We start from the raw sequence: 57,671 nt of genomic DNA, 5'->3' as shown, positions 1-57,671 counted from the left end.
ATTTATGCATTTTTTCCTGCTCTATTAAAGGTAAAGTATAAGGTGGACGAGGTTATTACCACAATAATGTTAAATACAGTGGCCACATTATTTACTGCATATTTGGTTAATTATCCATTTGCTGCATCCCAAGGTAAAATGGGAGGGACAGAAATCATAGCAGAGCAGTTTCAACTATCTCGATTAGTGAAGCTATCTAAATTAAATACTAGTATATTTTATATGGGTATCATCGCCATAGTTATCTATTATTTAATGGAGAAAACTTCCTTTGGATATGATTCCAAAATGGTTGGACAAAACAGCTTATTTGGAAGATATGGAGGAATAAAGGATAAGAAACAAATGGTAATAGCCATGGTAATATCAGGAGGGCTATGTGGTATTGCTGGAGTATTTGAGGTTGTTGGAGTTCACTATAGATTTTTACAGCATATATCTCCAGGATATGCATTTGATGGTATGTTAATAGCTCTAATAGTAAGAAACAATCCTATAGGAGTAATATTAATGTCCATATTCTTTGGCGGTTTAAAAACAGGTTCCATTTCTATGGAGAATGCTACAGGAATACCATCAGAATTAGTTCTAGTGATTCAATCTATAATAATTCTATTTATTGCTGGGGAATCAGGATTCAAAAATATCTATAAAAATTGGAGATTGAAGAAAGTTGCTCAAAGGAAGGTAGGTGAAGAAAATGTTTAAGGAACTTTTCAATCTAGCATTAGTGCAACATACCATAAGAACTGCTACACCACTTATTCTAGCTGCATTAGGAGGATTACTTACTCAACAAGCAGGAATACTTAATATAGGTATGGAGGGCATGATTCTCCTAGGAGCATTTTTTGGTGTAGTAGGAAGTTACTTCTTTGGTAGTGCCTTTGCTGGAGTAGCTTTAGCAGCCTTTATAGGTCTATTGATAGGATTGATATTTGCATTATTTGTTATAGATCTAAAATCAGATGAATTTGTAATAGGTATAGCTATCAATATTTTCGCAGGAGGACTAACAGTATTTTTATTAAGAAGCATATTTGGAGTTAAAGGAGCTTTTTCTTCACCAGATATAATACCTTTACCAAGATTGAGCTTTCCATTTATAGCAAATATTCCCTTATTAAATACTATATTTAACAATCATACTATATTTATTTATATTAGCTGGATTTTTGTAATACTGACTTATATATATCTATATAAGACTCCACAAGGTATCTGGTTACGTGCGTCTGGAGAATATCCAAAAGCACTGGAGACAGCTGGAATTAGTCCAAGAAAAATGAAATATATTAGCTCAATGGCTTGTGGAATATTATGTGGCTTAGCTGGTGCTCACCTTTCTTTAGGATATTTAACCCTATTTACAGAAAATATGAGTGCGAATAGAGGGTTTATCGCCTTAGCGGCAATAATATTTGGTAAGGCTAATCCAATAGGCACTTTTTTTGCAGCTTTATTATTTGGTTTTTTTGATGCTTTAGGTACTAGATTACAAGTAATAGGAATTCCTTCTCAATTTACTCAAATGATTCCTTATTTAGCAACTATATTTGCATTAGTTATTGTAACTAGGAGACAAGTAGCGAAAATGAAGAAAAATAGTGAAGGGGTAAAGAGCATTGAAAGTTAAAAGATATGATGTAGTCGTTATAGGTGGAGGAATAGGAGGATATTATAGTGCTAGAGCTTTAAAGAGAGAAGGAAAGGCTGTAGCTATAATAGAAAAAAATTCATTTGGAGGTACTGCTCTTAGATGGGGAGCATTACCTGTAAAAAAGGTATTGGATTCATTTAAAGGTATAAAAAAACATGATCATACTGAAATAAAGAAAACTAGGGAATATCTTATAAAAAAATGGGACGAAGATTTAAGGAGATTAGAGAGTAAAATAAAAGATAATCTATTGGAAGATAAGATCGACATATACTTTGGAGATGGTGAATTTCTAGACTCAGAAACCTTTAAATTGAGAGAGGATGTAATAGAGACTGAATATTTTATCATTGCTACAGGAAGTGAACCTGCTAGTATAAAAGATATTGTAATTGACGGGACAAATATAATAACTCACAGAGAGGCTATAGATTTAAAAAATATGCCTAAGAGTATAACTATTTTAGGTGGAAATGTGGAAGGCATAGAATTTGCAGCTTTATATGCTGAAATGGGAGTAGAGGTTACCATCATAGAAAAAGAAAACAATATTCTATTTGAGAACGATGTAGATTTGGTGTATCCCATAGAAGAACATCTTAAGTCAAGAGGTGTAAGGATACTAAAAGGGATAGGTGCTAAAAATGCAGAAGTAGGTCGGACAGGTGTAAAAGTATTACTTGATGATGGAAGAATGATTTCAAGTGAAAAGGCATTGGTCACATTTATGAGAAAACCAAATTTTCCGAGAGGGATTGAGAATACCAATATTAAGATCAGTGAAAATAAAATTATAGTGAATGAGAATTTATTAACTGATGAAAAAAATATTTTTGCTATAGGTGATATTAATGGGATTTTAGGAATGGCTCATGTGGCTGTTCAACAGGGTTTGAAAGTAGCAGATTATATTTTAAAAAACATCTCAGTAAATATATCATATGAAATTTTGCCTAGGGCAGTATTCACATTACCAGAAATGGCTGGAGTAGGCAGGCAGGAGTGGGAGTTAAAAAGAGATAATATTCCATATAAATTAGGAACTTACTCATTTAAAGATAGCTGGAGAGGTTGGGCAAGAAGCATAGAAGAAGGCTTTGTGAAAATCATACTAGATGAAAATAATAAAATTTTAGGCATATGGATGGTAGGCGAAAATGTATCTGAATACATTGGATTAATGGGATATTTGATAAAAGAAGAAAAAACAGCAGAGGAAATATTATCTAATTTAGTCATTCATCCTAGTTTGACAGAATCCATATTAGAAGCTTTGATCGAATCAAAAGATAAGAAGGTGATAAAATGAAGCAACCTCATATATTATGTGAAGATAAGGATATATCAGAATATGTAATACTGCCAGGAGATCCAGCGAGGGTGATGAAGGTTGGGGAATTTTTAGACTCATATGAGGAAATAGCCTATAATAGAGAATTTAGAACTATAAGGGGATATTATAAAGGTGTACCTATAACCGTTACTTCTACTGGAATAGGTGGGCCATCTGCTGCAATCGCTATAGAGGAGTTAATATCTTGCGGGGCAAAATATCTTATTAGAATTGGTTCAGCAGGAGCAGTTCAATCAAATATCAAACTAGGAGATTTGGTTATTTGCTCTGCGGCAGTAAGAGAAGATGGAACTACGAATATGTATATTTCACCAAACTATCCAGCAGTGTCAGATATTAAACTTACAAATTTAATTATAAATACATGTGAAGAATTAAAATATAATTATCATTATGGATTAGTTAGATCCCATGATTCCTTCTATATTGATGAAGAAGATGAAATAATGGAAAAGTGGAGTAGCAGAAATATATTGGCATCAGATATGGAAACAGCATCTTTATTTGTAGTAGGGCAACTTAGAGGTGTAAAAACTGCTAGTATATTAAATAATGTAGTGGAATATAAATCAGATATAAAAGAAGGCATTGTAGATTATGTTATGGAAGGTGTAGGACCAGTAGAAGGAGAAAAAAGAGAGATTATTTTAGCATTAGAATCCCTTGTAAAAATCCACAATCAAAAATAAGAATTATGAAAAATTGATATTAAAAAATCTTCTTATGAAACATAAGAAGATTTTTTAATTCATATATTTGAGAAATATAAATCTTACTAGTAGAGTAAAATGGGATTGTCAAAAAAGTAATTAGCTTATAATGCTAAAAACAGGGTATCACTATATTACTGTAATATATAAAAGGGGGACTTTGTATGAGTATTGGGAAGCTAATCAATGAATATGGAAAAGAATTTTCTCCATATATGAGAGGGTTGGTAAATCATTTACCTATGGCACAGCTAGCTCTATATCAAATGACTAAAGACTTTGAGAAGGTAAAATCCTATACTGAATCATATGTGAAAATAGTTAATATTGATCTAATCAAAAAAGAATATCCACAGTGTAATTCCTTTGAAGAATGTCTTGGGAAAAGAGAACTATATGAATCCTGCTTAGAACTTGTAAAGAAAGAAATACAGAAAAAGAACATAAATGAGGTTATAAGATATGTACTTAATACCTATTCTTTAGGTATGTCATCTGGCCTTTTTCACGCATTAATTAGAGTAGCTTATGCAGTAGAAGGGTTAAAGATTGAAGAAGATTTAGTTGATGAGGTTGCCAGATCTCTAGCTTATTATATTACTACTTATAGAGAGGCAGATTTATTTAAAAGGAAAATCAGTGGTTTAAAAATTATAGAAGAAATGGATGGCATAATGAATAATTCACATATAAGAGAGTTACTAGAATCTAAAAACACAATGGGGCGAAAGATAAGGGCACTCTACGATGATGAAGAGTATCTTAAATTAGGCTTCGTTATTGATGGGAAGGAAGAGGAAAAAGTAAAAGCTTTGCTTCATATACTATTACCATCCTTCATTAAATCTGGAAGCATAGTTATATTACATTGTATAACAGGTTTACATGCTCTAATAGTACTTAAAGAATACTATGATAATTTTGAGAATGTCTTAGATATTCTAACTACTTGTATCATTACTCATTTGCTAACACAAGACGATTTGTCGTTCATTAGCAAAAAAGATAGGATTATAGATTTTTCATGGAATAATATAATTAGTATGGGAAGAGAATCAACAGATGTTCATACTCTAAAACTAACCTATAGTTGTAGTCAGCTTTCTAAGCTATATGATATGATTGAATTGAAAAAAGCAGCGAAAAAAAGAATTCTAATGACTTAATAAATAAGTAACAAAAACGGTGCCAGGCACCGTTTTTGTTACTTATTCTTTATAAAATGTCGATATTTATATTCTTACTTGATGGTATACTTTCTTACCTTTTCTAATCATTATTTTTCCATCTTTGAAATCATCTAAGGTAACTTGCTTGTCTATGGAGTCTACTTTTACATCATCAATGGTGATACCACCTTGCTCTACAAGCCTTCTTCCTTCACCGTTAGATTTAGTAAGTTCTAGTTCCTTCAATAGGTCAAGTATTCCAATGCCTTTTTCAAATATAGCCTTATCCATTTCTGTAAATGGAATGGATCCTTCTTCCATTCCTCCTGCAAATAATGCTCGAGCTGCTTGTTGAGCTTTACTAGCTTCTTCTTCTCCATGAATCATTTTAGTTACTTCAAATGCCAATACTTCCTTAGCTTTATTGATCTCTGATCCTTCTAAAGCTCCCAGCCTTCTTACTTCATCCATTGGTAAGAAAGTAAGAAGTGCCAAGAATTTTTCCACATCTCTATCATCTACATTTCTCATGTATTGATATAACTCATATGGTGGTGTTTTCTCTGGATCAAGCCAGATAGTACCAGCCTCAGTTTTACCCATTTTTATTCCAGCTGCTGTAGTTAACAGCTTAAATGTCATGGAATATACTTTATCTTGCTCTAATTTCCTAACTAATTCATATCCTCCAAGCATATTAGACCATTGGTCACTTCCGCCTAATTGCAGCTTACATTTGTGGTTTCTGTATAGATGTAAAAAGTCATAGGATTGCATAAGCATATATCCAAATTCAAAGAAAGTTAGGCCCTGCTCCATTCTATTTTTATAACAATCAAATGTAAGCATTCTATTAACTGAGAAGTGAACACCTATTTCTCTCATAAAATTAACAAAGTTTAGATCTAATAACCAATCTGCATTGTTTACTATTATAGCCTTTCCTTCACTAAAATCAAGGAAATGACCTAATTGTTCTCTAAATCTGCTTGCGTTGTAGTCGATGATTTCCTTAGTCATTACCTTTCTCATATCAGCTTTACCTGAAGGATCACCTATCATCGTTGTTCCTCCACCAAGTAGGGCTATAGGTTTATGGCCATGTTTCTGCATATGCATCATAACCATGATTTGTAGGAAATGTCCTAAAGTTAAGCTATCGGCAGTAGCATCGAATCCAATATAGAATGGAACAGATTCTTTGCCTAGTAGTTCTCTTAAATCTTCTTCATAAGTAGCTTGATCTATATATCCTCTTTCTTTTAGGACATCAAATACATTTTGCATAAATATCCCTCCTAAATTAATAATTATCATTTCCCGCAGTTTCGCAACTCAAATCTATTTACTCGCTATCTCTATCTACCCCGTAGGGTATAATTCAGTAGTGTCCGATAGGACCTACGCTTGTATAGATTTGGTGCCCATTGCGTTTGACCTACTAAAGCTCACTATCGTTTGCTAAGTTAGGTCATCTTCCGCAGTCTCACTGCACAAATTCATTTGCTCATTATCATTCGCATGAATTTGGCGTTCGTTGCGTTTGACCTACATCAACTCACTATCGTTCGTTGTGTTAGGTCATAAAAAAAGGGCTTCATCTCATCTAAAGGACGAGAGGAAACCCGTGGTACCACCTTAATTCGCATAAAGCCTCAACCACGTAACGTGTGGGAAACGCAATAAAATATTGAAACTCCAGAACTGTAATTCACTAACTTAAGGATATAGACTTCTCACCAATAGTCTATTCTCTGTGGATTTACCTTTAATTAGCTACTAGAATCTTTCATAGTTTATTATATAATTTTACTATATATTAATATAATATAAGAATAATGTCAAGAGGTGAAAAGAGTCCAGAAAGATTCTGGACTTAAATGTTAGCTAATCATTTAGATGATTTTATTCTTCCACTTTAAGTTCTACGCTATTTTCCCATAATCCATGAATATTACAATAGGATGACGCATATAATGTACCTGATTTTTCAGCTTTAAATCTAAGGGACACATTTGGCTCAGTAAGTAATCCACTTTCTCCGTGAGAAGTAAAATTACAAGAACCAATTTCAATTGGGAATTTATGTCCTTCTGGTTGGAAATATACCTTTATCCAAGATATGTAATGCTCGAATGTATTTGGATGTGCTATTTCTTCTCCAACAAGAACTTTAACATCTACTAAGTCACCTTTTTTAACTGTTTCAGATACATGAATTACAGGTACGTGTTTTTCACCTTTCCAATCCCCACTTTGATATAAGCTACTTAAATTTTTCATATATAAATCCCTCCATATTAATTATTGTTTTACATTCAATAGTTGTTATACCCAAATATTGAAAAAAATAATCAATATTATTAACTAAATAATTGTGATATAGAGTATAATAGAGTTAGATATTCTTTAAGGAGAGATGATATGGGAAACATTGAATTGATAGCCACTGCAACTTTTGGTTTGGAGGCTGTAGTTAAGAGAGAACTAATGAACTTAGGATATAATGATTTAAAAGTGGAGAACGGTAAGGTCACATTTACAGGGACAGAAAAGGATATACCAAAGACTAATTTATGGCTTAGGACAGCAGATAGAGTTCTTTTAAAAATGGGTGAATTTAAAGCTCTAACTTTTGAAGAGCTATTCCAGCAAACAAAAAAACTTCCATGGGAAGAGTGGATAACAGAAGATGGAAATTTTGTTGTGGAAGGCAAAAGTATAGACTCGAAATTATTTAGTATATCTGATTGCCAGAGAATAGTGGAGAAAGCAGTAGTAGAAAAGCTCAAAACTAAATATAATGTAGAGTGGTTTGAGAAGACTGGACCAAAGTATACTATAGAGGTTTCTCTATTAAAAGATATAGCGACTTTGACGATAGATACTTCAGGAGAAGGACTTCATAAGAGAGGATATAGGGATAGACAAGGTGATGCACCTATAAAAGAAACTTTGGCTGCTGCTATGATATTGCTTAGCTATTGGAATAAAGATAGAGTATTATTTGACCCATTTTGTGGATCAGGTACTATTCCAATAGAAGCAGCTATGATAGGTAGAAATATGGCTCCTGGTCTTGATAGGAGTTTTGCAGCAGAAGAATGGCCTAGGGTTAATAGTGAATATTGGCGTGATGCCAAAAAAGAAGCTTTTCAAGCTATAGACAATAAAACTAAACTACACATATTAGGATGTGATATAGATAGGAAATCAATTCTTCGTGCAAGAGATAATGCTGCTAATTTTGGATTAGAAGATGACATTGCATTTTTCATAAAGGATTTCAGAGATGCAGAATTAAAAAATGAATATGGTGTGGTTATTACTAATCCACCTTATGGTGAACGTATAAGTGAAAAGAGAGAGGTTGAAAGACTTCATAAAGATTTGGGTATTAAATTTAAAGAACTAGATACTTGGTCAGTTTATGTAATTACATCTAACGAAAATTTTGAAAAAGACTATGGAAAAACAGCAGATAGAAAAAGAAAACTATATAATGGAAGGATTAAAGTGGATTATTATCAATATTTTGGACCAAAACCAGAGAAAAGCAGTGAATAGTAAAAAGTGAAAAGTGAAAAGTGAATAGTTTTAAGTAAGGCTTTTAGATCTTTTTAACTATTCACTATTAGTTATTCACTATTAATTACAGAAACGGGAGGGATAAAAATGACAATTTATACTAAAACAGGGGATAAGGGAACAACTAGTCTGTTTGATAACAAGAGAGTTTCAAAGGATGATATAAGAGTGGAGAGCTATGGAACAATTGATGAATTAGGATCATTTATGGGATTAGCCAAGAACTATGTTGATGATGAGGAAATGTATGAAAAAATTCAAAACATACAAAATAAATTATTTACAGTAGCTACAAATTTAGCTACAGAGGATAGCGCAAAGGTTAAATATCATATAGTAGAGAAAGATATAGATGATTTAGAGAAGATAATAGATCTTTATATGGGCAGACTCAATAATCCTACAGGATTTATCATACCAGGCTCTGGTAAGAAATCAGCACATCTTCATGTGGCTAGGACTATATGTAGAAGAGCAGAAAGAAGAATTATTACCTTATCGAAAATTGCAGAAATAGATCCACTAGTTATGAAATATGTAAATAGGCTGTCAGATGCGCTATATGCAATGGCAAGGTATTCTGAAGACAAAGAAGTAACTGTTAGGTACTAAAGTATTAAATTGCAAAAATATGTAGAATTAATTTATTAAATGGTATAAAATAAATACAAGAATTAGTTTACAAAATATTTAACATCATTAAATATTCTATATGGGTGATAAGCATGCTAAGAAAAGAAGATTTGAATTATGTAGAAAAGAAAATAGAAGAATACGGTATGCTAAACTACCACGTACTTGAGGGGATGGCAGATTGGGTTCGTGTTGTGGATAAAGAGGGGACTATTATATATGCAAATAAGACGATGAAAGAAGCTTTAGGACATAATATAGTAGGTATGAAATGCTATAAATCCCATGGTAAGGAAATGCCATGTAGCTTCTGTATTACAGATAGGAGTATAAATACTGGTGAAATTGTACAGAAAGAGGAGAAAATAAACGGAAGATATTTTTCTGTGAAATCTTCTCCTGTTACTAATTCAGATGGTAAAGTCTTTGCAGCTGTAGAAGTTTTTAGAGATGTAACGAGAGAAAGAAAATTGGAGTTAGAATTAATTGAAAAAAATAAGAAAATGAGTAAGGATCTTGGATTTGCTAAGAGGATTCAAGAGAGAATCCTACCTAATAAAGAAATATTAGGAAACATAAGTATCGATTATATTTATAGACCTTCTGAAATGTTAAGCGGCGATATGTTTGATGTTTTTTATATTGATGATGAAAATATAGGAATATATATATCAGATGTTTCAGGTCATGGTGTGGCAGCAGCTATGATGACTATGTTTATTAGGCAGACCATGAGATCTATAAAAGATGATATATCGGGGCCATCGGCTGCATTATCAGAATTATATCGAAGATTTAGCACATTAAATTTGGATGTAGATAAGTATTTTACAATATTTTATGGTGTTTTTAATAAATCAACTTATGAATTTAAATATTCTAATGCTGGACACAATGCAATACCTATTAAGTATAATAAAGATAATATGGAGATGCTAGAAATAAAGGGATATCCTATGACTTTGCTATTTGATGAAATATTCTATGAGGAAAAGGTTATTAAACTAAGTAAAGGTGATAAGATATTATTTTACACAGATGGAATTACAGAAGCCAAGGATAAATCAGGAGAAGAGTTTGGCATAGAAAGTGTAATGCAAATTATAAACAATCACGAAGAAAATATTTTAAACGAGATAAATAACAATATTGTAACCCATAGCTGGGGTGAGCAGCATGATGATTTCGCTTTAGTATTAATGGAAGTTATTAAATAAAATGGACTGAATTCTTCAGTCTATTTTTATGGTATAATATATCTGAAATAGGAATTGATTCCCAATAAAGAGTTTGATATAATATTAACAAAAGGGGGCTGATGTTTTGAGCTGGAGCAATTTGTTATTTAAGAAAGAGGGAAATATTGGAATTTTATCTATCAACAGACCAGATGCACTGAATGCGCTAAATTCAATAGTATTAGATGAATTAAATGAAGCTATAGATGTAATTAATAATGACGAAGATGTCCATGTAATTATATTAACTGGAGAAGGAAGAGCTTTTGTAGCTGGAGCAGATATAGGAGAAATGAAGAATATGAATCCTATAGAAGCTAGGGCTTTTGCTGAAAAGGGATTATCATTATTTAGAAAGATAGAGCTTTTAGAAAAGCCAGTTATAGCTGCTATAAATGGTTTTGCTTTAGGTGGTGGATGTGAACTTTCTATGAGTTGTGATATTAGGATAGCATCAGAAAAGGCTAAGTTTGGACAACCAGAAGTTGGTCTTGGTATAACTCCAGGATTTGCAGGTACTCAAAGGCTATCTAGGCTTGTGGGAATAGGTAGAGCAAAGGAACTTATTTTTACTTGTGATATAATTAGTGCGGAAGAAGCATATAGAATTGGTTTAGTTAATAAAGTTGTATCAGGCCAAGAACTAATGACTTCTGCTATTGAAATGGCAAATAAAATATTGTCAAAGAGCCAGCTAGCTATAAGATATGCGAATGCTGCTATAAATAGAGGTATAGAAACCGATTTAGATACTGGAATGGCTATTGAAAAAGATTTATTCGGTTTATGTTTTGCAACGGAAGATCAAAAAGAAGGGATGGGGGCGTTTTTAGAAAAACGTACACCTAACTATAAATTAAAATAATTTGGAGGTGCATCATGAAAAAAATAGGTATATTAGGTAGAGGAACTATGGCTTGTGGCATAGTACAGATTTTTGCACAGAAGGATTATGATGTAATTATGTGGGTTAGATCTATTGACGAGGCTAATCCGAGGGGAAGCATTAAATCTATAGAAAAAGGTTTAAGTAGACTTGTTGAGAAAGAAAAGATTACGAAAGAACTTATGGATAATACATTAAATAATATATCCATAACTACATCCTATGAAGATTTAAAGGACTGTGATTTAGTTATTGAAGCTATAGCCGAGGACATGGATTTAAAGAGAGAAATATTTGGTAAATTAGATAAATTATGCAAAGAAGATTCAATTCTTGCTACAAATACCTCTTCATTATCTATTACTGAAATTGCTAATTCAACTAATAGACCAGATAAGGTTATTGGAATGCACTTCTTTAATCCAGTACCAATGATGAAATTAGTAGAAGTTATAAAGGGGATTGCTACTTCAGAAGAAACTAAAAATACAATAGTAGAATTATCACAAGGGTTAGGAAAAACTCCAGTAGAAGTAGAAGAAGCTCCAGGATTTGTAGTAAATAGAATACTTATACCAATGATAAATGAAGCAGTGGGAATTCTTGCAGATGGAGTAGCTAGTGCATCAGATATAGATGAAGCTATGAAATTAGGTGCAAATCATCCAATGGGACCTTTAGCATTAGGAGATTTAGTAGGTCTTGATGTTTGCTTAGCTATTATGGATGTTTTATATGAAGAATTTGGTGATTCAAAATATAGAGCTCATCCTCTACTAAGAAAGATGGTTAGAGGTGGTCTATTAGGTAGAAAGACTAAAAAAGGATTCTTTGAATATTAAAATTAATTATAGTGAAGACCCTTCAATATTGCACAGAAGGGTCTTTTTATGACTCATAGGAAAGTTTAATTTCATCAGTAGGTAAAATTTCGCTTAGATGGGTTTCAAAAAAGGCTTCTCTAATTTATTTATGATTTGATAGAAGCCTTTTTTATATAAATTTGAAATTTAAAATTAACAATTTAAAATTATCTTTTTTGGTTACAATATATTAGAAAGATTTTACTCAAGAAGGGTGGTTTCCTATGAGAACTTTTTCTAAGGTTTTTATTGTATCGTTTGTTTGTTTTTTGATTGCAATATTTATTGGCTCTTATTCTTATGTAAAAGAAAAGGATATAAAGCTTGAAAGTGAGCAAAGTTATCCCATAGCAGAAAAAATGGATATAGGTAAGACAATTGCTAAAAAGCTGGAAATAGCACCAAAGGAACCAGAGGTATATTCTAACTTGAACGAAGCTATAGAAAAGAGTAATAGAGTGAATTTTATAGTATTAGGTATGGAGGATGTAAGGACGGATACAATTATATTTGCCTCCTTTTGCCCTGATACAAAAAAGGTTAGTTTAGTGAATGTACCAAGGGACACCTATATCCATAGAAAAGGATATAATACAGCAGAACAAAGAAAAATCAACAGTATATATGGAGACCATGGAGTAGAAGGAGTTAAAAAAACTATATCTCATATATTAGAGGATATACCAATTCATCATTATGTTATGCTAGACTATAAGGGTGTAGAAAAAATTGTAGATGGATTGGGAGGAATCGAAGTAGATGTACCATTTCCTATGAAATATAGGGATCCTACAGCCAAACCTCCATTGCATATAGATATTTCACCAGGGAAGCAGACATTAGATGGAAAAAAATCGATAGAATTTCTAAGGTATAGAAAAGGAAATAATAATAAGGGAGGATATATCGATGGTGATTTAGGTAGAATAAAGGCACAGCAAGGATTTATACAATCTTTTATAGGAAAAGCATCGGATAATATTTTAACAGTCCTTACAAAGGGATTTAGCCATGTTAAAACAGATCTTAACTTAATGGATACACTTTCTTATGGCAGGAAAACAATCGGAATGACCAATGAAGATTTTGAAACACTTACATTGCCAGGTAAAGCAGAATTTAGAAAAATACAGAAAAAAGTATTATCTTATTTTATTTATGATAAAAAGGAAACCACAAAATTACTTGAAAAAATATATAATGTAAAAAGCCCCAACCCTTAAATTTATAGGGAGGGGGCTTTTTATATATTTCATTAATATTTCAAATCTAAAAATCAACAATCACAATCCAAAATTTCTACTAGGCTATACTGCTGCTTTTTCTTTATCCTTATCTTGTGCTATTATTGAATCACCTATAAGATAAACATTTCCAGCTCCCATAGTGAGAATAATATCATTTTCCTTAACATGACTTAATAGATAAGCTTCTACTTCATCAAAAGTTCCTAGATAAACAGCATCTGAGCCTTTGTCAGATATGGCATTTGCTAAATCCCTTGAGTGGATTGATCCATCATCTTTCTCCCTTGCAGCATAAATATCTGTGATTATGACTTTATCAGCATCAATGAAGGCCTCCGCAAAGCTATTTAATAAAATTTTTGTTCTAGTATAGGTATGTGGTTGAAATACACAGTAAATATTACCAACAGCAGAGTTTTTCAATGCATTTAAAGTAACTCTAATCTCAGTAGGATGATGTGCATAATCATCAATAATTTTAATACCATTATAATATCCTTTTAATTCCTGTCTTCTATGAACTCCTGTATAGATGGAAATATTTTTCTGAATATCCTCCATTGGAATACCATAAATATGAGCAGCAGCAATGCTTGCTAAAGAGTTATATATATTATGTTTCCCAATGACACTTAACTTAATAGGATATAATCCTTCATCCTTAACTTTTAAGGTATAAGAAGGAAAACCTTCCTCAGAAAAACTAATATTCTCCGCAGTATAATCTGCATCTTTATCTATTCCAAAGGTAATTACTTTAGCCTTTGTATTATCCATTATTTTTTTGTAGCTTGCATCATCTATGTTAATTAATAAATAGCTATCTTCATTGAGATTCTTACCATATTCAACGAAGGTATTTAAAACATGATCCATATTTTTAAAGAAGTCTAAATGGTCAGCATCAACATTTAATATAATAGCCATTGTAGGAAAATACTTTAATATATTTCCTCTATATTCACAGGCTTCAGTAAGAATATATTCTTTAGATCCTAATTTTACATTGCCTCCTATTTCATCTAATTGTCCACCCAAAAGAATGGTAGGGTTTAGTGTGGAACGATTCAATATAGTAGATAACATACTAGTAGTAGTAGTTTTCCCATGAGTGCCAGATACTGCAATTGAGTTTTTATAGTTTTTCATTAAGGCACCTAAGAAGGTGGCCCTATCTATTACAGGTACTCCAAGAGAATGTGCTTTCACAAGTTCTTCATTATCTTTTGATATAGCATCTGTGTATATTATTAGATCGGCACCATTTACATTACTTTCCTTATGATTTATGTAAATATTGGCTCCTAAATTTTTTAATCTTTCAATTATTAAACTATCCTTTGCGTCAGAACCAGTCACAATATATCCTTCAGACAATAAAATTTCAGCTAAACCACTCATAGATATGCCGCCAATTCCAATAAAGTGAACCCTAGGATATTTATTATCAGTTATGCAAAATTCAAACATAAGCTTTCCTCCTAAATAAAAAAATTACTTTCTATATTTATTATTGCCATCTTATATATTAATATTATTTTATTCTAATAGTATTAAATTGTCACTGATAGATTATATCATAATAAAAAAAAAATTAAAGATAAATCTTGAGATTATGTAAAGTTTATAACATATTAGTATAAAAAAGTAAAAAAAGTTCCTATTTAAACATTATAGGTAGTTTTTTGGAATTAATTGACTCCAAGTTCTTTTGTAAAGTGAAAAATAAATTAGAATTTTCCCATAAATTATAAAAAAATAAAAAAAATTTTTAAAAAAGAAGGATTTTTAAAACTTTTATAGAATATAGAGAATATTCAATAGTTTTTGTGACTTAAATAAAGGGGGCTAAAACGTAATGAAGATTACAGATGTGAGATTAAGAAAAATATCAGAAGAGGGGAAAATGAAAGCAATAGTATCCGTTACTTTTGATGAGGAATTTGTAGTTCATGATATCAAAATAATCGAAGGTCAAAATGGATTATTTGTTGCTATGCCAAGTAGAAAAATGGCGGATGGTGAGTTCAGAGATATAGCTCACCCTATTAATGCTGAAACTAGGCAAAAAATTCAGGAAGCAATTTTTAGAGAATATGAAAAGAGTTTAGCTACAGAATAAAAAAGAGCCGCAGGGCTCTTTTTTATAACGAATAGGAAAGATTTACTTTTATTTTTAGTATTAAGAATTTTACTTAAATGATTTTTGAGCAGATTTCTAAAATCTTTGATTTCGTACAAGTTGTTTATGCAGTGACTCAAAAAGGCTTCCTTATAATATTTCGTATAGAAGCCTTTTTTATAACTATATGAAAGCTCTCTTTAATATTTGAAATAAATAGATTTTATAAAAACTTACTCGGCTTATTGATGGTTCAATTAGGAAACTTTTATATATATGTCAAGGAAATTATATAAATTTTATAGATTTTAGTGTAGACTTATATAAGAAATGGGTTAAAATATTACTTGATAGATAATTTAAATCGAGGTGTAAAAAATGAATATTTCTATTATATTAGCAGCGGGTGAAGGCACAAGAATGAAATCAAAGCTTTCTAAGGTATTACATAAGGTTTGTGGAAAACCTATATTAGAATATGTAATAAAGGCTAGTAGAGGTGCAGGTACAGAAAAAAATGTAGTTGTTGTAGGTCATGGCGGTGATATGGTTAAAGAATATTTTAAGGATGATCCTATAGTATTTAAGGACCAGCCTATTGGTGAAGATGTTCCTTATGGCACTGGTTTTGCTTTAATGCAAGCAGTAGATCATATAGAAGATAATAGTACTGTAATCATTCTTTATGGGGACACACCACTTATTACGGAGTTGACTATAAATAAGTTAATTAACTATCACAAAGAAAATGAGTTTCAGGCAACAGTACTTACTGCTATTTTAGATAATCCTACAGGATATGGTAGAATCATTAGGGAAGATACTGGAGATATACTTAAAATCGTAGAAGAAAAAGATGCCTTAGATGAAGAAAAGAAAGTAAAAGAAATCAACTCTGGTATATATTGCTTCAATGGTAAACTGTTAAAGGATGCTTTAAGTAAAATTGATAACAATAATGCTCAGAATGAATACTATGCCACAGATGTTATAGGTATATTAAAGAAAGAAGGATATAGAGTTGGAGCTTATGTTATTGAAGATTCCATTGAAATACATGGTGTCAATTCAAGAGTTCAATTGGCATTTACTGAAGAGGTAATGAGAAAAAGGATAAATGAATATCATATGGTAAATGGCGTCACTATAATAAATCCTGAGAACACATACATTGAAGATGGAGTTCAAATTGGAAGAGATACAGTTATTTATCCTGGAGTAAGTTTAGAAGGAAATACTGAAATAGGTGAAGATTGCATTATTAGGAACAATTCTAGGATTATAAATAGTATAATCCATAATGAAGTTAGTATTGAATCTTCAACTATAGAGGATAGTATTGTCGGAGAAAATACACATATAGGGCCTCATGCTCATCTTAGACCCAATAGCAATATTGGTAAGAATGTAAAAATTGGTAATTTCGTTGAAGTTAAAAATTCAACTCTCAAGGATAATACAAAAGCCAGTCATTTATCTTATATAGGAGATGCAGATGTTGGTTATAATGTAAATATCGGATGTGGTGTTGTATTTGTAAATTATAATGGCAGGGAAAAGTTTAGGACAACAGTAGGAGATAATGCTTTTATAGGCAGTAATGCTAATTTAGTTGCTCCAGTTAATGTAGAACCATGGGGATTTGTAGCAGCAGGCTCTACTATAACTAAAGAAGTGCCAGAAGGAGCTTTGTCTATTGCTAGAGCAGAGCAAAAAAATATAGATGGCTGGATAGAAAAAAAAGGATATAAAAATTAATAAATAAACTTAGGAGGAATATATAAAAATGAATTTATGTATGGGCGGAATGAAAGTTTTTTCAGGTAATGCAAACAGAGAGCTAGCAGAAAAAATCTGTAAAGAACTGGGCATACCACTTGGGACATGTGATGTTAGTCAATTTAGTGATGGAGAAATAAATGTAAACATCAGTGAGACTGTTAGAGGGATAGATGTTTTTATAGTACAGCCAACTTGTACTCCTGTGAATGATAACTTAATGGAGACTTTAATACTTATAGATGCGGTAAAAAGAGCATCTGCAGGCAGAGTAAATGCTGTAATTCCGTATTATGGATATGCTAGGCAAGATAGAAAGACTAAGGCCAGAGAACCAATAACAGCAAAGTTAGTAGCAAATTTATTTACTACGGCTGGTGCAGACAGAGTAATAAGCATGGACTTACATGCTGCACAGATTCAAGGATATTTTGATATTCCAGTTGATCACCTCTCAGGCGTATCAATACTAGCAGAATATTTTAAGGATATTGTGGATGAAGAAACAGTTGTAGTTTCTCCTGACTTAGGTGGTGTAACTAGAGCTAGGGCTTTTGCTAATTTATTAGATCTCCCAATAGCTATAATAGAAAAAAGAAGACCTAAAGCAAATGTTTCAGAAGTGATGAATGTTATAGGGGATATCAATGGTAAGAATGTCATATTAATTGATGATATTATTGATACGGCAGGAACTATAGCTAAGGCAGCCAGTGTACTTAAAAACTTTGGAGCAAAGAAGGTTTATGGTTGTGCTACTCATGGGGTATTATCAGGTCCAGCTATAGAAAGAATAAGAGATTCTGAATTAGAGAAATTTATTATTACAGATACAATACCTATTTCAGGAGAAAAGAGGATTGAAAAAATCGAAGTGGTATCTGTTGCACCACTATTTGCTGAAGCTATAAGAAGGATTCATGATAATGAATCTGTAAGCAAATTATTTGAATAGAATAAACAGGAGATGATTTTTTGTTTGTTGTAGTAGGTTTGGGAAATCCTGGAAAGGAATATACTAATACGAGACATAATATAGGATTTGATACAATAGATTTATTAGCAGAGAGGAATAATATTAAAATTAATAAAATAAAATTTAAGTCAGTTTATGGAGAAGGAATAATTGGTAGTGAAAAGGTTCTTCTTGTAAAGCCACAAACTTATATGAATAATAGTGGAATTACTGTTAGAGATATATATAATTTTTATAAAGTTCCTATTGATAATATTATAGTTATAGTTGATGATATTGATATTGATTTTGCTGCAGTAAGAATAAAGAGAAAGGGAAGTGCTGGATCTCATAATGGATTAAAATCTATAATATACCTACTTCAAAGAGATGATTTTCCTAGGGTCAAAATAGGCATTGGAAAGAAACATGAAAATCAAGATTTAGCAAATTTCGTTTTAAGTAGATTTCCAAAAGAAGAGAGGGAAATTATTGAAATATCTATTTTAACTGGAGCCGAATCAGTAGAAGCAATTATAAAACATGGTATAGAGCAAGCGATGAATGAATTCAATACTAAAGGAAATAGAGCCCAGGATTAGACCTGGGCTATGGTCTTTTCCGAAGGAGTGAAGGTATGCTAAATTTTTTAGTAGATCCGCTAAATAACTTAGATGTTTATAATAAGCTGAAGACAGATATAGAAAAGAAGAATAGTCCTATGGCCACTTATGGTATTATTGATGAAAGCATAGGACATATTCTCTATGCCCTAAGGGAGCATACTAAAAGGCAAATACTATTGGTAACTTACAACGAGGTAAGAAGTAGAAAGATTTATGAAGATATAAGAAACTTAGGAAATAATAATGTATTTCTGCTTCCAAAAAGGGAATTAGTTTTTTATGAAGTAGATGCCTTCAGCTATGAAAGTACCAATGAAAGGCTTGGGATTGTATCTAGACTTGTAAAAGGTGAAGATTTATTATTAGTTACCTCTATAGAAGCCATATTTCATAAGCTTATGTCTATAGATGTTTTGAAGTCCTATTCCCATGAATTGAGATTAGGAGAAGAAATAAACTTAGATGATTTAATTAAGTTGTTGACAGATGGTGGATATGAAAGAGTAAATATGGTGGAAGGTATAGGACAGTTTAGCTTAAGAGGTGGAATTATGGATTTCTTTCCGCCATATAGCGGGAACCCTATTAGAATTGAATTGTTTGATGAGGAAATTGATTCTATAAGGACTTTTGATATTACGAATCAAAGATCTATTGAAGTCCTCGATTATACATTCATATTTCCAGTAAAAGAAACTTTGATATTAGATGAATATAGAGAGAATATAATTGACAACTTGAATAAAGATTTATTTAAATCTTTATCTAAGTCAAAGATTAGTGTAATAGAAAAAGAAAACTTAGAAAGTAAGTTTAATAAATATAAGGAGCATTTAACTGAAAAATTATTTATATCTAATATGGATATGATAATTCCTTATATACCAAAAGAATATCTGTCATCTATAATTAGTTATTTAAAAGAAGACGCAATAATTTATATAGACGAGCCTAAAAGAATAGAAGAAAGTGTAAAAAATGCTGGAAGTGATTTTAATCTAAAGTTTACAGACCTCTATGAAGTTGGAGAGGTATTACCTTTACATGCCAATATTCTTTATAGTTATGATGAACTATTAGAAGAAATAAAGAAAAGAATATGTATCACAAATAGTGCACTTTTAAGTGGAGATAATAGTTTTAAACCTAAAGTAATTCATAATTTCTCCGTAAAAGGAATGCCATCTTATCATAATAAGATGGATATTTTAAAAGAGGATATCGATCATTTTAAATATAGAGGATATAAAATAATTATACTTTCAGGAACAGAAGAAAGAGGTAGAAGGCTTTATAAAACATTATTGGAAATGGGTATAGAATCAAACTTTATGATAGATAAAAATGCTGAGATTAAGTCCTCACAAGTTTTTATTACACCTGGTAGTATTCATGGAGGATTTGAATATCCAGCTTTAAAGCTTATTGTTATCAGTGATAAAGAAATATTTGGTGCGGGAAAGAAAAAGACAGGAAAATTAAGGAAAAGAGATCCTAGAAAATCCATTAGCTTTTCTGATTTGAATGTTGGCGATTATGTAGTGCATGAAAACCATGGAATAGGTAGATATGAAGGTGTAGAGCAGCTTAACATTCAAGGAATAAAGAAGGATTATCTTACTATAAGGTATAAAGGCGAAGATAAGCTATATGTACCTATAGATCAAATGCATTTAATCCAGAAGTATATCGGCTCTGATAGCATAAAACCAAAAGTAAATAAACTATCTAGTTCAGAATGGGCTAGAACTAAGGAAAAAGCTAAGAAGGCTGTAGAAGATATGGCTCATGATTTATTAGAGCTATATGCAAAGAGAGAGAGTTATAAGGGATTTGTTTTCTCTAAGGATGGTGAATGGCAACGACAATTTGAAGATTTATTCCCTTATGAAGAGACAGAAGGACAGTCTAGGAGTATTATAGAAATCAAGAAGGATATGGAAAGACCAAAACCAATGGATAGACTTCTTTGTGGTGATGTTGGATATGGGAAAACGGAAGTGGCTTTAAGAGCAGCATTTAAAGCTGTCATGGATGGAAAACAAGTAGCTTTTCTAGTACCTACTACTATTCTTGCACAGCAGCATTATAATACAATAATGGAGAGATTTGCCAATTTTCCCGTTAAAATAGCTACCCTTAGTAGGTTCAGAACTAAAGCAGAACAAAAACTTGCAATTGATAGCATTAGAAGAGGTGTTGTTGATATTGTAGTAGGTACTCATAGATTATTATCTAAAGATGTTTCTTTTAATGATTTGGGTTTATTAATAATAGATGAAGAACAGAGATTTGGCGTAAAGCATAAAGAGGCACTTAAAAAATTTAAAGAAACAGTGGATGTACTTACTCTTACAGCTACACCTATACCTAGGACATTACATATGTCCTTATCAGGCATTAGAGATATGTCTGTTATTGAAGATCCTCCAGAGGAAAGGTATCCCGTACAAACCTATGTTGTTGAATTTAATGAACAAATGATCAGAGATGCAATACTAAAGGAAGTTGGTCGTGGAGGACAGGTTTATTTTGTATATAATAGGGTCGAGACTATAGATAAGATTGCTTCTATGCTTAGAAAATTAGTACCAGAAGCAAAATTCTCCATAGGACATGGTCAAATGAGTGAGCGAGAATTAGAGAAGGTAATGGTTAGCTTTTTAGAAAAAGAAGTGGACGTTCTAGTATGCACTACTATTATTGAAACAGGATTAGATATTCCAAATGTAAATACTATAATAATACATGATGCTGATAAGATGGGACTATCTCAACTATACCAACTTAGGGGAAGGGTAGGAAGGTCTAATAGGATAGCTTATGGATACTTTACCTATGAGAAAAATAAAGTGTTATCAGAGGTAGCAGAAAAAAGACTTAGAGCTATAAAGGAATTTACAGAATTTGGTTCAGGTTTCAAAATAGCTATGAGAGACTTGGAAATAAGAGGTGCAGGAAATCTTCTAGGATTAGAACAGCATGGTCATATTGAGGCCATAGGATATGATTTATATGTAAAGTTCTTAAATGAGGCTATTAGGAGGCTGAAGGGTGAGAAAGTCGAAGAACATATAGATACTACAGTTGATATAAAAGTAGATGGGTATATTAAGTCTAGGTATATTGAAGATGAAGAACAGAAGATAGAAGTGTACAAAAAAATTGCTTCTATTTCTAATATGGATGATTATAGGGAATTACTGGATGAACTAATCGATAGATTTGGAGATTTACCTAAGGAAGTTGAAAATCTAATGGATATTTCTTACATCAGGTATTTAGGAAGTAAAAATAATATTAGAAATATAATCCAAATAGACAAAGAGGTTATCTTAGAGTTTAGCTCTACAGAAAATATATCAGTTGAGCTGTTGCACCTCTTATCTACTGAATATGGAAGAAGATTATCATTTGATTTATCTACTGAACCATCCTTTAAATTTAGGTCAAAGGATAAAATTTTAGATGAGTTAAAATCTTTGGTTGAAAAAATTAATGGTTTTAATCATAGAAAAAATAATATATAATAGATAATGAATGCAGATTTAATAAATAGACTTAGAAAGGATGTTAGTATTGAACAAAACAAGAAGTAAAAGATTTTTAATAATAGGATTATTATTGGCACTTATTTTAACTGTAAGTGGATGTAATAGTAAAGAAGAAGGTCTTGTTGCAAAGGTAGATGGAGAAGGAATCACAGTGGAAGAATTTGAAAGTGATTTTCAAGTATTTAAAAGAATATATGAGCAACAGCTTGGTGAAGATGCTATGACTCAAGTTGGAGAAGATGGTAGAATCTTAGGGGAAAGCCTTAAAGAAAATATAATTGAAAAATTAATAATGGAAAGACTTGTGGCAAAAGAAGCGAAGGATATGAATATAGAAGTTACTCCAGAGGAAATTCAAAAACAAATGGAAGAATATATTACCCTTATGGAAGGACAAGAAAAGTTTGATGAATTTTTAAAGAGTAATCAGTTATCAAAAGAATTTTTTGAGGAAAATCTAAGAAAAGAGTTACTATTTAATAAACATAGAGAAGCTTTTATAGATAGTACTTCTATAGATGAAAAAGAAGCCAAAAAATATTTTGATGATAATAAAGAAAATTTAGTTGTAGTAAAAGCATCTCATATTTTAGTTAAGACTGAAGATGAGGGTAAGAAAGTATTAGAGAGACTTAAAGCAGGAGAAGATTTTGGGAAACTCGCAGAAGAAGTATCTATTGATAAGGCATCTGCTTTAGAAGGTGGAAGTCTAAACTACTTTGGTAAGGGAGACATGATTGCTGAATTTGAAGAAGCTGCTTTTGCCTTAAATCCTGGAGAAACCAGTGATTTAGTTCATACTGAAGTAGGGTATCATATTATTCATGTTGAAGATAAAAAGGATACTTATGAAGCATTAAAGGATGATATAATCGGACTATTAAAAGATAATAAATATCTAGAAAAAATTCAAAAATTAAGAGATAACTCTAAGGTTAAGATTTATTTAGATATTAAAGCTAAATAATAAAAAACATGTTAATATCAAAGGACCTGACATTATGTCAGGTCTACATTTTTAACTTTAAGTTAATTAATGTAAATACTTTAACCTAATCTTACAAAGATGTATAAAAATTTCCTTTTAGTTAAATAATAATCTCACTACACAATTATTGTTATAGGAGGTTAACTAATGAAGGCTACAGGAATTGTTAGAAGAATAGATGAATTAGGTAGAGTTGTAATTCCGAAAGAAATAAGAAGAACCTTGAGGATAAGAGAAGGAGATCCTCTAGAGATATTCACTGATAGAGAAGGTCAGGTTATACTTAAGAAATATTCTCCTATTGGAGAATTAAATGAGTTTGCTCAAGAGTATTGCGATTCTCTTCATGAAAGTACAAATCATACGGCTATGATATCAGATAGGGATTTTATAATAGCTATATCTGGAGGATCTAAGAGAGAATATTTAGAGAAAAGAATTAGCCCAGAGTTAGAGAAGTTAACAGAAAACAGAAGTACTTATTCAACTAATGATGATAATAAACCTATGAAAATAACATATGAGGACCCTAATCAGGATAAGTACACAGCACAAGTTATTGCACCTATAATTATGCAAGGTGATCCTATTGGATCTGTGATATTAATATCGAAAGAATCAAATGCAGTTATGGGTGAATTAGAAATAAAGTTGACAGAAACAGCAGCAGGCTTTTTATCTAAGCAAATGGAAAATTAGTAGACCTACCCATAAGGGTAGGTTTATCTTTTATAACGAATAGAAAAATTTTGCTTTAAATGAATTTCGAAAAAGGCTATCTTAATAACAGTTGATAGAAGCCTTTTTTACTTGTATTATTTTATTAAATTAAATGATATAATATAAAAGATTATGTTTTAGGGGGAAATTTCATGACTAAGAAAAATAACTTCCTGAGGGGAGCGGCTATTTTAAGTATAGCTGGAGTAATTGTAAAGATTTTAGGTGCAGTTTATAGGATACCATTATCAAATATAATAAAGTCAGAAGGTATGGGATATTATCAAACAGCCTATCCTTTGTACACACTATTGCTTACTATATCTACAGCAGGCTTCCCTATAGCCATAGCTAAATTAGTATCAGAGAAAAGAGCAGTAGGAGATTTTAAGGCGGCATATAAGGTTTTTAAAGTAACTCTCTTAGGATTAGCAATCGGAGGATTATTGACTTCTTTATTCTTGTTTTTTAGAGCAGAAAGTATAGTAGATAGACTTGGAAATAAAAATGCCTACTATGCATTGATTGCACTAGTACCAGCTTTATTTTTCGTACCAATTATGTCGGCTTTCAGAGGATTTTTTCAAGGAAGACAACTAATGGTACCAACGGCCTTATCTCAAATAGTTGAGCAGTTATTTAGAGTAGGGGCAGGATTAACATTAACATATTTGTTATTAGATAAAGGAATTCCCATGGCAGCAGGTGGAGCATCATTTGGAGGATCTGCAGGAGCTATAGCAGGAGCTGCTACTATGGCACTTATTTATTTTTATGGAAGAAAAGAAATTAAAAAAGAATTAAAGAGCAGCATAGATACTGATGAGTATGAGATAAATCAAATTATAAAGGACCTTCTTATAATAGCTATTCCAATTACAATAGGTGCTTCTATTGTGCCTATTATGGATTATATAGATTTAGAACTAGTACTTACAAGACTTCAAATTATCGGATATACAGAGGCAGAAGCAAATGGTTTATATGGAAACTTAAAGGGAATGGCACAGACATTAATCAATCTACCTCAAGTATTTTCTATAGCCATATCAATGAGCTTAGTACCTGCTGTATCTGATGCAAATGCCAGAAAAAATAAGAAGGAGATGGAATCTACCATTGCTTCAGGGATAAGGATTACTCTATTAATAGGATTGCCATGTACATTAGGATTATTTGTACTAGCAAGACCTATAATAGAATTGTTATATTATAAGAATGATGTGGCAACTATAATTAATGTTAGTAATTCTTTATCTATTTTAGCTTTTAGTGTAATATTTCTGACAATGGTTCAAGCACTATCTGCTATATTACAAGGTCTAGGCAGGCCTGGTGTACCAGCAATTAATTTATTTGTTGGAGCAGTGGTTAAAATCTTTCTTTCATATACTTTAACTGTTATACCGAGCATAAATATTTATGGTGCAGCTATCTCTACTGTTGTGGCTTTTGGGATTGCAGCTATTTTAGATTTAATTAGTGTAGTAAAATATGCTAAGATAAGATTAAATATTAAGGATATATTCATTAAGCCATTTATTGCATCATTAGGAATGGCAATAGCAGCATTTATCTCTTATATGGGATTAATTAATATTGTAGCTAAAATAAATGTTGCAAATGAAATGATAACCAGACTAGAGAAACTTTCTACACTAGGTGCAGTCTTAGTTGGTGTTATAGTTTATGTGGTACTCTTAGTTCTAACAGGTTCTATTACTGAAGAGGACTGGAGTTTATTACCTAAAGGTGATAAAATAGGAAAAAAATTAGAAAAATTTAAATTAATTAAATAGTTAAGGCATATACAAAGGAGAAGAGTTATGGGTAAAATATATATAATAGGCTTAGGGCCTGGAAGCATTGACTCTCTTACGTTAGGAGCAGTAGATAGAATAAATGCAGGAGATAAAAATTTTTTAAGAACAGAAAAACATCCTACTGTTAAATATTTTGTAGATAAAAATATTCCTTACAAATCATATGATTTTTTATATGATACTAAAGATAGTTTTGGACAGGTATATGAGAAGATAGCTGAAGATTTAATTGAAGAATCCAAGAAAAATTCAAGTATAAATTACTTTGTACCTGGGAATCCTTTAGTTGCAGAGAAAACTGTAGAGCTTTTAATGGAGAGAGAGGTAGATATAGAAATAATATCTGGCATGAGCTTTATTGAACCTATGATTGAGCTAGTAGGAAGGGACCCAATCAATGGTCTTAAAATAGTAGATGGTGCAGAATTTAATGGATTAATAGTAGATATTAATGTAGACATGATAATCACACAAGTGTATAATTATAGAATAATATCTGAAGTTAAGATTATACTATCAGAGATTTATGGTGATGAGTATGAAGTCTATTTAGTCAATAGTGCTGGAGTGAAGGAGAACGAGAAAAAGCATCTTGTACCTATCTATGAATTGGATAGATTTGAAGAAGTCGGACCTCTAACTAGTATATTCGTCCCAAAAATAGATGGAAAACATAAGAAAGTATTTGATTTCAACGATTTATTGGGTATAATGAAAATATTGAGATCTGAAAATGGCTGCCCTTGGGATATGGAGCAAACTCATGAATCCATACGTCAATCAGTGATTGAAGAAGCTTATGAAGTAGTTGATGCAATCGATAAAAATGATATTGATGGACTTATGGAAGAATTAGGTGATTTATTGCTTCAAGTTATATTTCATTCACAAATTGCATTTGAAGAAGGGGAGTTTAGTCTATATGATGTAACATCATCACTTGCAAATAAATTAATTTATAGACATCCACACGTTTTTTCTCAAAAAAGTGTGGAAAACTCTGAAGAAGTAGTATATAATTGGAATATGCTAAAATATGCTAAAAGGGATATCCATAGTTTCACAGATAAACTAAAAGATATACCAAAGCTACCAGCTCTCATGACCAGTTTTAAAATTCAAGAAAAGGCAGCAGAAATTGGATTTGATTGGGACAATATAGATGGACCATTAAATAAAGTAATTGAAGAGTATCAAGAGGTATTAGAAGCTATGGAAAAATTTGGAGGGGGTGATGAAAGAACAGAGGAGGAATTAGGAGATTTACTTTTTGCAATAGTTAATCTTTCTAGATTTTTAAAAGTAAATCCAGAAGTAGCTTTAAATAGAACTATAAATAAGTTTATTAAGCGATTTGAATTTATGGAGGAAAAACTAGAAGAACTTGGCAAAAAATTTGAAGAAATGACCTTAGATGAAATGGATGAATTATGGAATCAAGCAAAAATACATAAAATCCATTAAAATGCTAACAATTATATAATAAAAGAAGGATTTTTTAAATTTATATAGAATTACTAATTAAACAATAAAACTATGAGGAGGAAATTATTATGAACAAAGCTGAATTAGTGGCAAGTATAGCAGAGAAAAGTAACTTAACTAAAAAGGATGCAGAAGGTGCATTAAACGCATTTATGAAAGCAGTAGAAGAAACATTAGCAAAAGGAGAAAAAGTACAACTTGTTGGCTTTGGTACTTTTGAAGTAAGAGAAAGAAAAGCTAGAGAAGGTAGAAATCCTAGAAATCCAGAAGAAGTAATTAAGATAGCAGCTTCAAAAGCACCAGTATTTAAAGCAGGAAAGGCTTTAAAAGAAATAGTAAACAAATAATAAAATCAGGTCTCTGACCTGATTTTTTTATAATGAATAGGAAAGTTGTGCTATATTAATTTACTTAATGAACTTGACCTAAATAAGTTTTAAGCAGATTGCCAAGAAAAACTTCCCTAAATTTTCGAATAAAAGCTTTTCTTATAAGGAGGATTAATATGAGAATTGATAAATTTCTAAAGAATGCTAGAATAATAAAAAGAAGAACTATAGCCAAGGAAGCATGTGAACAGGGTAGAGTATCTATAAATGAAAAACAGGCTAAACCTGGAGATGAAGTTAAGGTTGGTGACATAATTAGTATTACCTTTGGGAATGAATCTATGAAGATTCAAGTTTTAGATATATCAGATAATGTAAGAAAAGATAATGCATTAGAATTATATAAGAAGATAGGATAAAGACTTTGTAATAAAAGTCTTTTTTTTTTCATAAATATTAGTAGTCAAGAAAATGGAGGGGATAAGAATGACTGAAAACAAAATTAAATTTAGAAATCAAAATATAGTAATTGAAGATAGGGATAGGATGACAGTAACAGGCGTAGAGCAGGTAGAAAGCTTTAATGATAATACAATCGTATTAACAACTGTAAAGGGAGGAATGACCATAAAGGGAGAAGGCCTAAATATATCTAAACTAAATTTAGATGATGGCAGTGTGAAAATAGAAGGAAAAATTAATGGAGTAAACTATATGACTAAGGAAGGGGCACCAAAGAATATAATGGGTAAGATATTCAAATAAATCTATTTAAGGAGAAGAAAATGGATACTTCATTAATATTAGAAATACATATGTTCTTTACTGCTATTTACGGAGGATTGATAGCTGGGTTTATTTATGATATATATAGGACAATCAGGTATTTTTCCAAGCCTAGTAAATTTATTACTTACCTAGGTGATCTTTTACTTTGGACAGTAATTGCTTCCGTATCTTTTTATGTTCTTATAAAAATTAACTGGGGAGAGCTTAGGGGATATATTATACTTGGATTTATTTTAGGTATTTTTATATATTACAAGATATTTAGTAAGTTTATTTATACAATTTGTATTAAGATAGGAGGAGTTATAAAAAAAACTACAATGGGAATTATATCTTTAATCTTATATCCTTTTAAATTCTTGAAAAGTAAGTCGTCTCCAACTTTTAAGAAAATAAAAAAAGTTCCGATAGAAATCATAAGACAAACAAAAAAATATAAAAAAATAATTTCTACGAAAAAATAGAGGATTTTTTAAATTTTTGTAGAATAGTATATATAGGTGGTGATATCGTGAAAAAAAATCAAAAGAAGAAAAAAATAAAACTAATACATATAGTAGTTTGGTTTTTATTTATATATGTGGGAGTTATATTTTGGAACCAAAGGAATTTGATGAAGAATTTAGAGTTGAAAAAACAAGAGATTGCATCTGAAGTTCAAGCTTTAGAGAAAGATATAGAAAATTTAAATAAAGAAATTGAAAATAGTGATAGTTTGCAATTCGTGGAAAAGGTAGCAAGAGACGATTTAGGGATGGTAAAACCAAGGGAAATAATTTATATTGATAAAAATAAAAAGAAAAATCCTTTCTTAAGTGTTATAAAGAACCAGAACTAATTGACATTGAAAGATTTCTAATATATACTAAACTAAGAAAATTATTTTTAAGGAGGAATCATTAATTTATGCCGGTATCCGTAGGAGAAGTAGTTGATGGCACTGTCACAGGGATAACAAACTTTGGAGCCTTTATTCAACTACCAGAAGGGAAAAGTGGACTTGTTCATATTTCAGAGATATCACAAGATTATGTAGAAAAAGTAAGTGATCATTTAAAAAAAGATCAAAAAGTTAAGGTTAAGATTCTATCGATTTCAAATGAAGGTAAAATTAGCCTTTCCATAAGACAAGCAAAGCCTAAAACCACAAAGCCAGTTGAAATTGAGTGGAATAAGCCAGACGACAAACAAAAGTATATGTCTTTTGAAGACAAGATTAGTAAATTTTTGAAAGATAGTAATGAGAAACAAGATCAATTAAAAACAAGAGATAATAGAAAAAGCAGTAGCATTAAACAAAAGAAGATGAGTGGAATAGATTCATAAAACCGGTTAAATCCGGTTTTTTTATTTTTTGTTTTGCTCTTTACTACAATAAAACTACAAAATTATACATTTAATATAAAAATAGGTCCTTACAGTTATAAATATTGAAAAAACAATACTTAGGAGTTAAAGTAAATAATATTAAGATTTCCTTAGGAAAACTTAAGGTTATGGGATATAGCCATGTTTTATGTCTGAAATTTCTTAAAAGCACATGCTGAGATTTGACAAATTATTAATACTTCTTTTGCTAGTATTGAATTAAATACAAATAACGGGAGTGATTTTTATGATGAGGACTGATTCTTTAACTACTAAAAGATCTTGGTACGATTTAGGACTTAGGATGGATAAAGGTATAATCATAACAATGATTATGGGATTTTTTCTAGCTCGAGCAAATATACTTAATAAGCTTACTCCTTTTGGATTTGCATTTTTATCTGCTTATATAATAATGAAGAGCTTGAATATTCACATATTACTATCAGTGCTAATTGGAACCTTAACACTGCAGGGAGCAAAAGGAGTAAGTTATATATTGGCTTATCTTTTGATTCATATCTTTTTTGCTATGTTAAAGGAAGAAAAATCCTATTCCTTATTAAAAGCATCCTTGGTGGCAGCTTTAATATTTACTAGTTGCAGAGTTCTTGGGGTTGTATTAGGGAATACAATTTTTATTTATGATCTATTTTTAGCTTTGTTTGAAGGAATAATTGTTTTTACTATGACTTATATTTTTTCTTTTAGTCTTCCTATAGAAAGAACTGGTGGAGCAATTTTAAATAATGAAAAGACAATTTGTTCCTTTATAACATTGGCACTAGCATTAGCAGGAATTAAAAATACCATGATATTAGGCATTGCAATCAAAAATTTAGTTAGTATAGTCATGATATTATATTTATCCTATAGCTATGGAGCGTTTTTTGGTGGAACCACAGGAATAATTTTGGGTATGGTAGCATATATATCCCATCCAGAAATGCCTTTTATTATAGGAATATTTGGAATTGCAGGATTATTATCAGGCATATTTAAGGACTTAGGAAGTTTTGGATCAGCATTAGGATTTTTACTTGGAAATGGAATTATTTCTTTTTATATAAATGGATTAGGAACGTCCTTTCTTAATTTTAAGGAAATAATAATAGCAACATTATTCTTTTTAATAAGTGTAGATAAAATAGGCATAAAAGTATCAGAAATATTTAATATGGATCTAGAGTTTAAGAAAGATTATGCTCAAAAGAGAGATGAAATTGTAGTTAAGAAGATAAATAGAATGATTGAATTATTTAATAACTTAAGTGCTACATTTAAAGAATCTGCGGAGGAAAGAGATTTTCACTCTACAGGAGAGATATATAGCATGGTGGACGGCATAGCGAATTGTATATGTACAGGCTGTTCCAAATATGAAAGCTGTTGGGAGAGAAATTATTATAGTACTTATCAGAGTTTTTTTAACCTAGTAGCTCTTGCAGAAATAAAAAGTACTGACAATGAAGCTGTTGATTCAGAAGCAAGGAAGTTTTGTATCAGACATGGAGAAATAATAGAGGCTGTAGATAGAGCTGTAGAAAGACTTAAACTAAACCATAACTGGGAATTGAAATTAAGAGAAAATAGGATTTTATTATCAGAGCAATTAGATGGGGTTGGTAAGGTAATACAAAATATAACTACAGATATTTATACAAATCCTACATTTAATAAAGAAATAGAAGAGAATTTATATAAAGACTTAAAAAATAATAGGATAGATATTAAAGATGTATCTGTAGTACAAATAGGAGAAGAAGATTTCGAGATATTTATAGATTTAAATACACCAGTAAGAAATGATAATAAATTAAAAGCGATGATATCTCAAAGCTTGGATTTTCCGGTGATAAGTGATTCTAGTTTTAATAGTATATCTAACAGAAGGCAAAGGTTTAAACTTTTAAGATCTAATAGATTTAGTGCTATGACTAAAATGGCAGTTTTGTCTAATTCAGAGAATAAAATATCGGGAGATAGCTTTACTTTTGGAGAAATTGAAAACACTCATTATTCAGCATTAAGTGATGGAATGGGTATTGGAAGAAGAGCTAATGAAGAAAGTAAAGTGGCGATTTCTCTTTTAGAAAGGTTGATGGAAGCAAATGTAGATAAAGATATAATACTGAAGACAATAAATTCTGTTCTAAGAGCAAAATCTAACGAAGAAATGTTTGCCACTTTAGATATTTCTTTTATAGACTTGTATCTAGGTAAATTACAGATGATAAAAACAGGGGCACCTGCAACTTTTATAAAAAAGAAGGATAGAGTTGAAATAATTAATTCTGGGACTTTACCTGTGGGGATATTAAAAGATATTGATTTCAATCTTTATGAGGAGTATGTTGAAGATGGAGATATTATTATTATGATGTCAGATGGAGTATTAGATGCAAATAGAGATATAGAGAATGCAGAAGCTTGGATGAAAGATATCATAATAAATATAAATAGTATCAATCCTCAGACTATAGCCAATGAAATATTAAAAAGAGCTCAATTGACGGCATCTAACACTAGAGATGATATGACAGTTTTAGTAACAAAAGTTTGGAAAAACGTATAAAATAGTAAATATAAAATAGTAGGTAATATCTTTGGTTTATAAAATAAGGTTGCAAAGAATAAATATTATTCGTGCAACCTTAAATTCTGTTGACAATTAGGTTATAATAAGGGTATAGTTCATATTAAGTTCTATAATTAAGGGTGGTTATTTTGAAAAATAAAGTATTATCTACTATTAGGGAGTATAATTTGATTGAAGAAAATGATAATATAGTAGTGGGAGTTTCTGGGGGACCAGATTCTATGGCGCTGCTATATGTTTTACAGGAGATTAGAAGTTTAATTAACTTTAATATACATGTTGCTCATGTAAATCATGGTGTAAGAGGTGAGGATGCTAAATCAGATCAACTATTTGTTGAAAAGATTGCCAAAAAACTTAATTTGCCTTATTATACTAAGAATGTAAACATGGTTGAGTATGGAAAGAAAAAGGGAATATCAGCTGAAGAAGCTGGAAGAGAATTACGATATGGATTTTTTAGAGAAATCCTTTCCGAATCAGGCGGTGGAAAGATAGCTGTAGCTCATAATATGAATGATCAAGCAGAAACTTTGCTTATGAGGTTTTTAAGAGGAACAGGAATTGATGGATTAAAGGGTATGGATTTTATAACTCAAGATATAATTAGACCAATACTGGGTATAGATAGAAAGGAAATTGAAGCATATATAGATAATAATAAGATAGAAACCGTATTGGACAAAACAAATTTAGAACCTATTTATAGTAGAAATAAGATTAGATTAGAGTTGATGCCTTATATAAAAGAAAATTTCAATCCCAATATAGTAAGTACTCTTTGGAGGATGTCTAGAGTTTCTTCTATGGATAGTAGGTTTTTAGAAGAATTTTCTGAGGGAAGATATAATATTATAGTGAAAAGTGAGGATAAACATAGTATAATTTTAGATGGCGAGAAATTATTACAGGAGCATAGAAGTATTCAGCAAAGGATTATAAGGCGTTCTATATTAAAAATCAATGGTTCTTTACAGGGAATTACAGAAACTCAAATATCTTCAGTTATAAATCTTCTTATGAACTCCGATACAGGAAAAGAAGTTCATTTGTCAAATAATATAGTTGGTAAGATTAGTTATGGGGATTTGATAATTAAAAACGATATTGAAAAAGAGGTAAAGAAATATCTATATAGGTTAAGGTTTCCAGGGTTTAATGATCTTGAGGATATAGGGTATTCATTTAATATTGAAATTTTTCCTATGGATGATGGTTTTACTATGAATAAGGGTACAAATATTAAGTATTTTGATCTTGATATGATTAGAGGGAACTTAGCTGTAAGAAATAGATTAGATGGAGACAGATTGATACCATTTGGTATGAGAGGTACAAAAAAGCTCAAAGATTATTTTATTGATGAAAAAGTTCCAAAGGAAACAAGAGATAAGATTCCTTTAATAGTAGATGATGAAAATATTTTATGGGTAGTAGGATATAGGATTAATGATTTATATAAAATTACTAAGAAGACAAAAAGAATTTTATCCATATCTTATAATCTATAGGAAAGTTCTTACTTTATAGTTTATATTAATATGAACTTGACCTATATAGATTCCCAAAAAGGCAACCTTATAATGTTTCGATAGAAGCCTTTTTAATAATTAATTAACAATACATAAGAAGGAGGATTATAATGGAAAATATAATCAAGAGCGTATTAGTAACAGAAGATGAAATTGAAGAGAAGGTAAAAGAACTAGGAAAACAAATTATGGAGGACTATAAGGGTAAAGATCTAATTTTAGTAGGGATATTGAAGGGTGCTGTTATTTTCATGTCAGATTTAGCCAGAAATATAAAGATGCCAATAGGTATGGATTTTATGGCTGTGTCAAGCTATGGAAGATCATCAACTTCTACTGGTGAAGTTAGAATAATAAAGGATTTAGATTTTAGTGTAGAAAATAAGGATGTACTAATTGTAGAGGATATAATAGATACTGGCTATACATTAGCTTATTTAACAGACAATTTAAAGAAAAGAGGAGCTGCATCTGTTAAAGTTTGTACTCTTTTAGATAAACCTGAGAGAAGAAAAGTTGATGTATCTGTAGACTATTTAGGTTTTGCTATTCCAGATGAATTTGTAGTAGGATATGGACTAGATTATTCTGAAATAGGGAGAAATCTACCTTATGTAGCAGCACTTAAGGAAGAAGTATATAGTTAGCCCAAGGTTGAAAAAACTATATAATGATGGTATAATAAAAAGATATTATCTACTCATAAGAGGAGGGAGGACTTGTATTGAGAAGATTTTTCAAAGGTATTAGTGTGTACCTACTAATAGTAATTGTAATAATGTTTCTAGTAACAACGTTTGGAAATGATGTAGAACAGGTCAAGAAAATCGACGTAACTGAATTGGTAGGACATTTGCATAATGGTAGAGTTGAAAGTATCAAGATAATAGGTAAAGAAGTACAAGGTAAACTAAAGGATAATACCCAGTTTACCACCATATTACCTGATGAAATGAGATATACGTTTTATTCCGATTATTTAAAGGACTTAGTAGATAGTAAACAAATTACCCTAAGTTCTGAGTTAGAACCTACAACTCCTTGGTTTGTAAGTGCGATTCCAACTATATTAATGCTTCTTGTTTTTGCAGTATTTTGGTTTGTATTTATGCAGCAGTCCCAGGGTGGTGGAGGAAAAGTAATGTCCTTTGGAAAATCCAGAGCTAGGATGGTCAAGGAAGAAGATGGAAAAATAATTACATTTTCTGATGTAGCAGGATTGGAAGAAGAAAAAGAAGAACTAAAAGAAATAGTAGATTTCTTAAGAACGCCTAGAAAATATATTGAAATTGGTGCTAGAATTCCAACTGGAGTATTATTAGTTGGACCTCCTGGAACAGGTAAGACCTATTTATCTAAAGCTGTAGCAGGTGAAGCGGGAGTGCCTTTCTTTACTATATCAGGTTCTGATTTTGTAGAGATGTTTGTAGGTGTTGGTGCCAGTCGTGTTAGAGATTTATTTGAGCAGGCAAAGAAAAATGCTCCTTGTATAGTGTTTATTGATGAGATTGATGCTGTAGGTAGAAGAAGAGGAGCAGGACTTGGTGGAGGTCATGATGAAAGGGAGCAAACACTAAACCAACTATTAGTTGAGATGGATGGATTTGCGACTAATGAAGGAATAATTGTAATGGCAGCAACTAATAGAGCTGATATACTTGACCCAGCACTTCTTCGTCCAGGTAGATTTGATAGAACAATTTATGTAGGATTACCTGATGTAAGAGGTAGGGAAGAAATATTAAAGGTTCATACAAAGAACAAACCATTAGATAGTGATGTAGACCTACAAGTAGTTGCTAAGAGGACAGTAGGATTTACTCCTGCAGACTTAGAGAACTTAGTAAATGAGGCAGCATTACTTACAGCAAGGTTTGGGCTGAGAACTATACCTATGCATTTGATAGAAGAAGCATCTATAAAAGTTCAAGCAGGACCCGAAAAGAAATCCAAAGTTGTTAGTGAAAAAGAAAGAAAACTTACAGCTTATCATGAGGCAGGTCATGCACTTACCTCTAGGCTTACTCCTGATACAGACCCAGTTCATATGGTAACTATTATACCAAGAGGAATGGCTGGAGGATTTACTGCCTATATACCAGAAGAAGATAGAAGCTTTTTAACGAAAAAACAAATGGAAGGAAGACTTGTAACTCTTCTTGGCGGTAGGGTAGCAGAAGCTTTAGTTCTAGGAGATATAAGTACAGGTGCTCAAAATGATATTGAAAGAGCTACTAAGATTGCTAGATCCATGGTTACTCATTATGGTATGAGTGATAAACTTGGACCTATGACTTACGGTACTGATGATGAGGAGGTATTTGTAGGTAGAGACTTTGGTAGAACTAGAAATTATAGTGAGGATGTGGCAGCTGCCATAGACAAAGAAATGAGACAACTAATTGATACTGCATATAATAAAGCAGAACAATTATTAAAAGATAATATTCATAAACTTCATAAAGTAGCAGAAACTTTACTAGAAAAAGAAACCATAGATGGTAAGGAATTCGAAGAGCTATTTGTTGGAGCATAAAAATTGGGCGATCCTCAGTTAGGAGGAGCCCATTTTTTTATATATAAATTTAATAAATATTAATCCATGACAAAGTTTATACAATTTTCTGAAAAAACACTTTACACCTTTAACAGAATACTATATAATGTTATTAGATAATTTTAAATAATAGAGAAATACTGCTTTATTTGTAGCAAAATGGTATCCCCAGTTTGCGAAGCAAATAAAACCCAGTATTAATGGTTTGCCATTTCCATTAATACTGGGTTTTTTATTTTTGTGAAAGGAGGGTAGTAGATTAATTATTGATAAGAGAAAAGAGGAGGTATATTAATGTCAAAACCCAAAAAACTGAGATTGTTTCATAAGATTTTTATCGGTTTATTTTTAGGTATTATGGCAGGAGCTATATTATCAGCAATAGGTAAAGATGAGCCTTTTGTCACTGCTTTGGTACCGTGGCTGGGACTTTTAGGAGATATTTTCTTAAGGCTTATTCGTATGATAGTTGTTCCCTTAGTACTTTTCTCAATAATTAGCGGAGTTGCAAATTTAAGTGAAATTAGAAAACTTAGATCAGTTGGTATAAAAACACTGTTTTGCTTTATGTTAACAGGTTTTTTATCCATAGGAACTGGTGTTGTAATGGCTAACATATTTAAACCAGGTGCTGGACTAAATATTACAGAGTTGAATGCTGGTGAAGTTGTTATTAGAGAACTTCCAACAGTATTCGAATCAATATTAGGATTATTCCCTGCGAATATTTTCGAATCATTAGCACAAGGTGAGATGCTTCATATAATTTCATTTGGTATTTTCTGCGGTGCGGGATTATTATTAATGGGTGAGAGAGGAAGACCTATTATTGATTTGGTAGATAGATGTTCTGAAATGATGTATAAAGTAGTTGATATTGTTATAGAGTTTACTCCAATTGGAGTATTTGGACTTATGGCAAAAGCAGTTACAGCATTTGGTGTAGGAATATTTGGCCCTGTATTTAAGTTTATATTAGTTGATTATGGTGCAAATATATTTACAGTTGCAGTGTATTATTCATTAATACTATATTTTATAGGAAAGGTAGATCCTATTAAGTTCTTCAAAAAAGCATTTCAGTCTTGGGCCATAGCCTTTAGTACGTGTAGTAGTGCTGCTGCTCTGCCAGTGGCAATGAAGATAGGTACTAATGAAATGGGAATTCCAAAGGAGACTGCAAGTTTTGTTTTACCTTTAGGTGCGACTGCAAATATGAACGGAACGGGTATATATTTTGGAGTTGTTGTAATGTTTGCTGCTCAGCTTTATGGCATAGATATTTCTTTGAGCCAACAGATAATGTTAGTCTTAACAGCCACAATGCTGGCTATCGGGTGTGCTGCTGCACCTCAGACGGGGCTTATTATTTCAATAGCATTATTAACAAATCTAGGAATTCCATTAGATGGTATAGCATTAATAGCTGGAGTTTATAGAATTGTTGATCAAATTCATACTTCTACTAACTCTGTTGGTGATTTAGTAGTGGCGGTTTCTGTTGCATCATTAGAAAAAGACTTGAATAGAGAAATATTTAAATATGGAGGTATTCTCAAGGCGAAAGAAGTTAGTTAGAAATAAATATTAACTATATATCTTAAGAAGGGGGAATTACAATGAGTTCAAACAAGGCACCAAAGAACTGTGTATTTTATAGAAACCAAAATTGGATTTATCCTAGGATTGAAAAGGGAGAAGGAATATATTTAATTGGGGAAAATGGAAAAAAATATATAGATGGATGTTCTGGGTCAGCAGTAGCGAATATAGGTCATGGAAATAAGGAGATTGCTGAGTTTGCAAAGGGGCATATTGAAAGAATTGCTTTTACTCACTTATCTAGATGGACAGTTGACTCAATTGAAAAATGTGCAGAAAAAATTGTGTCATGGTGTCCTAAGGGATTAAATCATGTATATTTTGTATCTGGTGGTTCTGAAGCAACAGAAACTGCAATGAAGATGGCAAGACAATATTATGTTGAAAGAGATGGGAACAAGTCGAGTAAGTGGAAGATTATATCCAAATGGAATTCTTATCATGGTGCAACATTAGGATCTCTATCAATGACAGGAACCATAGGAAGAAGAAAAATTTATGATCCTTTGTTAACTAATTTTCCTAAGATCAGCCAATTCTATCATTATAGAAACCCTTGGGGAGCAAGAACTTTAGAAGAAACCAGTATACTTGCTGCCAAAGAATTGGAAACAGAGATTCGGCGTCATGGATCAGATAATATTGCTGCATTTATTTCTGAGCCAGTAGTAGGATCGGCAGCACCGGGTTCCCATCCTGAAAAGATATATTTTGATATGGTAAGAGAAATCTGCGATAAATATGACATTCTATTTATAATGGATGAGGTCATGGCAGGTTCAGGTAGAACAGGAAAGAAAATGGCATCAAATCATTTTGATGCTAAACCAGACATCATAGTAGTTGCTAAAGGTTTAAGCAGTGGATATACTCCAATAGGTGCAGCAGTATGTAGTTCTGAAGTTTTTGAAACAATTATGGTTAGAGGTTCAGGTAATTTTATCCATGGGCATACTTACGCAGGTAATCCATTGTCCTGTGGAATTGCTAATAAGGTAATGGAAATCATTGAAAGAGATAAATTTATTGAAAATTGTGCTGTACAAGGAAATTATCTAATGAAGAAATTAGAAGATTTATATAATTATCCTATAGTGGGAGACATTAGAGGTAAAGGTCTTATGATAGGTGTTGAATTTGTTAAAGACCAAGAAACAAAAGAGCCATTTGATGTATTCAGCAATGTGAGAGGTAAAATTACGAATAATTGTTTAGAGGAAGGTTTAGTTCCATATCCAGGTGGAGGATCAGTTGATGGAGTAAGAGGTGATCATATATTGTTAGCTCCTCCAATAAATATAACTAAAGAAGAAGTAGATTTACTATATGAAAAATTAGAAAAGGCAATAAAAAAGACATCAGAGGAATTGCAGGGGGTAATAGCATGACCTATAGAAAGGAAAAGTTAATAATAACTATAGCACTAACAGGAAATGTTCCAACTAAAGAAATAAATCCATATACACCTATTACTGTAGATGAGATAGTGGAAGATATTATTAAATGTAGACAAGCGGGAGCATCTGTAGCTCATATTCATGTAAGAGATGAAAAAGGAGAACCTACTTGTGATAAGAATTTATATAAGGAAGTATTGAATAAATTGAAGGAAAGAGATTGTGATATTATAACTCAATTATCTACTGGTGCGAGGGGGGGAGGCAATACTGCTGAGTGGCGTGGACAAATGTTGGATCTAAATGCTGAAATGGCAAGCTTATCTACTGGATCATCTAATTTTGCTTCACAAGTAAATGCGAATTCCTTTGAGTTAATAAAAGAATTAGCGGCTAAAATGTATGCTAATAATATAAAGCCAGAGATAGAAGCTTTTGACTTAGGTATGATTGATAATGCGGCATTGTTATTAAAGGAAGGAGTACTTAAGGAACCATTGCAATTTAATTTAGTAATGAATGTAAGAGGATCAGTAAAGGGTACACCTAGGAATCTTCTGCATATGATTGAGTCTCTACCAGAAGGCTCTACATTTACAGTATCAGGAATTGGATATAGTCAAATACCTATGCTGACTATGTCCATATTATTAGGAGGACATACACGAACAGGGCTTGAAGATACAATATTATATGATAGAGGATTATTAGCAACTAATCAAATGCTAGTAGAGAGGGTAATGCGAATAGCAAAAGAACTAGGTAGAGAAATTGCAACACCAGATGAAGCGAGGAAAATATTGGGTATAAAATAATGAAAAGAAGGCTGCGCATTTTAGTGCAGCCTTCTAAAATAAATATATAGAAAGGATGTATCTAATGAGAGAAGTAAAAGATTTTGGTCAAGAAACTGTATATTTTGTTCATTATTCTAAACTTCCAGACGATATTTCTGCCACCTATGTACATAAAGTAGTGGGGGTTGGATTTTTAATTAATACAGAGACAGGAATAATAGAAGATATCATGGTAACATTAATTTCTGACTTATGTAAAGAATTTTTAGCATATTTAATAGTTGGACACAATATTGATAAAGATGGTGTAGATGAAATTGTTGACAAGATTGATAAACGTTTCTTTGGATATTCTCAAAAGGCAATTATGGTATGTATCAAAGGAGTACATGCTAGATATTCACAATGGAAGCAAACAAATAGAAAGGTTTATTAGACAAAAAATATCTTATCAACGATTTGAATTTTAATACTAATGATATATAAATATCATTAGTATTATTTCCTATGCATTTCTGAAGGAATCTATACATACTCATATATAAAAATGCAATATTCCATTCATTTTTAAAATATATTGAAATATATGTTGCAAAATTCTACTACTTATTACTATAATAGACTATGAAGAGAACTTTTGAGGAAATTTACAAAATCACCATAATAAGGAGGTAAATGAGTTGTTTGATGATAATAAGATTGAAGAAGTTAAAGCATCAGTTGAGCAATGGGATAAAGAGGTAGTTCAGAAGTCTTTATCAAGATTTCCTGAAAGGAAAGAGAAATTTACTACAGGCTCCAATATTGAAGTAGATAGACTATATACTCCTATAGACATAGAAAATATGGATTATAATGAGGATCTAGGACTTCCTGGAGAATACCCATTTACAAGAGGTGTTCAATCTACGATGTATAGAGGTAGACTTTGGACTATGAGACAATATGCAGGATTTGCATCTGCTGAAGAATCAAATCAGAGATATAAATATTTGCTAGAACAAGGTCAAACTGGATTAAGTGTTGCCTTCGATTTACCTACACAAATAGGATATGATTCAGATGATGGATTATCTGAAGGTGAAGTTGGTAAAGTTGGAGTAGCTATAGATTCACTAAAGGATATGGAAGTATTGTTTGATGGCATACCTTTAGATAAAGTTAGTACTTCTATGACTATAAATGCACCAGCATCTGTTTTGTTAGCAATGTATATTGCTGTTGCAGAAAAGCAAGGTGTTTCAAAGGAGAAATTAAGAGGAACAATACAAAATGATATTTTGAAAGAATACATAGCAAGAGGAACTTATATATTCCCGCCAGAACCATCTATGAGATTAATTACTAATATTTTTGAATATTGTTCAAAGGAAGTTCCAGCTTGGAACACAATAAGTATTAGTGGATACCATATAAGAGAAGCAGGTTCTACTGCATCACAAGAAGTTGCATTTACATTAGCAGATGGTATAGCATATGTTGAAGCAGCTATTGATGCTGGACTTGACGTAGATGATTTTGCACCAAGATTATCCTTCTTCTTTAATGCTCACAATGACTTATTAGAGGAAGTAGCTAAATATAGGGCAGCTAGAAGACTTTGGGCGAAAATAATGAAGGAAAGATTTAATGCAAAAAATCCAAAATCAATGCAACTTAAATTCCATACTCAAACAGCAGGATCTACACTAACGGCTCAACAACCTGATAATAACATAATAAGAGTTACTATTCAAACATTAGCGGCAGTTCTTGGTGGAACTCAATCACTTCATACAAATTCAAGGGATGAGGCTTTGGCACTACCTACTGAAGACTCCGTTAGAATAGCACTTAGAACTCAGCAAATTGTAGCTCATGAATCTGGAGTAACTGAGACAATAGATCCATTGGCTGGCTCCTACTATATCGAGAGTTTAACTAATAAGATTGAAGAAGAAGCAACTAAATATATAGAAACAATAGATGAATTAGGTGGGGCGCCTAAAGCGATAGAAAAAGGATATATTCAAAAAGAAATTCAAAATGCAGCGTATAGATATCAAATGGAAGTAGAATCCCTTGATAGAATAGTTGTAGGAGTAAACAAATTCCAAATTGAAGAAACGGACAAGAAGGAATTGTTAAAGGTAGATAGGACGGTTGAAATAAATCAAAGAGAGAAACTAAAAACCTTAAGAGCGGAAAGAAATAATGAAGAAGTAGAAAGAGCATTAAGTATACTAAAGGAAAAGGCTAATACGGAAGAAAACTTAATGCCATTTATATTGGATGCTGTAAAAGCATATGCAACCCTTGGAGAAATTTGTAATGTTTTACGCCAAGTATTCGGTGAATATCAACAATCAGTTATTTTATAGTGAATAGTGAAAAGTGAATAGTGAAAAGTGAATAGTTTTTATTAAAGGTTGAGGGTATTTAATTTTTTTAGCTATTCACTATTAACTATTAGTTATTCACTAAATATAGGGGAGGTATATAAAAATATGGATAGACCAATTAGAGTTTTAGTAGCTAAGCCTGGCCTTGATGGACATGATAGAGGTGCAAAGGTAATTGCAAGATCATTAAGAGATGCAGGTATGGAAGTTATATACACAGGGCTAAGGCAGACACCTGAACAAATAGTGGCCGCTGCTATTCAAGAGGATGTTGATGTAGTAGCTATGAGCATACTGTCAGGAGCTCATAATCACTTATTTCCAAAGGTAGTTAATTTGTTAAAAGAAGAAGGAGTAGATGATATGCTTGTAATTGGAGGAGGAGTTATCCCAGAAGATGATATTCCTTATCTAATAGAATCAGGTGTAGAGGCTATTTTTACTCCAGGTACACCAACAAAGGATGTAATAGAGTTTATTACAAATAACCTTAAAAGAAAATAGGTGGTGTCTTATTTGAATATTGAAGAAAGATTGTTGGAAGGTAGTAAGAGAGCGTGTGGAAGACTTATTACTATGTTAGAAAACAATGAAAAGGAAGCAATAGATATATTAAAGAAACTATATAAGGAATCAGGTAAGGCCTATGTGATCGGAATAACAGGACCTCCTGGAGCTGGTAAATCTACTTTAACTGATAAGTTGACTAAGGAGCTTAGAAAACAAGGTAAAAAAGTAGGCATAGTAGCTGTAGACCCTACCAGTCCTTTTAGCGGAGGGGCTATATTAGGAGATAGAATTAGAATGAGTGATCTTGCCCTAGATAAAGATGTGTTTATAAGAAGCATGGGTACCCGTGGTTCTTTAGGAGGTATGTCAAAAGCTACTTGGGGTGCTATAAAGGTACTAGATATTTTTGGTTGTGATTACATTTTCATAGAAACAGTGGGAGTTGGACAATCTGAAGTAGATATAGTAAAGACTGCAGATACTGTACTTATGGTTATGGTTCCCAATTTAGGTGATGATATTCAAGCTATAAAGGCAGGAATAATGGAGATAGCGGATGTATTTGCAATTAATAAATCTGACTTAGACGGTGCAGATAAAACTAAGGTAGAAATAGAGATGAATTTAGATTTAAATGAATATAGTGACTATAGACCACCAGTGATTAAAGTATCAGCAGGACAAAATAAGGATATAGATATTCTTCTAGAAAAGATTTTAGAGCATAGAGGATATCTAGAAAAAAATAATGAGCTAGAAAAGATAAGAATAAGAAATAATAAATTAGAAATTTTGAAGATGGTTGAAGAAGATTTAATGAAGTTGATATTAGATAAGGCAGTTAAGGAAGATCTAATTGAAAACCTAGCAAGGGAAGTTACTTTAAGAGAAACAGATCCTTATACTGCCAGAGATGAGATAATACAGTTGATAACTAATAATTAATAGTGAAAAGTGAATAGTTTTAAGTAAGGCTTTAGGGTTATTAGCTTAGAATTCATTTGAAGCTTCCTAAACTATTCACTTTTAGTTATTTGCTATTCACTATAAAAAGGGAGGTAATCAAATGGTTGGTAAGGTTGATCATATAGGTATTGCTGTAAAAAATTTAGATGAAGCATTAAAATTTTATGAAGATATTTTAGGTATGAAATGTGTAGATAAGGAAGTAGTTGAAGAGCAAAAGGTTAAGGTAGCTTTTTTGCCTATAGGAGATACGGAAGTAGAATTACTTGAATCTACTGAAGAAAATGGACCTATAGCTAAGTTTATCGAGAAAAAGGGTGAAGGAATCCAACATATTGCTTATAGAGTAGATGATATTGAAAAAGCTATAGAAGAACTAAAGGAAAAAGGAATTAAGATGATTGATGAGAAACCAAGATATGGTGCTGGCGGTGCAAAAATTGCCTTTTTACATCCAAAGTCAACATTTGGAGTGCTTATAGAGCTTTGTCAAAGGGATTAAGTACTTAACAAAAAAAGGAGGGTAAATATGAAGGAAAAAATTGAAAGGCTTCTAGAAACTGCTAAGAAAATTGAGCTTGGTGGTGGGGAGCAAAGAATTGAAAAGCATCATAAATCAGGAAAGCTTACTGCAAGAGAGAGAATTAACCTTCTATTTGATGAAGGTAGTTTTGTAGAAGTTGACAAGTTTGTAGAACATAGATGTACAAACTTTGATATGGCAAAGGTAGAGGCTCCTGCAGATGGGGTAGTTACTGGTTATGGTACAGTAGATGGAAGACTTGTATTTACTTATGCCCAAGACTTTACGGTAGTAGGTGGATCTTTAGGTGAGATGCATGCTTCTAAGATTTGTAAGGTGCAAGATATGGCATTGAAAATGGGAGCACCAATTGTAGGATTTAATGATTCGGGTGGAGCTAGAATCCAAGAGGGAGTAGATGCTTTATCAGGATATGGAAAGATATTCTATAGAAATACTATTGCATCTGGAGTTATACCTCAAATTTCAGTTATAATGGGACCTTCAGCAGGTGGTGCAGTTTATTCACCAGCCTTAACAGACTTTATATTTATGGTAGATAAGACCAGTATGATGTTTATTACCGGACCCCAAGTAATTAAATCTGTAACAGGTGAAGAGGTTACACAGGAAGAACTGGGCGGTGCAAATACTCACAACAAAATATCTGGAGTTGCACATTTTGTGGACAAAACGGAAGCTGAATGTATTGAAAGAATTAAAGAGTTATTATCTTTCCTACCTTCAAATAATTTAGAACAAGCACCAATCTATACTATAGAAGATGAAATAAATAGAGTAGAAGAAAAATTAAATGAAATAGTTCCTGTTAATCCTAATAAACCCTATGATATGAAAGAAATTATAAAGCTTTTAGCTGATAATGGAGATTTCTTTGAAATTCAGCCATATTATGCACAAAATATAATAACTGGATATATTAGATTAAACGGAAAAACCATAGGAATTATTGCTAACCAACCTAAGATATTAGCTGGATGTTTAGATATCAACGCATCAGATAAGGCGGGAAGATTTATTAGGACTTGTGATGCTTTTAATATTCCACTACTTAACTTAGTGGATGTTCCAGGATTCTTACCAGGTACTGAGCAAGAATATGGTGGAATCATTAGACATGGTGCTAAAATGCTATATGCTTATAGCGAAGCAACTGTACCGAAGGTTACTTTAATAGTTAGAAAAGCTTATGGTGGAGCTTACCTTGCAATGTGCTCTAAGGATTTAGGAGCAGATCAAGTATTTGCATGGCCAAATGCTGAGATAGCAGTTATGGGACCTGATGGTGCTGCAAATATTATATTTAAAAAGGATATTGAAAACTCTGATAATCCAATAGAAACTAGACAAGAAAAAATTGCTGAGTATAGAGATACTGTAGCTAACCCATATATTGCAGCTCAAAGAGGATTCGTAGATGATATATTAGTTCCAAGTATTACAAGACCTAGATTAATTTCTGCTTTTGATATGTTAGAGTCTAAGAGAGAAAATAGACCTGCAAAAAAACATGGCAATATGCCAGTATAAAAGAGGTGAAGTAATTGGGTGATATTATTAGTTTTGGAGATAGTTTAATAATCACGGTATTTAGCATGGTAGTAGTATTTGTAGGTTTGATTGTGCTTGCAATGCTTATATCTGTGCTAAAAAACATAGGTGGAGAAAAGAAGGTTGAAGATGTTAAGAAGCCACAAACACCAATTAAAGCTAAAGAACCAGTAAAGGAGAAACTAGAAGAAACTACCACAAATGATGAGGAATTAGTAGCAGTTATTGCTGCAGCTGTAGCAGCAAGTTTAGGGGTTAGTGTGCCAGAGGTAAATATAAGAAGCATTAGAAGAATACCTCAAAATTCTCCTACCTGGGCAACAGCTGGTAGACAAGAACAGATATACGGTAAACTATAATAAAAGCTTCATTGGAAGTATAACTGAGGAAGCTTTTATTGGCTACTGCATAAGCAACTTGCACGAAATCAAAGGTTTCGGCAATCTGCTTGAAACTCATCGACGGAAAATTTCTAAATATAATTAAAAAGTAGAATTTTCCTATTCGTTATAATAAAAATTTCTAGGGAGGCATAGCAATGAGAAAGTTTATAATAAGTGTTAATGGTAATTCTTATGAAGTAGAAGTTGAAGAGATAGCAGGGGGAGAGTCCAAAAGACCAGCTGCACCATCAGTATCACCAACTCCAGTGGCAGCTCCAGCACCAAAAGCTGCACCAGCACCAGCTCCAAAGGAAGAGAAAAAAGAAGTAGTAGTATCAGATGGACAAGAAATAGTTGAGGCTCCGATGCCAGGTAATATTTGGAAGATAGAAGTAAAAGAAGGAGATAAGGTTAAGGCTGGAGATATTTTGTTAATACTAGAAGCTATGAAGATGGAAAATGAAATATTAGCTCCTAGAGATGGGATAGTAGCTAGCATTAATACTACGCAAGGAGCTACTGTAAATACAGGTGACAGGTTAGTAGTGTTAGACTAATTCCATTAAGAAAGGAAGGTAAGTTTCATGAACGTAGGAGATATATTACTGGATTTTTTCCAGAGTACGGGATTTGCTTCCATAACTTGGGGACAAGCCGTAATGCTTTTTGTATCCTGTGTATTGCTATATTTAGCAATCGCTAAAGGATTTGAGCCACTATTACTTATTCCAATTGCATTTGGTATGTTATTAGCCAATTTACCCGAAGCTGGTTTAATGGCACCACCAGTTGTGAAAATAATGCCTGACCCTGTAACAGGGGAACTAGTCTCTAAAACCGTGGAAAATGGAGGACTTTTATATTACTTGTATCAGGGTGTTAAGCTAGGTATATATCCACCCCTTATATTTTTAGGTGTTGGCGCAATGACAGACTTTGGACCACTTATTGCAAATCCAAAGAGTATATTACTTGGAGCAGCAGCACAATTTGGTATTTTCGTAACATTTGTAGGGGCAATTCTTTTAGGATTTACAGGACCAGAAGCAGCTAGTATTGGTATTATTGGTGGAGCAGATGGACCAACAGCGTTGTACTTAACATCAAAATTAGCACCACATTTACTAGGACCAATAGCAGTTGCAGCTTATTCATATATGGCTTTAGTGCCAATTATTCAACCACCAATTATGAAGGCTTTAACAACTAAAGTTGAAAGAGAAGTAGTGATGGACCAGTTAAGACCAGTATCAAAGAAGGAAAAAGTTATTTTCCCTATTATGGTAACTATAATAGTTTCATTAATACTACCTTCAGCAGCATCTTTAGTTGGTATGCTAATGTTAGGTAATTTGTTTAGAGAATCTTTACTGACAGACAGATTATCTAAGACAGCACAAAATGAACTAGTAAATATAGTTACAATATTTTTAGGAACTACTGTAGGAGCAACGGCAAATGCTGAAACATTCCTTACAGGTAAAACGTTAAGTATTATAGGATTAGGACTTGTTGCATTTTCTATAGGTACAGCTGCAGGAGTATTGTTTGGTAAAATTATGTACAAAACTTCTGGAGGTAAGGTTAATCCGCTTATAGGGTCTGCTGGAGTATCAGCGGTGCCAATGGCAGCTAGAGTATCTCAAAAAGTTGGGCAGGAAGCTAATCCAAGAAACTTCTTGTTGATGCATGCTATGGGACCAAACGTAGCAGGAGTAATAGGTTCAGCTATAGCGGCAGGATTGCTGCTGAATTTCTTTGGAGGCTAGAATATAGTGAATAACTAATAGTGAATAGTGAATAGTTTTGGAAGATGAAGAAGTTCAAGTCTTTCGTTATAACTATTCGTTATTCACTATTCACTTTTCACTGGTTTACGGAGGTGAAACTATGTATCAAGGTTACATAACTGATGTTCAAGGTATTAAAGTAGGCCATGTACAGTCAGAGGAAGGCATGACTGGGTGCACTGTGGTTATATGTGAGCAAGGGGCAACAGGTGGAGTAGATGTAAGGGGATCGGCTCCGGGGACTAGAGAGACAGATTTATTTAAGGCAGAAAAGATGGTAGATAAGGTCCATGCCATAGTTTTATCCGGTGGGTCTGCATTTGGTTTGGAGGCTGCATCTGGTGTTATGAAATATCTAGAAGAACAAAGCATTGGATTTAACGTGGGAGTGACTAAAGTTCCCATAGTGGCTTCTGCTGTTATATTTGATTTAAATATCGGAAACTATAAAATCAGACCGGATTTTAATATGGGATATAAAGCTGCTGAAATTGCAAACTCTTATGAAAATAGGCAAGGGAATATAGGATGTGGCATGGGAGCTACAATAGGAAAGATTCTAGGACCGCAGAGTGCTATGAAATCGGGACTAGGTTCAGCAACTGTAAAAGTAGGAGATTTAGTGGTATCAGCCATAGTTTCTGTAAATAGTTTTGGTGACATATATGATTTTAGATTCAATAAGCAAATTGCAGGAGTATATGATTATAAAAATAATAAGCTATTAAACACTGTAGAAATTATGAAAGATATGAATAAGGATTTAGGATTTAATGTACAAAATACAACTATAGGTGTAATAGGAACAAATGCAATTCTGACTAAGGCAGAAGCAAATAAAGTTTCTGAAATGGCTCATAATGGTTATGCAAGATCCATAGATCCAATACATACCATGTTAGATGGTGATACTATATTTACTATGGCCACTAATGAAATAAAGGCAGACATTAGCCTTATAGGAACATTAGCAGCTGAAGTTATGAGCAAAGCTATAATAAATGGAGTATTATTTGCAGAAGGTAGTCACGGGTTAAATGCATATAAGGATATTTAAAGAATTTACAAATAGAATATATAAATTAAAAAGAATAATTAATAAAAATAATATTGCATTAATATAAAAATAGAATTATAATGTTTTTGTCAGAAGGCCAACATCAACTAGAGTTGGACTGAATGGATTTTAAAGTAAAGTATTTTATCGACTGGTATCCAAAAATAAAAGGAACTAGAGCGGGAGGGGTTTTAATGGTAAAAGAAAAAGGATTTAATGTAAGAAAGATGGCCATTATTGGAGTATTAGGTGCTATTTCGGCAGTATTAGGTATGACTCCATTAGGTTTTATACCCGTAGGACCTACAAGGGCAACAATAATGCATATACCTGTTATTATTGGTGCAGTAATGGAAGGTCCGATAGTGGGTGGATTTGTAGGTTTGATATTTGGATTATTTAGTATTTTTCAAGCTCTAACTAATCCTACACCAGTATCATTTGTATTTTTAAATCCATTGGTTTCGATATTACCAAGAGTATTAATAGGAATAGTGTCATACTATGTATATAATACTCTAAGCAATTTAGGTAAGAATAAGACTATGGCAATATTATATTTGATGTGGGTAGGAATAATAGGATATTTATCTTATGGAATATATATAAATATTATAAATTCACAGAGCATATGGATGACTCTAATGAATATAGTTCTTATAATATTGACTTCAATAATAGCTTATTTTACTCAGATTAAGTTTAAGGATAAAGCATTAGATGTTGTAATAGCTTCTGCTATAGGAACATTAACCAATACTATGGGAGTTCTTTCCATGATATATTTGTTTTATGCTGAAAGATTTGTAGAAGCTATAGGGGGAGATGTTTCCACTGCAAGAAAAATTATTTTTGGGATAGGTATAACTAACGGTATACCTGAGGCTATTATAGGGATTATAATAGTGACTTCTGTAGTAGGAGCTTTGAAGAGTAAGGGATAAGAAACGAGGTGTGAAACTATTGTTATTAGTAATAGATGTTGGTAACACTAATGTAGTATTCGGAGTATATAAAGATAAACAATTATTATACGATTGGAGAATTGCAACAGAAAAGGATAGAACGTCTGATGAATATGGACTTTTATTTGAGCAAATTTTTAGATATCATGGATTAGACCCAAAAGAAGTAAAAGATGTTATTATTTCTTCTGTAGTACCACCATTGATGCATACTTTACCAGCTATGAGTATAAAATACTTTGGTATAGATCCTATTGTAGTAGGTCCTGGAGTTAAAACTGGAATGAATATAAAATATGATAACCCAAGAGAAGTAGGGGCTGATAGAATAGTAAATGCTGTAGCCGCTTATGAAAAATATGGTGGTCCTTTAATAATCGTAGATTTTGGTACGGCAATTACATTTTGTGCAGTATCTAAAGAAGGAGATTATCTAGGAGGTGCTATTACTCCAGGAATTAAAATTTCTTCTGAAGCATTATTTATGAGAACAGCAAAACTTCCTAAGGTAGAAATCGCAAAGCCAGATAGAGTAATAGCAAAGAATACAATAAATAGTATTCAGTCAGGATTAGTATTTGGATATATAGGAATGGTTGACTATATAATAGAAAAGATGATTAAGGAAATGGGAGAAAATGAAAGAACAGTAAATATCATAGCAACTGGAGGATTTTCAAACCTTATCGCAGCAGAAAGTAAATATATTAAAAAGATAGATAAATTACTGACTTTAGAAGGCTTGAGGATAGTATTTGAAAGAAATAAGTAAGTAGCTAAATAGCTACTTACTTTTCTAATATTCGAGGTGAATGTATGAGAATAGGAAATGTAAAATTGGAGAATAATGTATTCTTAGCTCCTATGGCAGGAGTCACAGATTTAGCTTTTAGAATACTATGTAAGGAAATGGGAGCGGGATTAGTAGTTTCTGAGATGGTTAGTAGCAAGGGGATATATTATAAGGATCCTGGAACTAAGACTTTATTACAAGTAAATCCTAAAGAAAGACCGATAGCAATTCAAATATTTGGATCTGATCCAGAAATAATGGCAAATATTGTAGAAGAATATTTAAATCCTAGAGAAGATATAGATATTATAGATATAAATATGGGCTGTCCTGCACCTAAGATAGTTAAAAATGGCGATGGTAGTGCTTTAATGAAAGATATTATATTAGCTAGAAAAATACTAAGAGAGGTGGTGAAGGTGTCCAATAAGCCTGTCACCCTAAAGATACGAATGGGATGGGATCATGATAATATTAATGGGGTAGATTTAGCAAAGATAGCAGAGGAAGAAGGAATTTCTGCATTAACTGTTCATGCAAGAACTCGAGATATGTTTTATTCTGGAGAAGCTGATTGGAATTTTATCAAGAAAGTTAAAGAAAGTGTTACTATACCTGTCATAGGAAATGGCGATATTTTTGAACCAGAGGACGGGGTTAGAATGTTTGAGTTGACTAATTGTGATGCTATAGCCATAGGTAGAGGTTCTCAAGGAAATCCATGGATATTTAAAAGGATAATTAACTTGATGACAGGAAAAGAAGATATATTACCTTCTCCTGAAGAAATTGTTCGTATGTGTATAAAACATTTAAATCTTGTTTGTTCTATAAAAGGTGAGAGAGTTGGAGTAAGAGAAATGAGAAAACATACTGCTTGGTATTTAAAAGGGTTGAGGAATTCAAATGAGGTAAAAAATCTTATATATACAATTGATAATAAAGAAGAGATGGAAAGAATATTGCTTGAATATATTGGTCTTTATTCATAGCAATATGTAATGAATATAATGCCTTTCTCATATAATAGAGTTAAAATTAGAGAGGAGGGTTATTATAGGACTTTTATATATATTAGATAGTGAGAAATATTTAGAGTATTATAAAGAAGGATTTATAAAATATATTCCAGAGTTTATTTTACCTAGAATTAAGCCTAAAATAATAGATAATATTATGAGAGAAAATGATATAATAGGTAGGATGGCTGGAATAAATTTGAAACCTATTGATTTTGATGATGAATATAAGCTTAAAGAATATTTAAATGCTATAATGAAACTTAAGGATGAAGACTGTACAAAATTATTTATTGAAGGATATGAGAAGTTAAATAAGGAAACTATATATCATATTCAAGAATTTACAAATATGAAAATACTAGATGGAGAAGAAACTAGAATAAATAATCTTCCTTTAGTAATGAAAGATATATGTAATTTAATGAAAGAAGATATAGCTGAAAAGGAGATTTTAGTTATATGTGATGACAAAGAGAAAACAAAACGAACAATCAAAGAAATTTCAAAGGATGTTAGGTTTGTAACTGCCATAGGCTGTGAAGAATATAATGATGAAATTTATGAATATATTTTGGAGGAAACAGGATTATCTCTATTTTATCCAGTAAATATTGATAGAATCTTAGAAAATTATAGTATGATAATTAACTTAATGGATGGTTTAAGTCTAGATTTTTCTAAGGTGAGGAGAAATTGTATAGTCTTTGACTTTGGACAGGGAAACTCCTTGCATAATAAGAAAAGACCTCCTTTTATCCAAGATTTTGCATTTAATTTCAATGATCTAGGCGTTAATAAAAATAGATTGATGCAAAATAGGGTTCTTTCTAATTTATTTGAGGCTTTAGTAGAGGATAGAAAAAAAGATATAAAATATTTATATTCAGAAGGAAACTACTATTCAATAAAAGATTATGTAAATTTGTTTATAAAAGTCAAAGGAAAGTTCTAAGTACTTGACATTATGGTTCCACTTGATTATAATATCTTGCATACAAGTAGGAAATGTACTTTATTTCTATTAATGTTAATAGTTTTGCATAGATAAATAATATTATAAGTAAGTTTAAAAAGCACTAATATTTATTAGTTAAAGGAGAGAGTGAAATGCCAGAAAGAGATGTATTCTTAACAGAAGATGGATTAAAAAGGCTAGAAGATGAATTAGATGATCTAAAGACTGTTAGAAGAAAGGAAATTGCTGAAAAGATAAAGCAAGCTTTAAGCTTTGGAGATATAAGTGAAAATTCAGAATATGACCAGGCGAAAAATGATCAGGCTCAATTGGAAGAAAGAATTGCAAAATTAGAGATGATGCTGAGAAATGCAAAAATAATAGATGAAGATGATATTACAACTGATGTTGTAGGTATTGGTTCTAAGGTTTTAGTAAAAGACTTAGAATATGATGAAGAAATGGAATTTATCATAGTAGGGTCCGCAGAGGCTGATCCCTATAATGGTAAAATATCAAATGAGTCTCCTGTAGGGTCTGCACTTTTAGGACATATGTCTGGTGACATTGTGGAAGTAGTAGTTCCAGACGGGAAAATAGAATATCAAATACTAACTATTACTAGATAAAAAGGATTAACAAACTAAGGAGGTAGAGTAATGGGAGAAACGGAATTAAACTTAAATGAAATGCTGATGATGAGAAGGGAAAAGCTTAAAGAATTAATTCAAAAGGGCAAAAATCCTTTCCTAGTTGAAAAATTTGATTATACACATCATAGCTCTACTATTAAGGACAAATTCGAAGAGTTAGACGGCAAGAAGGTAGCAGTTGCAGGAAGAGTTATGTCTAGACGTGGACATGGAAAGGTTAGTTTTATAGATTTACAGGATAGCGAAGGACGTATTCAAATCTTTGCAAAACAAGATGTATTAGGTGAAGAAGCTTATAAAGATTTAAGTCTTTTAGACCTTGGAGATATTATAGGAGTAAATGGAGAAGTATTTAAAACAAACGCTGGTGAGATATCTATAAGGGCTGAAGAAATAATTATAATGAGCAAATCCTTACAGATACTACCAGAAAAATTCCATGGACTAAAAGATCAGGACTTAAGATATAGACAAAGATATGTAGATTTAATAGTAAATCCTGAGGTTAAAGAAACCTTTATTATTAGAACAAAGATTATTAAGGCAGTAAGAGAATATTTAGATGAAAAAGGATTTTTAGAAGTAGAGACTCCAATTTTAAGTCCAATAGCAGGTGGAGCAAATGCAAGACCTTTTGCTACACATCATAATGCATTAGATATCGATATGTACTTAAGAATAGCAAATGAACTATACTTAAAAAGACTTATAGTTGGTGGATTTGAAAAAGTCTATGAAATGGGTAGAATGTTCAGAAACGAAGGTATGAGTCCAAAACATAATCCTGAGTTTACTAATATAGAGCTTTATCAGGCATATGTTGATTATGAAGAAATGATGAGATTAACCGAAAATCTTTTTGCTTATGTGGCAGAGAAGGCTTTAGGAACGACTAAAATAAATTACCAAGGTACTGAAATAGAATTATCTCCGCCATGGAGAAGATTAGATATGGAAGATGCAGTAAAAGAATTTACTGGTGTAGACTTCTCTACAATTAATACTGATGAAGAAGCTATTGCTATTGCTAAGGCAAAGGGACTTGAGATTAAACCTGGTATGACTAGAGGTCATATAATATCAGAGATGTTTGAAGAATTTTGTGAAGCACATTTAATTCAGCCTACGTTTATTACAGGACATCCAGTAGAGATATCACCTCTTGCCAAGAGAAATCCAGAGGATCCGAGAAAGACTAATAGGTTTGAGGCATTTATCAATACTTGGGAACTAGCTAATGCTTTCTCAGAATTAAATGACCCAATTGATCAAAGACAAAGATTTGAAGATCAAGTTAAACAAAAGGATTTAGGAGACGATGAAGCACATCCTATGGATACAGATTTCCTAAATGCAATAGAGGTAGGGCTTCCGCCTACAGGAGGGCTTGGTATTGGTATAGATAGAATGATAATACTACTTACAGATCAACCAAGTATTAGAGATATATTGTTATTTCCAACCATGAAGCCTTTGGACGAATAGTCCATAAAATAGGAGTGCCGTAGGATAACTATGAAATCTTTAGATGAATAATAAGTCATTGAACTATGTGGCAGGATAAAAAATTCCTGCCTTATTTTTTTAACTATATATGAGCCTCTTGCCTTAAATAAGGAGGAATACAAATGAAGAAGATTTTGCATATTATATCTCAATATCCTGGAAAGACAGGAAGTGGAACATATTTACAGGCATTAATATTTGAGGGAAAGAAAAAAGGACATATTCAAAGCCTTGTTTCAGGAATACATAATGGAGATATTATTAATTTGAAAAATATAGACAACTTCTATCCTGTAACCTTTAAAACAAAAGAGATCCCATTCCCAATAGTAGGCATGAGTGATATCATGCCTTATGAAAGTGCTAAGTATTGTGATTTAACTGAGGATATGTTAAATAGATGGAAAGAAGGTTTTATAAAAGCAATAACTAATGCTATAGAGAATTTAAAGCCTGATATTATATTATCTCATCATCTCTGGTTATCTACCTCTTTAGTAAAGGAAATTGCTGAGGATATTAAGGTAATAGGTATATGTCATGGTACAGATATTAGACAACTTGAAAAATGCCCTCAATATGGAAAAGAAGTATTAAATGGTTGTAGAAAGCTTGATTTGATTTTATCTTTAAGCGAAGAACAAAGACAGCTCATTAACAAAGTATATGGCATTTCTAATGACAAAATAATAGTTATAGGAGGAGGATATAAAGGAGATATATTCTTTCCTCCATTAAATAAAGTATATGATGAAAATATAAAAATAGTATATGCAGGTAAATTAAGTTACGCTAAAGGTGTAGTATCCTTACTTAAGGTATTTAAGAATATAAGTGAAAAATATAATGTTAAACTTTTGTTAGTGGGATCAGGTACAGGAGAAGAAGAGCGATATATTAAAGAGTTAGGATTTAGGCTGAAGGGAAATATAAATTTTCTAGGTGAATTGAGCCAAGAAGATTTAGGTAGAATTTTTAGAGAATCGGACATATTTGTATTACCTTCCTTCTATGAAGGTCTATCCCTAGTCACAATAGAAGCTTTAGCTAGTGGATTGCTAATAGTTGTAACGGAAATTCCAGGGTTAATATCTAACCTAGGCGATATTATTAATAATAGTGGAGTAATAGAATATGTTAGATTACCTAGAATGATTCAAGTAGATAAACCATTAGGAGAAGAGTTGCCATTATTTGAATATAGACTTCAAATTGCAATTGAAAAGCAAATTGAAAAAATATATAGAGGATATACTATAGATTATAGTATTGAAAAGGAAGTAAACAAAATGTCTTGGGATAATATATTTAATAGAATAGAAAAATACTTTTAGGTCTTATTTATATAAGGCCTTTATTATAACTTATAAGAAAGTATCGTTTACTTTCGTATGAACTTAACTTAAATGGAATTCAAAAAAAGGTTCCTTTAATTCATTAACACTTTGATAAAAGCTTTTTTTATTTTCTAAAACCGCTCAATGAATAAAACATGGCTCAAAGTAAAAACTACCATTAAATAGAACAAATGGGAGGTATATTATGCAAATAAATTTGAGTCAAAAAGAAAGAATGATTTTAGAGGATGGAAAACATCAAGAAGATGTCTGTGTTAAAAAATATCAAAGCTTTGCCAATCAAGCAAAAGATCCTAATCTAAAGCAATTACTAAATAAATTAGCTTCAGAGGAGCAACATCACTATAATATTATTAATGAGTTGTTGCAAGGCAAGAAGCCAAACTTAACACATAGTAATCAAAGTATGAGTAATGACCAGACCCCTGCTACATCTACCGCTAATAATATGTCTTTTAACAATCCTGAAGATGCTTTACTTTGTAGTGACCTATTAGCCACTGAAAAATATGTATCTGGATTTTATGATACTGGAGTGTTTGAGTCTGCAAATAAGGATGTAAGGGAAGCATTACAGCATATTCAAAAGGAAGAACAAAGGCATGGTGAAGAGCTTTTCAATTATATGCATACCCATGGAATGTATAACGTTAAATAAGAAAATGAATAGTTTATATAAGAATGTAAGGCGAGCTGTGCTCGCCTTTATTCATTTATTTTGAAAAACTTGAAAACTTTTTTAAAATAGGTATTGACTTTAATCACTAAAGAGAGTATCATAGTAAAAGTCGGCTGTGACATTGAACAAAACAAATCAAATTAAAGATTTAAAAAAAGTTCAAAAAAACAGTTGACAAGTCTCTCGAA

General features: G+C 31.8%; 54 protein-coding genes (1 of these 54 running past the window's edge). 51 read left to right on the top strand and 3 right to left on the bottom strand.

The genetic code is table 11. From position 1 onward, the window contains the following. The 5 genes from KQI38_RS14895 to KQI38_RS14875 form a co-directional block, all read left to right on the top strand. On the top strand, nucleotides 1-708 hold the 3' portion of the coding sequence (locus KQI38_RS14895) for an ABC transporter permease (RefSeq protein WP_216560834.1). Its footprint begins 375 nt before the window's first position; the window shows 708 of its 1,083 coding nt (coding positions 376-1,083); its start codon lies off the left edge, out of view; the stop codon is at nucleotides 706-708. Then, complete coding sequence (locus KQI38_RS14890) at nucleotides 701-1,636, top strand: ABC transporter permease (RefSeq protein WP_246565874.1); 936 nt, start codon at nucleotides 701-703, stop codon at nucleotides 1,634-1,636. Before KQI38_RS14895 ends, KQI38_RS14890 begins: the two co-directional genes overlap by 8 nt. Beyond that, nucleotides 1,626-2,969, top strand: coding sequence for a dihydrolipoyl dehydrogenase family protein (locus tag KQI38_RS14885; protein WP_216560830.1), 1,344 nt, complete (start codon nucleotides 1,626-1,628; stop codon nucleotides 2,967-2,969). Before KQI38_RS14890 ends, KQI38_RS14885 begins: the two co-directional genes overlap by 11 nt. Further along, nucleotides 2,966-3,703, top strand: a complete 738-nt coding sequence (locus KQI38_RS14880; protein ID WP_216560828.1) for a nucleoside phosphorylase — start codon at nucleotides 2,966-2,968, stop codon at nucleotides 3,701-3,703. The genes KQI38_RS14885 and KQI38_RS14880 overlap by 4 nt, the downstream gene beginning before the upstream one ends. A 185-nt stretch (nucleotides 3,704-3,888) precedes the next feature. Then, entirely contained in the window at nucleotides 3,889-4,890 is a 1,002-nt protein-coding gene (locus KQI38_RS14875; RefSeq protein ID WP_216560827.1) for a questin oxidase family protein, read from the top strand. Nucleotides 4,891-4,956: 66 nt separating this feature from the next. On the opposite strand, the gene tyrS is transcribed toward KQI38_RS14875, so the two are convergent. Both tyrS and KQI38_RS14865 read right to left on the bottom strand, forming a co-directional pair. Continuing rightward, on the bottom strand, nucleotides 4,957-6,180 hold the full coding sequence (gene tyrS, locus KQI38_RS14870; protein WP_216560825.1) for a tyrosine--tRNA ligase: 1,224 nt from the start codon (nucleotides 6,178-6,180) through the stop codon (nucleotides 4,957-4,959). A gap of 618 nt (nucleotides 6,181-6,798) precedes the next feature. Next, complete coding sequence (locus KQI38_RS14865) at nucleotides 6,799-7,176, bottom strand: class II SORL domain-containing protein (protein WP_216560823.1); 378 nt, start codon at nucleotides 7,174-7,176, stop codon at nucleotides 6,799-6,801. A 141-nt stretch (nucleotides 7,177-7,317) separates the two neighbouring features. Between KQI38_RS14865 and KQI38_RS14860 the strand changes: the two genes are divergently transcribed. The 6 genes from KQI38_RS14860 to KQI38_RS14835 all read left to right on the top strand — a co-directional run bounded on the left by KQI38_RS14860 (nucleotide 7,318) and on the right by KQI38_RS14835 (nucleotide 13,324). Then, a complete protein-coding gene (locus KQI38_RS14860) occupies nucleotides 7,318-8,460 on the top strand; it encodes a THUMP domain-containing class I SAM-dependent RNA methyltransferase (RefSeq protein ID WP_216560821.1) in 1,143 nt (380 codons plus the stop codon). Nucleotides 8,461-8,568: 108 nt separating this feature from the next. Further along, a complete protein-coding gene (locus KQI38_RS14855; RefSeq protein ID WP_216560819.1) occupies nucleotides 8,569-9,093 on the top strand; it encodes a cob(I)yrinic acid a,c-diamide adenosyltransferase in 525 nt (174 codons plus the stop codon). A 113-nt stretch (nucleotides 9,094-9,206) separates the two neighbouring features. Then, nucleotides 9,207-10,331 carry a SpoIIE family protein phosphatase gene (locus KQI38_RS14850; protein WP_094902517.1) on the top strand — a complete coding sequence of 375 codons (1,125 nt, stop codon included), beginning with the start codon at nucleotides 9,207-9,209 and terminating at the stop codon, nucleotides 10,329-10,331. Nucleotides 10,332-10,437: 106 nt separating this feature from the next. Continuing rightward, nucleotides 10,438-11,217, top strand: a complete 780-nt coding sequence (locus KQI38_RS14845; protein WP_216560817.1) for a short-chain-enoyl-CoA hydratase — start codon at nucleotides 10,438-10,440, stop codon at nucleotides 11,215-11,217. Between the two features lie 14 nt (nucleotides 11,218-11,231). Next, a complete protein-coding gene (locus tag KQI38_RS14840) occupies nucleotides 11,232-12,080 on the top strand; it encodes a 3-hydroxybutyryl-CoA dehydrogenase (protein ID WP_216560815.1) in 849 nt (282 codons plus the stop codon). Between the two features lie 245 nt (nucleotides 12,081-12,325). Then, nucleotides 12,326-13,324 carry an LCP family protein gene (locus KQI38_RS14835; RefSeq protein ID WP_216560813.1) on the top strand — a complete coding sequence of 333 codons (999 nt, stop codon included), beginning with the start codon at nucleotides 12,326-12,328 and terminating at the stop codon, nucleotides 13,322-13,324. An 84-nt stretch (nucleotides 13,325-13,408) separates the two neighbouring features. Here the strand turns inward: KQI38_RS14835 and murC are convergent, their stop codons facing one another. Next, on the bottom strand, nucleotides 13,409-14,818 hold the full coding sequence (murC, locus tag KQI38_RS14830) for a UDP-N-acetylmuramate--L-alanine ligase (protein WP_216560811.1): 1,410 nt from the start codon (nucleotides 14,816-14,818) through the stop codon (nucleotides 13,409-13,411). Nucleotides 14,819-15,206: 388 nt separating this feature from the next. Between murC and spoVG the strand changes: the two genes are divergently transcribed. From spoVG to KQI38_RS14630, 40 genes are all read left to right on the top strand, one after another. Then, complete coding sequence (gene spoVG, locus KQI38_RS14825) at nucleotides 15,207-15,470, top strand: septation regulator SpoVG (protein WP_094902529.1); 264 nt, start codon at nucleotides 15,207-15,209, stop codon at nucleotides 15,468-15,470. 378 nt (nucleotides 15,471-15,848) lie between these two features. Beyond that, nucleotides 15,849-17,228 carry a bifunctional UDP-N-acetylglucosamine diphosphorylase/glucosamine-1-phosphate N-acetyltransferase GlmU gene (gene glmU / locus KQI38_RS14820; RefSeq protein WP_216560809.1) on the top strand — a complete coding sequence of 460 codons (1,380 nt, stop codon included), beginning with the start codon at nucleotides 15,849-15,851 and terminating at the stop codon, nucleotides 17,226-17,228. Between the two features lie 28 nt (nucleotides 17,229-17,256). Further along, nucleotides 17,257-18,204 carry a ribose-phosphate diphosphokinase gene (locus tag KQI38_RS14815; RefSeq protein ID WP_276515592.1) on the top strand — a complete coding sequence of 316 codons (948 nt, stop codon included), beginning with the start codon at nucleotides 17,257-17,259 and terminating at the stop codon, nucleotides 18,202-18,204. 20 nt (nucleotides 18,205-18,224) lie between these two features. Further along, on the top strand, nucleotides 18,225-18,806 hold the full coding sequence (gene pth / locus KQI38_RS14810) for an aminoacyl-tRNA hydrolase (protein ID WP_216560807.1): 582 nt from the start codon (nucleotides 18,225-18,227) through the stop codon (nucleotides 18,804-18,806). 35 nt (nucleotides 18,807-18,841) lie between these two features. Then, on the top strand, nucleotides 18,842-22,360 hold the full coding sequence (mfd, locus tag KQI38_RS14805; RefSeq protein ID WP_216560805.1) for a transcription-repair coupling factor: 3,519 nt from the start codon (nucleotides 18,842-18,844) through the stop codon (nucleotides 22,358-22,360). A gap of 49 nt (nucleotides 22,361-22,409) precedes the next feature. After that, on the top strand, nucleotides 22,410-23,351 hold the full coding sequence (locus KQI38_RS14800) for a SurA N-terminal domain-containing protein (protein ID WP_216560803.1): 942 nt from the start codon (nucleotides 22,410-22,412) through the stop codon (nucleotides 23,349-23,351). A gap of 168 nt (nucleotides 23,352-23,519) precedes the next feature. Next, nucleotides 23,520-24,071: a stage V sporulation protein T gene (gene spoVT / locus KQI38_RS14795; RefSeq protein ID WP_216560801.1), complete on the top strand. Its 552-nt coding sequence runs from the start codon at nucleotides 23,520-23,522 to the stop codon at nucleotides 24,069-24,071. A gap of 173 nt (nucleotides 24,072-24,244) precedes the next feature. Beyond that, nucleotides 24,245-25,891 carry a putative polysaccharide biosynthesis protein gene (locus KQI38_RS14790; protein ID WP_216560799.1) on the top strand — a complete coding sequence of 549 codons (1,647 nt, stop codon included), beginning with the start codon at nucleotides 24,245-24,247 and terminating at the stop codon, nucleotides 25,889-25,891. Nucleotides 25,892-25,918: 27 nt separating this feature from the next. Continuing rightward, nucleotides 25,919-27,379, top strand: a complete 1,461-nt coding sequence (gene yabN / locus KQI38_RS14785) for a bifunctional methyltransferase/pyrophosphohydrolase YabN (RefSeq protein ID WP_216560797.1) — start codon at nucleotides 25,919-25,921, stop codon at nucleotides 27,377-27,379. Between the two features lie 89 nt (nucleotides 27,380-27,468). Continuing rightward, nucleotides 27,469-27,747 carry an HU family DNA-binding protein gene (locus KQI38_RS14780; RefSeq protein ID WP_094902646.1) on the top strand — a complete coding sequence of 93 codons (279 nt, stop codon included), beginning with the start codon at nucleotides 27,469-27,471 and terminating at the stop codon, nucleotides 27,745-27,747. 158 nt (nucleotides 27,748-27,905) lie between these two features. Then, nucleotides 27,906-28,148, top strand: a complete 243-nt coding sequence (locus KQI38_RS14775; protein ID WP_216560795.1) for an RNA-binding S4 domain-containing protein — start codon at nucleotides 27,906-27,908, stop codon at nucleotides 28,146-28,148. Nucleotides 28,149-28,215: 67 nt separating this feature from the next. Beyond that, nucleotides 28,216-28,494: a sporulation protein YabP gene (gene yabP, locus KQI38_RS14770; protein ID WP_216560792.1), complete on the top strand. Its 279-nt coding sequence runs from the start codon at nucleotides 28,216-28,218 to the stop codon at nucleotides 28,492-28,494. 20 nt (nucleotides 28,495-28,514) lie between these two features. Then, nucleotides 28,515-28,982: a spore cortex biosynthesis protein YabQ gene (yabQ, locus tag KQI38_RS14765; protein ID WP_216560785.1), complete on the top strand. Its 468-nt coding sequence runs from the start codon at nucleotides 28,515-28,517 to the stop codon at nucleotides 28,980-28,982. Between the two features lie 47 nt (nucleotides 28,983-29,029). Next, on the top strand, nucleotides 29,030-29,356 hold the full coding sequence (locus tag KQI38_RS14760) for an FtsB family cell division protein (RefSeq protein WP_256312759.1): 327 nt from the start codon (nucleotides 29,030-29,032) through the stop codon (nucleotides 29,354-29,356). Nucleotides 29,357-29,424: 68 nt separating this feature from the next. Continuing rightward, on the top strand, nucleotides 29,425-29,844 hold the full coding sequence (locus KQI38_RS14755; protein ID WP_216560783.1) for a S1 RNA-binding domain-containing protein: 420 nt from the start codon (nucleotides 29,425-29,427) through the stop codon (nucleotides 29,842-29,844). Between the two features lie 289 nt (nucleotides 29,845-30,133). Then, entirely contained in the window at nucleotides 30,134-32,461 is a 2,328-nt protein-coding gene (gene spoIIE, locus KQI38_RS14750; protein ID WP_216560781.1) for a stage II sporulation protein E, read from the top strand. A gap of 152 nt (nucleotides 32,462-32,613) precedes the next feature. Then, the gene (gene tilS, locus KQI38_RS14745) at nucleotides 32,614-33,996 is read left to right on the top strand and encodes a tRNA lysidine(34) synthetase TilS (RefSeq protein ID WP_216560779.1); all 1,383 of its coding nucleotides are present in this window, start codon (nucleotides 32,614-32,616) and stop codon (nucleotides 33,994-33,996) included. Between the two features lie 131 nt (nucleotides 33,997-34,127). Next, nucleotides 34,128-34,664 carry a hypoxanthine phosphoribosyltransferase gene (gene hpt / locus KQI38_RS14740; RefSeq protein ID WP_094902658.1) on the top strand — a complete coding sequence of 179 codons (537 nt, stop codon included), beginning with the start codon at nucleotides 34,128-34,130 and terminating at the stop codon, nucleotides 34,662-34,664. Between the two features lie 77 nt (nucleotides 34,665-34,741). After that, on the top strand, nucleotides 34,742-36,553 hold the full coding sequence (gene ftsH / locus KQI38_RS14735) for an ATP-dependent zinc metalloprotease FtsH (RefSeq protein WP_216560772.1): 1,812 nt from the start codon (nucleotides 34,742-34,744) through the stop codon (nucleotides 36,551-36,553). A 315-nt stretch (nucleotides 36,554-36,868) separates the two neighbouring features. Beyond that, nucleotides 36,869-38,152: a dicarboxylate/amino acid:cation symporter gene (locus tag KQI38_RS14730; protein ID WP_216560770.1), complete on the top strand. Its 1,284-nt coding sequence runs from the start codon at nucleotides 36,869-36,871 to the stop codon at nucleotides 38,150-38,152. A gap of 41 nt (nucleotides 38,153-38,193) precedes the next feature. After that, entirely contained in the window at nucleotides 38,194-39,564 is a 1,371-nt protein-coding gene (locus KQI38_RS14725) for an aspartate aminotransferase family protein (protein WP_216560764.1), read from the top strand. Next, nucleotides 39,561-40,388, top strand: coding sequence for a beta-keto acid cleavage family enzyme (locus KQI38_RS14720; RefSeq protein WP_216560762.1), 828 nt, complete (start codon nucleotides 39,561-39,563; stop codon nucleotides 40,386-40,388). Before KQI38_RS14725 ends, KQI38_RS14720 begins: the two co-directional genes overlap by 4 nt. A gap of 64 nt (nucleotides 40,389-40,452) precedes the next feature. Beyond that, complete coding sequence (locus tag KQI38_RS14715) at nucleotides 40,453-40,806, top strand: DUF3870 domain-containing protein (RefSeq protein ID WP_216560760.1); 354 nt, start codon at nucleotides 40,453-40,455, stop codon at nucleotides 40,804-40,806. 244 nt (nucleotides 40,807-41,050) lie between these two features. Continuing rightward, on the top strand, nucleotides 41,051-42,730 hold the full coding sequence (locus KQI38_RS14710) for an acyl-CoA mutase large subunit family protein (protein WP_246565871.1): 1,680 nt from the start codon (nucleotides 41,051-41,053) through the stop codon (nucleotides 42,728-42,730). A 126-nt stretch (nucleotides 42,731-42,856) separates the two neighbouring features. Next, the gene (locus KQI38_RS14705) at nucleotides 42,857-43,255 is read left to right on the top strand and encodes a cobalamin B12-binding domain-containing protein (RefSeq protein ID WP_216560758.1); all 399 of its coding nucleotides are present in this window, start codon (nucleotides 42,857-42,859) and stop codon (nucleotides 43,253-43,255) included. Between the two features lie 12 nt (nucleotides 43,256-43,267). Beyond that, a complete protein-coding gene (gene meaB / locus KQI38_RS14700) occupies nucleotides 43,268-44,206 on the top strand; it encodes a methylmalonyl Co-A mutase-associated GTPase MeaB (RefSeq protein ID WP_216560756.1) in 939 nt (312 codons plus the stop codon). Nucleotides 44,207-44,327: 121 nt separating this feature from the next. After that, complete coding sequence (mce, locus tag KQI38_RS14695) at nucleotides 44,328-44,729, top strand: methylmalonyl-CoA epimerase (RefSeq protein ID WP_216560754.1); 402 nt, start codon at nucleotides 44,328-44,330, stop codon at nucleotides 44,727-44,729. Nucleotides 44,730-44,756: 27 nt separating this feature from the next. After that, nucleotides 44,757-46,301 (top strand): acyl-CoA carboxylase subunit beta, encoded by a 1,545-nt coding sequence (locus tag KQI38_RS14690; protein WP_216560752.1) that lies wholly within the window; start codon nucleotides 44,757-44,759, stop codon nucleotides 46,299-46,301. Nucleotides 46,302-46,315: 14 nt separating this feature from the next. Then, a complete protein-coding gene (locus KQI38_RS14685) occupies nucleotides 46,316-46,681 on the top strand; it encodes an OadG family protein (protein WP_216560750.1) in 366 nt (121 codons plus the stop codon). Nucleotides 46,682-46,860: 179 nt separating this feature from the next. Next, on the top strand, nucleotides 46,861-47,262 hold the full coding sequence (locus KQI38_RS14680) for a DUF2118 domain-containing protein (RefSeq protein ID WP_216560748.1): 402 nt from the start codon (nucleotides 46,861-46,863) through the stop codon (nucleotides 47,260-47,262). Nucleotides 47,263-47,289: 27 nt separating this feature from the next. Beyond that, on the top strand, nucleotides 47,290-48,474 hold the full coding sequence (locus tag KQI38_RS14675; RefSeq protein ID WP_216560746.1) for a sodium ion-translocating decarboxylase subunit beta: 1,185 nt from the start codon (nucleotides 47,290-47,292) through the stop codon (nucleotides 48,472-48,474). A gap of 121 nt (nucleotides 48,475-48,595) precedes the next feature. After that, nucleotides 48,596-49,552 (top strand): P1 family peptidase, encoded by a 957-nt coding sequence (locus tag KQI38_RS14670; RefSeq protein ID WP_216560744.1) that lies wholly within the window; start codon nucleotides 48,596-48,598, stop codon nucleotides 49,550-49,552. Nucleotides 49,553-49,746: 194 nt separating this feature from the next. Next, nucleotides 49,747-50,496, top strand: a complete 750-nt coding sequence (locus tag KQI38_RS14665) for an ECF transporter S component (RefSeq protein WP_216560742.1) — start codon at nucleotides 49,747-49,749, stop codon at nucleotides 50,494-50,496. A 10-nt stretch (nucleotides 50,497-50,506) separates the two neighbouring features. After that, nucleotides 50,507-51,289 (top strand): type III pantothenate kinase, encoded by a 783-nt coding sequence (locus KQI38_RS14660; RefSeq protein WP_256312769.1) that lies wholly within the window; start codon nucleotides 50,507-50,509, stop codon nucleotides 51,287-51,289. 44 nt (nucleotides 51,290-51,333) lie between these two features. Then, nucleotides 51,334-52,302 (top strand): tRNA dihydrouridine synthase DusB, encoded by a 969-nt coding sequence (dusB, locus tag KQI38_RS14655; RefSeq protein ID WP_216560738.1) that lies wholly within the window; start codon nucleotides 51,334-51,336, stop codon nucleotides 52,300-52,302. Between the two features lie 184 nt (nucleotides 52,303-52,486). Continuing rightward, nucleotides 52,487-53,284: a hypothetical protein gene (locus KQI38_RS14650; protein ID WP_216560736.1), complete on the top strand. Its 798-nt coding sequence runs from the start codon at nucleotides 52,487-52,489 to the stop codon at nucleotides 53,282-53,284. A gap of 155 nt (nucleotides 53,285-53,439) precedes the next feature. Next, entirely contained in the window at nucleotides 53,440-53,916 is a 477-nt protein-coding gene (gene greA / locus KQI38_RS14645; protein WP_216560734.1) for a transcription elongation factor GreA, read from the top strand. Between the two features lie 30 nt (nucleotides 53,917-53,946). After that, entirely contained in the window at nucleotides 53,947-55,425 is a 1,479-nt protein-coding gene (gene lysS, locus KQI38_RS14640) for a lysine--tRNA ligase (RefSeq protein WP_216560732.1), read from the top strand. Nucleotides 55,426-55,568: 143 nt separating this feature from the next. Continuing rightward, the gene (locus KQI38_RS14635) at nucleotides 55,569-56,780 is read left to right on the top strand and encodes a glycosyltransferase family 4 protein (RefSeq protein WP_216560730.1); all 1,212 of its coding nucleotides are present in this window, start codon (nucleotides 55,569-55,571) and stop codon (nucleotides 56,778-56,780) included. Nucleotides 56,781-56,988: 208 nt separating this feature from the next. Continuing rightward, nucleotides 56,989-57,462: a spore coat protein gene (locus KQI38_RS14630; RefSeq protein ID WP_216560728.1), complete on the top strand. Its 474-nt coding sequence runs from the start codon at nucleotides 56,989-56,991 to the stop codon at nucleotides 57,460-57,462. The last annotated feature ends 209 nt before the right edge of the window (nucleotides 57,463-57,671 follow it).

The organism is Tissierella carlieri (assembly GCF_018917285.1).
In the GTDB taxonomy this organism is placed as follows: Bacteria; Bacillota; Clostridia; order Tissierellales; family Tissierellaceae; genus Tissierella; species Tissierella carlieri.
This window is presented reverse-complemented; position numbering and strand designations above follow the sequence as displayed.

Bases quoted from the DNA above. Each gene is read 5' to 3' on its own strand.
- KQI38_RS14680 (WP_216560748.1), top strand. From the start codon at position 46,861: ATGAGAAAGTTTATAATAAGTGTTAATGGTAATTCTTATGAAGTAGAA.
- KQI38_RS14690 (WP_216560752.1), top strand. From the start codon at position 44,757: ATGAAGGAAAAAATTGAAAGGCTTCTAGAAACTGCTAAGAAAATTGAG.
- KQI38_RS14635 (WP_216560730.1), top strand. From the start codon at position 55,569: ATGAAGAAGATTTTGCATATTATATCTCAATATCCTGGAAAGACAGGA.
- KQI38_RS14725 (WP_216560764.1), top strand. From the start codon at position 38,194: ATGAGTTCAAACAAGGCACCAAAGAACTGTGTATTTTATAGAAACCAA.
- glmU (WP_216560809.1), top strand. From the start codon at position 15,849: ATGAATATTTCTATTATATTAGCAGCGGGTGAAGGCACAAGAATGAAA.
- yabN (WP_216560797.1), top strand. From the start codon at position 25,919: ATGGGTAAAATATATATAATAGGCTTAGGGCCTGGAAGCATTGACTCT.
- spoVG (WP_094902529.1), top strand. From the start codon at position 15,207: ATGAAGATTACAGATGTGAGATTAAGAAAAATATCAGAAGAGGGGAAA.
- KQI38_RS14755 (WP_216560783.1), top strand. From the start codon at position 29,425: ATGCCGGTATCCGTAGGAGAAGTAGTTGATGGCACTGTCACAGGGATA.
- dusB (WP_216560738.1), top strand. From the start codon at position 51,334: ATGAGAATAGGAAATGTAAAATTGGAGAATAATGTATTCTTAGCTCCT.
- KQI38_RS14720 (WP_216560762.1), top strand. From the start codon at position 39,561: ATGACCTATAGAAAGGAAAAGTTAATAATAACTATAGCACTAACAGGA.
- yabP (WP_216560792.1), top strand. From the start codon at position 28,216: ATGACTGAAAACAAAATTAAATTTAGAAATCAAAATATAGTAATTGAA.
- KQI38_RS14815 (WP_276515592.1), top strand. From the start codon at position 17,257: ATGAATTTATGTATGGGCGGAATGAAAGTTTTTTCAGGTAATGCAAAC.
- KQI38_RS14790 (WP_216560799.1), top strand. From the start codon at position 24,245: ATGACTAAGAAAAATAACTTCCTGAGGGGAGCGGCTATTTTAAGTATA.
- yabQ (WP_216560785.1), top strand. From the start codon at position 28,515: ATGGATACTTCATTAATATTAGAAATACATATGTTCTTTACTGCTATT.
- KQI38_RS14775 (WP_216560795.1), top strand. From the start codon at position 27,906: ATGAGAATTGATAAATTTCTAAAGAATGCTAGAATAATAAAAAGAAGA.
- KQI38_RS14650 (WP_216560736.1), top strand. From the start codon at position 52,487: ATGAGAGAAAATGATATAATAGGTAGGATGGCTGGAATAAATTTGAAA.
- KQI38_RS14865 (WP_216560823.1), bottom strand. From the start codon at position 7,176: ATGAAAAATTTAAGTAGCTTATATCAAAGTGGGGATTGGAAAGGTGAA.
- KQI38_RS14730 (WP_216560770.1), top strand. From the start codon at position 36,869: ATGTCAAAACCCAAAAAACTGAGATTGTTTCATAAGATTTTTATCGGT.
- KQI38_RS14705 (WP_216560758.1), top strand. From the start codon at position 42,857: ATGGATAGACCAATTAGAGTTTTAGTAGCTAAGCCTGGCCTTGATGGA.
- KQI38_RS14850 (WP_094902517.1), top strand. From the start codon at position 9,207: ATGCTAAGAAAAGAAGATTTGAATTATGTAGAAAAGAAAATAGAAGAA.
- KQI38_RS14880 (WP_216560828.1), top strand. From the start codon at position 2,966: ATGAAGCAACCTCATATATTATGTGAAGATAAGGATATATCAGAATAT.
- KQI38_RS14780 (WP_094902646.1), top strand. From the start codon at position 27,469: ATGAACAAAGCTGAATTAGTGGCAAGTATAGCAGAGAAAAGTAACTTA.
- lysS (WP_216560732.1), top strand. From the start codon at position 53,947: ATGGGAGAAACGGAATTAAACTTAAATGAAATGCTGATGATGAGAAGG.
- KQI38_RS14665 (WP_216560742.1), top strand. From the start codon at position 49,747: ATGGTAAAAGAAAAAGGATTTAATGTAAGAAAGATGGCCATTATTGGA.
- KQI38_RS14675 (WP_216560746.1), top strand. From the start codon at position 47,290: ATGAACGTAGGAGATATATTACTGGATTTTTTCCAGAGTACGGGATTT.
- tyrS (WP_216560825.1), bottom strand. From the start codon at position 6,180: ATGCAAAATGTATTTGATGTCCTAAAAGAAAGAGGATATATAGATCAA.
- KQI38_RS14840 (WP_216560815.1), top strand. From the start codon at position 11,232: ATGAAAAAAATAGGTATATTAGGTAGAGGAACTATGGCTTGTGGCATA.
- murC (WP_216560811.1), bottom strand. From the start codon at position 14,818: ATGTTTGAATTTTGCATAACTGATAATAAATATCCTAGGGTTCACTTT.
- hpt (WP_094902658.1), top strand. From the start codon at position 34,128: ATGGAAAATATAATCAAGAGCGTATTAGTAACAGAAGATGAAATTGAA.
- greA (WP_216560734.1), top strand. From the start codon at position 53,440: ATGCCAGAAAGAGATGTATTCTTAACAGAAGATGGATTAAAAAGGCTA.
- KQI38_RS14630 (WP_216560728.1), top strand. From the start codon at position 56,989: ATGCAAATAAATTTGAGTCAAAAAGAAAGAATGATTTTAGAGGATGGA.
- KQI38_RS14835 (WP_216560813.1), top strand. From the start codon at position 12,326: ATGAGAACTTTTTCTAAGGTTTTTATTGTATCGTTTGTTTGTTTTTTG.
- KQI38_RS14875 (WP_216560827.1), top strand. From the start codon at position 3,889: ATGAGTATTGGGAAGCTAATCAATGAATATGGAAAAGAATTTTCTCCA.
- KQI38_RS14890 (WP_246565874.1), top strand. From the start codon at position 701: ATGTTTAAGGAACTTTTCAATCTAGCATTAGTGCAACATACCATAAGA.
- KQI38_RS14670 (WP_216560744.1), top strand. From the start codon at position 48,596: ATGTATCAAGGTTACATAACTGATGTTCAAGGTATTAAAGTAGGCCAT.
- spoIIE (WP_216560781.1), top strand. From the start codon at position 30,134: ATGATGAGGACTGATTCTTTAACTACTAAAAGATCTTGGTACGATTTA.
- mce (WP_216560754.1), top strand. From the start codon at position 44,328: ATGGTTGGTAAGGTTGATCATATAGGTATTGCTGTAAAAAATTTAGAT.
- KQI38_RS14855 (WP_216560819.1), top strand. From the start codon at position 8,569: ATGACAATTTATACTAAAACAGGGGATAAGGGAACAACTAGTCTGTTT.
- mfd (WP_216560805.1), top strand. From the start codon at position 18,842: ATGCTAAATTTTTTAGTAGATCCGCTAAATAACTTAGATGTTTATAAT.
- KQI38_RS14860 (WP_216560821.1), top strand. From the start codon at position 7,318: ATGGGAAACATTGAATTGATAGCCACTGCAACTTTTGGTTTGGAGGCT.
- KQI38_RS14715 (WP_216560760.1), top strand. From the start codon at position 40,453: ATGAGAGAAGTAAAAGATTTTGGTCAAGAAACTGTATATTTTGTTCAT.
- spoVT (WP_216560801.1), top strand. From the start codon at position 23,520: ATGAAGGCTACAGGAATTGTTAGAAGAATAGATGAATTAGGTAGAGTT.